We start from the raw sequence: 50,981 nt of genomic DNA, 5'->3' as shown, positions 1-50,981 counted from the left end.
AGTCCCCAGCGCAAGGCCCCAAAGGAGAGTTTGGCGCGTGGGGGAGCCACCTGGCTGATGTCATCACACCAGGAACGAGAACACGCACGACAGTGGTAACGTCCCACATACACCGCCAGCGTCGTGGGCTGATGCCCCCGCGGTTCGTGCGCTAAGCGCCGGGTACGCGACCCCAGCGAATACCCCGGGCGCCCACACCCTGGACACAGCCGAACAGGACTAGCCGCACGACACTACAGGACGAACCCACCCCCCTGGCAGCGCATCCCCACAGCCACCAAGCCCAGCTCCTCCAACCCACAATAGGCCGTCATATCCGGAGCAGAAAAGGTAGCATGAGACATGTCGGGGCCTCCCAGCGTTTGAAGTGTCGCAACCTCAATCATCGGGCAGGCCCCGACCCCATGCCAACACCACCCCCCACACCCCAAAATGCGAAGAGCCAGAAAACGTGTCCGCGCGAAGGCTCACACATGTCAATGAGGTTCGCGCTCACATTGGTCGACTAACGCTTCCCTGTAGTGATGACGGTGGGGTGGCCGGATTGCTCCCGGCCACCCCACCACTTTGTTGAGCGTCGTGTGGGCATCATGCTGTTATGGGGGTGGGCCCGGCCAATCGGCCGGGCCCACCCCACTGCGTTGCGTGACGCGAACGCTCAGCCTCGCAGCGTCTTGTCAGCTGCCAGGATCTCGTTGACTTCCTCGCGCGTGGGCGAGTAGGCGCCCTGGTAGAGGATCGTGATTCCCGAGGTGATGATGCCGCGGTGAATGGCGGGCAGGATCTTGTCCCACGATGCCTCGCGCAGACGCTGCTTCGCCTCGGCCGATCCCAGCAGACCCGCATCGACGAGGCCGGAGATCAGGCCGGCCATGAGCGAGTCGCCCGCACCCACCGTGTCCACGAGCTCCACGTCGAGGGGGTCGACGACGAGCATGTCGCGCTCGGCGGCGGCCAAAATGTAGACGCCCCAGGGACCGCGCGTGCACAGGATCAGGGAGGGGCCCGACTGCAGCCACTCGTGCAGAACGTCCTCGATGGGACGATCCGGGTACAACCACTTCAGGTCTTCGTCGGATGCCTTGACGACGTCAGCGAGGGCCACGATCGACTCGACGTGCGGGCGAGCCTCGTCGGGGGTTCCCAGCAGCGCGGGACGGATGTTCGGGTCGTAGGACACGGTGCCGCGGATGGCCTGGCGCTTGACGGCGGCCAGGACCTTGTCGGCACCGGGCTCGACGACGACCACGTAGGAGCCGGTATGCACGTGTCCGACGCTGTCGGGATCCTCGACGGCGGGCACATCCCACGAGAGATCAAACTCGTAGGTGGCGTGGCCCTTCTCGTCAACGGCCGCGTGCGCAACCGTCGTGAATTCGGCGCCATCGGAACCCGGAGTGAGGGTCACTCCGGCGGCCTCGGCGTGCTCGCGAACCTTGTCGCCGCGCGCGTCGCGCGCGAACCAGGTCGCCAGTTCGGATTCGTGACCCAGCCGGGTCAGACCGGCTGCGACGTTGAGCATTGATCCCCCGACGACCTCGACGGGTTCACTGTTTGGGCGGGTAATCTCATCGATGAGCGCTTCCCCGATGTTCACGATTCTAGTCATTCGTCAACCCCAGCTTCTCTTCCATTTCTTCGAGCGGAATGCCCTTGGTTTCGGGCATCACCTTCAGGACCCAGAATAGCTGACCGACCATCGCGAGGAAGAAGATACCGAACGCGAAGCCGCCGCCGAGCTTATCCGTGAGGACCGGGAAGGCGTACGTGGTGATGAACGCGAACACCCAGTGCGTGAGCGAACCCAGCGACTGGCCACGCGCGCGCACGCGGTTCGGGAAGATCTCGGAGATGAAGACCCAGATGACCGATCCCTGGCCGAAAGCGTGAGAAGCAATGAAGGCGAGCAGGCCGAGGAGGATGAGCCACACGGGGGCGGCGCTGCCTTCCTGGAAGACGCCGCCCTCGTATGCGAACATCATGCCGGCGAGGAAGCCGAGGGAGATCAGGTATCCGATCGATCCGACGATCATGAGCTGACGGCGGCCGAGCTTGTCGATGACGGTCAGGGCGGCCATGGTGGCGATCAGGTTCATGAGGCCGACGATGACGGAGCCGATGTAGGGGAAGGCATCACCGAGCACTTCGGCGCCGCCGGCGAGCTTCATGACCTTGGGCGCGTAGTAGAGGATCGCGTTGATGCCGGAGAGCTGGTTGAACATCGCGATGCAGAAGGCCATGAGGATGACCTTGCGGTAGCGGCGCGTGAAGAAGGCGACCTTGCCGCCCGCGGCGTCCTCGGCGATCTGCGCCTTCATCTCGGCGATCTGCTCGCTGCTTTCTTCCTGCGTGGTGGTCAGGCGCTCGGAAATCTTCACGGCGCGCTCCTCGTGCCCGTGGGCGAGCAGCCAACGCGGCGTCTCGGGGACGGTGGCCAGGAAGATCAGGAAGAAGACGGCGGGCACTGCCATGACGCCGAGCATCCAGCGCCACGCGGTGTCTTCGTGCGCGATTTCGCGGATGACCGCGTTGGAGGCGTAGGCCAGGAGGATACCGAAGACGATGTTGAACTGGACGAGGCCGACCAGGCGTCCGCGCACGCGGGCGGGGGCGATTTCGGCGGTGTAAATGGGAGCGACCACGGAGGACAGGCCGACGCCGACGCCGCCGAGGAAGCGGAACACCATGAAGAAGGTGATCGGGAAGGCGGACGAGGCCGAGACCGTGCCATCAGCAGCTGTCACCAGGGTAGGCACAGGCGCCAGGGCAGTGGCCAGCGCACCCACGCCGAAGAGGATGCCGATCCAGAAGAGGATGGGTTTACGGCCAAAGCGGTCGGCGAGTTTACCGGCGACGATGGCACCGCAGATCGTGCCGATGGTTGCGATGGCAACGATCATGCCCTCCCCCATGGAGGAGAGCGCGTAGAGCTTGGTGAGCTTTTCTTCCGCGCCGGAAATGACCGCTGTGTCAAAGCCGAAGAGCAGGCCGCCGAGGGAGGCGACGATGGCACTTCGAATGACCAATGGCGGAATGGAGGTGGATGGTGCTGACGACTTCGTGGTCATGCTGGCTCCGCACTGTGGAGATGGGACGCGCGTGGCGCCGAGGCCGTAACTAGCCTCTGGCTGGGAGCGTAGAAAACGTATTGGTCAGACAATTAGGACTATTGGGACGGTTTTCCGCGAACTGCCAGACAGGGCCAACATCACACCCACGCAACAGACATAGTGGGATCGCTCACAAATTGACCTGACCGGCAATTAGTCCACAATACGAAACAAAGGTCACACTTCGATTGCATAAAGCCGGGTCTGCCCGACCGTACGGAAACCCAGGGAATCGTAGACAGCCAGCGCGCCCGTATGATTCGCGGAGCCCACGCCCGTACCCGCGCGATCCATCCCATCGCGGCTTTGAGCCCACATCGAGGCCAGAATCAGAGCGTCGGCAACAAGGCTCTCGCGCCAGGCCGACAAAACTCCTAGCTGGTCGATATATCCCTCGCGCCACCCCAGCGCCGCCCAGTCCTGCTCGTAACGCGAGGCCAGCAAAAAGCCCGCGACGCGCGGCCGATCGCCAGTGCGATCCACGGCAACAAAAGACCACTCGGGCGCGAACGCAGTGCGGCCCTGCATCCACTGTTCCTGTGTGAGCGGAGGCCGCCCCCACTCCGACTCATTCAAGCGGTTCGCCGCGCGCAGAGCCGGCTCTTCCCACTGGAGTCCCCAGGCCTCGATGCTCATATACGAGCCCAGGTCGGGCACCGGGGCCAGATCTTCAAGGGAGGCGCGCAGCTCGTAGTACGTGCGTGCCCAGCGGAAACCGTGCACCTTCAGCTGGGCCTCGAGGTCATCCTGGCCAGCCTCGACATGGCAGGTGATCTGCGCGGGGCCATCCCCCTCCACGCTCGCCAGCATCTGACGCGCCGTCCCCTCCTGCCAGTCCACGATCGCATTGCCGAGGCCGATGCGTCGAAAATCAGGATCCACTCCCCCGATGCACACGCACTCAGCGCGCCCCGGGAAGCGCAACACCACCTGGGCGAAGGCAACCAAGCGCCCCGCTGCGATACCCCTGCGCGCAACCCCGACCAGGCCTCGCCAATGAGAGGCCGACGACAGCATCTCCTCCACCTCGTCCGGGCTGGTGCGGTACGGCGGATTATCCCGGGCCTCCATGCGCGCGAAAAGCGCCGATAGGCCGACGTGATGGTCGGCCGTCAGCGGCTCCCACTCGATGCCGTGATGCTCGCCCGGGAAGGGGACGAACTCAGGGGCACCGGCTCTCTGCGCGAGAGGAATGCTCATGCTCGTCTCCTAGCGGACTACTGGTCGATCGTGTAATAAACCTCAGCGGCTTCATCGACGAAACCGAGATGCTCATAGATACTATGCGCCCGATCCGGACTCGACATATCCACATCGAGCCCGATACGTGAGGCACCAGAGGCCGACGCCTCAGCCACCGCGTTGCCGACGAGGGCACTCGCGACCGATCGACCGCGGTGGGCCTCGGCGACGCCGAGCAGGTAGATGTAGGCCTCCGGACGCCCGGTCGCCACCCAGCGCTGCGCGGGACGCCCCGTCATTGCGTAGCCGACGACCTCGCCCGTGCTATCCACGGCGACGAAGGACCAGCGCGGGTCAAAGTGATTCATCGCGTCATCCCACCACAGGGCGCGCAGCGGCGAACGAAACGCCTGCTGGAAGGCCTCCATGTGAATAGCGCGGATCTGGTCCTGGGGAACCTGATTCCAAGGCACGATGCGGTAGCCGTGGCGCGCCTGCGGGGCGACCTCGCCGCCCGCCAGGTCGCGGTACATGACGCGATAGATGCGCTTGGCGAAGAAGCCGGCCGCGATGTAGAGGCGGCGGCGATCCGTCATGTGCGCATCCACCAGGTTCGAGATGGAGACGGGAACATCGGATTCAGCGCCGAAAGTCTCAACCAGCATCTGGCGGGCGCGGCTGTCCTGCCAGTACAGGAGGGCGCGGCCCACGCCACGGCCCCGCCAGTGAGGATGAATGAACGCACTGACGACGGCGGTCGCCGCCTCGTGGATGCCGCGCAGCACGCGCACCGAGGCGACCGCGCAAATGTTTGCCTTCGCGTCCAGGCCGACGATCGTGTCCACCCAATCGCGCCCGTTCTTGCCCTCCATCATGTCCGCGATATCTTCGACGGAGGTACGGCGGATCGCCTGGTCCTCGTCTTCGATGAGGCAGATAAGCGCGTACACGGCGGGCGCATCGCGGCCGATCATGGGCCGCCAGCGCAACCCGAGGTGGTTCCCCGGGTACGGGACGGACCCGGGCGGCGTAAGTCGCTGCGCAAGTCCTGTCATGCGTAACATCCTAACGCGTGATCGGGCCTTAAGTCACACCAGCAATGAACATTTGTTCGTGCGTGTTGGACGCTTGTGCAGCGCGTGGGTTTGTCGCGGCCCGATAATTATGCGTCGATGCGCATCCGATCGAGACCGGCCGACTCATTGACAATAAACTCCTTGCGCGGCCCAACCGTCGAGCCCATGAGCAGCTCAAACACGTCCTCAGCCTGGCGCAGGGCTTCCTCATCCGCCAGCGTGATGCGGCGCAGCGAGCGGTGGGCCCGGTCCATCGTGGTCTCCGCGAGCTGGTCGGCGTCCATTTCACCCAAACCCTTGTAGCGCTGGATCGGCTCCTTCCAGGTGCGGCCCGAACGTCTCAGGGCGGCGAGCTTACGATGCAGCTCGTCCTCGGAGTAGGTGTAGATGTACTCGCGCTTCTTGCGTCCCTTGCCCGCGACCTCGATGCGGTGCAGGGGCGGGACGGCAGCGTAGATGCGGCCGGCCTCGACCATGGGGCGCATGTAGCGGAAGAACAGGGTCAGCAGCAGGGTGCGGATATGCGCACCGTCGACGTCAGCGTCGGTCATGAGGATGACCTTGCCGTATCGAGCCTGAGACAGGTCGAAGGTACGGCCCGAACCCGCGCCGATCACTTGGATGATGTTGGCGCACTCGGCGTTGGCCAGCATGTCCGCGGTCGAGGCCTTCTGCACGTTGAGGATCTTTCCTCGAATCGGGAACAGCGCCTGGTAGTGGGAGTTGCGCGCGGCCTTGGCCGTGCCCAGGGCGGAGTCGCCCTCGACGATGAACAGCTCGGTCTCCTCGACGTCCTCGAGTCGGCAGTCCGCGAGCTTGGCGGGCAGCGAGGAGGTTTCCAGCGCGTTCTTCTTGCGCGAGATTTCCTTATGGATGCGCGCGGAGACGCGGGCCTTCATCTCGCCGACGACCTTCTCCATGAGGAGGGAGGTCTGCTGCTTGTCGTCACGCTTGGACGAGGCGAACTTGGCCTTGAGCCAGTCCGTGACGACGCGGTTGACGACGGTGCGGATCTGGGGCGTGCCCAGCGTTTCCTTGGTCTGCCCCTCGAACTGTGGCTCGGGGAAGCGCACGGTGATGACGGCGGTCATGCCGGCCTGCACGTCGTCCTTTTCGGGGCGCCCGTCCTTCGCGCCAACCTTGAGCTTGCGCGCGTTCTTGTCGATCACGGCGCGCAGGATCTTGAGGACCGCCTGCTCGAAACCGGTGACGTGGGTACCGCCCTTGGGGGTGGCGATGATGTTGACGAAAGACTGGACGGTCGTGTCGTAGCCGATGCCCCAGCGCAGCGCGATATCGACCTCGCAGGTGCGTTCGACCTCGGTGGCACGCAGGTGCCCGGTCTCGGAGTCCAGGGCCTGCACGGTCTCGTTATAGGTGCCCTCACCCGTGATGTGCCATGTGTCGGTGACGGGGCCGTCGGAGGCCAGCCAGTTCGCGAAGTCGACGACGCCGCCGTCGAAGCGGAAGCTCTCGGTCTTTTCTTCCTCGCCGCGCTCGTCGTAGCAGTTGATGGTCAGGCCGGGGACGAGGAACGCGGTCTGGCGGGCACGCGCCAGCAGGTCGTCCCACAAGAAACCCGCGGTGGACGGGAAAATCTGGAAGTCCGCCCAGAATCGCACGCGCGTGCCGGTCTGTGCTTTCTTGACCTTGCCGACGGTCTTGAGGGTGGAGCCGTCCGTGAAGGGTTTGAAGGGCGAGTTGGGGGTGCGCTGCTTCGAGTCGTCGAACTGCCCGGGTTCACCCCTGCGGAAGCACATCTCGTGGGTCTTGCCGCCGCGGTCGACCTGCACGTCGAGGCGGGCCGACAGTGCGTTCACGACGGAGGCGCCGACGCCGTGGAGGCCGCCCGAGGCCGCGTAGGAGCCGCCGCCGAACTTACCGCCGGCGTGGAGCTTGGTGTAGACGACCTCGACGCCCGTCAGACCCTGTCCGGGCACGATGTCGACGGGGATGCCTCGGCCGTTGTCGGCGACGGAGGCGGAGTGGTCGGGGTGCAGGCGCACGTCGATCGTGTCGCAGTGACCTTCCAGGGCCTCGTCGACCGCGTTGTCGATGATCTCCCAGAGGCAGTGCATGAGGCCGCGGTGGTCCGTGGAGCCGATGTACATGCCGGGGCGTTTGCGCACGGCCTCGAGCCCCTCGAGGACCGAGAGGTGCCGTGCGTTGTAATCGGATGCGTCGGTAGGAGTCACGAGGTGCATCATATGTGGCGCCATGCTCGTTTGCGGTCCGCCGGGCGCGTGGCGCGGGTTCTGGGACGCTTTCCACGACCGACGAGGCCGGGGCTGAATCGCGCTGCTGGGCGCGCTTTCGGGGCGGACGGGTGCTGTGGTTGAAGTGTTTTCCACTCCCCCGTTCCACTGTGTCAGTGGTCGGTCGAGCGATTGCGCCCCGGGTGAACAGGGGTGCGCGGCGCGGGGTGATGGTGTGTGATGGAAGCATGAACGCACAGACTCTTGAACGCCCGATCCTGGACGAGCCGCAGCTGAATGCGGCGAATCGTTGCGACGCCTGCGGCGCTCGCGCCTGGGTTCGTGCGACGATGCCTTCGGGTGGCCAGCTGTACTTCTGCGGCCACCACGCGAATGAGCACCTGCCCTCCCTGGTGGGCGCTGGCGCACAGATCCTGGACGAGCGCCACTTCATGAACGACTGAGAGCGAGCCTCCCGCAGCGGCGGGACGCACGGCTTTGAGGCGCGGGCGGGGACCGAGGGTCCCCGCCCGCGTATTCATACTCGAACTGCCGTTGCTATGAGGCAGCGGGCACTGCATATTGCAGGCAAGGTGACTGTGCGGCTTTGTGCTGCGGTAAAGTAACTGTTCTAGATCATCACATGTCGTCAGTGGAGGAAGCCCCTGCATCATGGGCACGCGGCCGCCCGACGATTCATTGCGCTCCGGTCTTAGGTGGTAGCCCCTGGATAGTCGGCATTGCTCGTCAGCTTCGAATTGGCCGCTGGCTGCTCGGGCGGTGACCGCGCGCAGCGTCTGGTAGCCAGACACCTCCACTGGCTGTGTTAACCCGCTAGTGCGCAGCGAGACCCACGTAGCGACAGCTGGCCTGTGCCATCCACACTCCACCGAATACGCCCACTCTCTTGGATAGGAAACGCAGATCTGGATAGCTTATTAACCTATCCAGAAGGCCGCATCCTATCCAGATCAACAATCAGAAGTCCCGGCAACACTCTCACTCCACGATGAACGACTCTACGTAGCCTCGACAAAAGCCGGTTGAATGAACGACCAACAACGTGCATACAAACCCATACCCTGACCAAAACTCCCTACGTCAACCCCCTCGCCTACGAATTTGACAACTACCTCAGAGACCCCTAGACTACCGCCCCCGAAGCATTCAACCAACTTACTGCTATCACCCAGCGACGCCGCCGCCCCACGTCTCCTCAACATGGCTTGTTTACGAGGCAACACAGACCTCTTCCTAGTTATACACTGACCACAATGATTAATACACAAAGGACCTCAATTACGTAGGTCAATTGTGATCACATCACACACACCAGGAGAATACATGAAAGACACCATCCTCATGATAAGTCCAATATTGGCTTTGATTATTAGCACCATAACAGTCTTCATAAATCTCTCAATACGCGGAGAAGACAGCTTCCAGAAAACCTTAGACCTACTAAACGCGCATTTAGAATTTAAAGACGATGACAGAGTCATTAACAAGTTCGCCAGAGACGTAGTCTTAAGAAAAATTATTAGAAAACAGATAGCTCGAGCATATAAGCCATTTAGCATCCTAAGTTTCACATGGCTTGTGATAAAATTCCTATTCCTATCCTCATCATTACTAATTTTTGCACTACTAGCACTCTCCCCTTCAGAAATGCACTGGTGGGAACGAGCCATGTACGGAATATTCTCACTCACAATCACCATCATATTGACATACACAATTGTGTCTACTTTGTCCAGCGAATCAGTAATTCTCGACGATAACCTAGAAACCATGATCTACGCACACTACCTGACAGAGCTTGGCTTCAAGCAGAAGCAGTATAACCATGACTTAGAGGGAACAAAGCATAAGTTTTCCTGGATTAAAGTCCCGATCCGCTGGATTAAAATCAGACTACAATTCTTTTCCATCCGCGAAGCATCCCGACACTATTCCATCCGCGAAGCATCCCGACACTATACACAATTTATCAAAACTGAAACACAGCTTAAGACCCTATACAATCTCAACCCACATCCTGTCACAAGTCCCCTCCACTACTCATGGTTGGAAGAGCACTCATGGATGAAAGATAGGATCGCCCAGACGGAACAAGAGCTACGAGAACTAAGAGAAGCACTCACCAAAAAATGGCCAAACGAATTTGATGCCCTCAAAGACTGGACAAAGTATACAAGGTCACTTGAACAAGAATCTACCGATGACATAAGTCGCTCTTCACAATCGCGGGTGTAGTTAGGGATTACCACCGGTTTCGAAGAGTACTCAGGTGATGTCGTGGGTGAGGTTTCGCAAGGCACCGGCACGACATTTGAATATGCTCCCCAGCGTGAGGAGCTCAGTCAGGTAGCTCGGTAGACGCGTGGAGGCCAATGCATTGATTTCAAATTTCATCAGGGCATTGCCCACGCGTGTCGGGCTCAGCACCTATCGCAAAGGACTACACGCGCCACGCTCGCCTTGCCCGCGCGCGGGGCTGGCTCGTGGTAGGTGTCTATCGGCCATGCGCTGTTATGCGCTTCCAGCAGCTTCTAGGGCGACATGCTCATCGCTGGCAAATATGTCGATTGCTGGTGTTGTTGACGCAGCGAGAGGCGGCACAACCTGGCATATAGCTTCCTGAGTGCCTTCTACAGGGGATCCGTGGCCCACCCACGCCGAAAGTGATTCTTCCCGGTGCATCTGCGGTACTTTTCAACCGCAATCCCCGCGCGGTGCACCACGTGGAAGGGGTCCATGCCCGCCCTTGCGCTAGGGAGATCCTCGGCACCAACGCACTTGAAACCGATGAATTCATCCACCGCGACGTTTTCAATTTGGACGCGCCAGCATCGCGCTCACAGGTCGACTAGGTGTCAGCTACTTTTTCGGAGCGGCCCGTGATCATATTCAAGAGGCGGCAGGGACCACTGCGATTGCAAATGGGCGTCAAGTCCAAGATGATGGTGACACGCTTGTCACCGCAGGGAGTATGCCTCCACGCATGTTTTCCAAGCCGAGGACACTGCCGCCTTATGCGTCCATCCGGATCTTATATAACGAGAAGCATCTGTAGCCACGCACTGGCGGTCGCTCTCCCATAACCTTATGCCTTCAGCGCCAGTAAGCCGTCAGAAATGAAGCTACCAACGAGCTCACTGCGAGTTTGTCCTATTTCCCCTACCGCCTCGTCGAGCTCTCGAACTAAGGATTCGGGCAGACGCGTGCCGCCCGGCGTTTATTGCTTACCAAAAAGCTGCGGATGCCCCGGGAGAACCTTCCACGCTCCGTCGCATTCGCCCACTTCGAAGCGCTGCGCATCCGCTTCAAGATCAGCGTCGGTAACGGTGGTTCCTCCCGCAAGGCGGTAGGTTTCTTCTGGTTTCGTAGTCATTGCCTCTCCTCTCAGGTCCAAATGTTTCTGTCATCATTTTCTTTGAAGGCGGTGTCATCACGACCAGGAACGACGGCGCTCCCGTGCGCACACTGCTCCCCTAGTCCGCCAAGCGCTGGGACACCACCGTCGTGACGCCGTCGCGCATCGTGACACCGTACAGAGCGTCCGCTATCTCCATCGTTCGCTTCTGGTGCGTGATCACGATCAGCTGCGAGGTCTCCTGAAGCTCCTTGAAGATCGCCAACAGGCGCGACAGGTTCACGTCGTCTAGGGCGGCCTCGACCTCGTCCATGACGTAGAACGGGGACGGGCGCGCCTTAAAGATCGCGACCAGGAATGCGATTGCGGCCAGGGAACGCTCGCCGCCCGAGAGCAACGACAAGCGCTTCACCTTCTTGCCCGCGGGCCGGGCTTCGATCTCGATGCCGGTCGAGAGCATGTCGTCCGGGTCGGTCAGCACCAGGTCGCCCTGCCCGCCCGGGAACAGCACGCCGAACACGTGCTCGAATTGCACGCGTGTCTCGGCGAAGGCCGACACGAAAGCCTCCTGCACCAGGCGATCCACGTCCTCCACGATGTGGAGGAGGTCAGCCTTGGACTGCTTGAGGTCCTGGACCTGGTCCACAAGGAACTTGTGGCGCGCTGCCAGCGCCTCGTGCTCTTCCAGCGCCAGCGGGTTCACGCGACCAAGCTTCTCCAAATCCTTCTGCGCCTTGGCCAGGGCCCGCTCCTGCTCGGCGCGCACGTACGCGCTCGGCTCGGCGGCCTCGGCCTTCTCGATCTGGTCGGGGTCCAGGGGCAGCATCGGAACCATCGTCTCGGGTCCGAACTCGGCGATCAGCTGCTCGGGTTCGAGGGACAGCTCCTCAAGGGAGCGCCGCTCCAAGTCTTCGACGCGCACGCGCGTCTGCTCGGCGGCGATCTTCCCCTGATTGGCGTTGCTCGTCGCCTCGGACAGCTCCGCGCTCAGCCGATCCAGGGCCCGGCGTGCGTCCGATACTTCTTGGGACACCTGGGAGCGCCGCGCACTCAGGTGGTCGCGGCGCTCGGCCGCGCGAGATAGGGCGCGCTCGGCGGCCTCCAGGGCCACGCGCGCGGCGGCTTCCACGTCCGAGGCCGTGGCCAGTTCCGTGCGCCTCACTGCCTCGCGCTGGGCGTAGCGGGCGCGTTCCTCGCGCTCGGCGGCGGCCGCTTGGCGCAGGGAGCGGGCGCGTGAGGCTGCGCGCCGCGACTGTTCTTCCAGGGAGCGCAGCGCCAGGCGCGCCTGGTTTTCGCCGTCGCGGGCCTCACGGGCAGCGCGGGAGGAGGCGTCGGCGCGGGCCTGGGCGTTCTCCAGGGATTCGGGCGGGCCGACCGAGTCGGCGCCCTCCAGGCGCGCCCGCGCGGCCACGTCTTGCTCGCGGGCCCACTCGACCTGCTCGTCGGCGCGGCGGGCCACGTCACGGGCGCGATCGGCCTCCGCGCGGGCGGCCTGCGCGGCGGACTGGGCACGGGCCAGCTCCTGGGCTTCCTTGGCGCGCTGGGCGTCCTCCTCGCGCAGGGCCTTGAGGGCGTCGTTCGCCTCCTTGATGGACCGGTCCAGTGCCCCGTTCGCGTGGGCGAGTTGCTTGGACACGGCGTCCATGCGCGCGCCTGCCTCCCGCGCCCGCGCGTCGGCCTCGTCGAAGTCTGCGCGCACGGAGAGGACGGAGGACGCCTGGTGCCCACCCTCGAGGGACCACGAGCGCAGCACGTCGCCGCCGGGCGTGACGACGGCGCGGACGCCGGGCACGTCCAGCGCTCCAGCGGCGCTCTCAGATGAGCAGACGACGACCCCGTCCAGGAGGTCCGCCAGGGGTGCGGCGGCTCCCTCGCAGGTGACGACCGATCCGAGCCACGTAGCACCCTCGGGCAGGTCGCCGACGTCCGCGGGCACCGCTGCCGAGCCTGGGCGTTCAGGGGACGAGGCCTGGGTATCCGCAGGCTCGTCCGCGTCGCTTGCGGGTACCGGGGGCGCGACGACGAGGCGCAGCGAGCGCCCGGCCGCGCGGGCCGCGTCCAGCTCGCGGAGGCCTCGGGCCAGAGAATCGACGACGACCGCGTCGGCGAAGGGGGTCAGCGCGCTGGCGACCGCGTCCTCGTAGCCGGGCGCCACACGCAGGAGCGGCGCCACCTGGCCGAGCACGCCATCGCGTCCCAGCAGCTCGGCGGTTCCGTCCTCGGGGGTCAGCAGCTGGGAGAGCGCGTCGCGGCGTGCCTCCCATCGGGCACGGTCGGCCCGAGCCTCGCGCTCAACGCCCAGCAGCTCGTCCACGCGCGCGCGAGCGGCATCACGACGGGCCGACGCATCGGCGTGTGCACGGGCGGCTCCCCCACCAGATTCCAGACTATCCGCAGCTTTCTCGAACGCGCTGTCAGCCTGCGCCTTCCCGGAAGAGGACACCCCAGCCTCGTCCGCAAAGCCGGACAAACGACCGGTTCCAGGAACGGCCGCAGCCGCAGCCTCGGCGCGCTCCTGAGCCGCGCGGTATGCGCCCCACGCGCGATCGGCCTCGGCGAGTGCGGCCTCCAGCCTCGAAGCGGCCGTGGAAGCGTCGCCCGTCAAGCGCGCGACCTTCTCGCGGTGGTCCGCGATGACGCGGTTGACGCGGGCAAGCTCGCGGGACGCAGACTCGTCGGCGTCCTCAGCGGCCTCGCGCGCGCGAGTCGCGGACGTCAGGGCAGAGCGCGCCTCTTCGACCTGAGCGACCAGCGCAGCATCCTCGGCGCCGGCGACGCGGGCGCGCTCGTCGAGCACATCGGGATCCTCGCCGCCCGGGGGAAGCTCGGGGGTCGCGCGCAGGGAAACCTTCTGGCTCGCGGCCATCAGCGTGCCGCGCAGGCGCTCGGTGATCGTGGTGAGCGACTGCCAGTCGGAGGACGCCTGATCGAGCGCCGGCGAGGACGCACGTTCAGCATCCTCCAGGCGAGACACCTCGGCGCGCGACGCCGTAATCTGAGCCTCCAGGGTGGCTCGGCGTTGCGCGGCCGACTCATCAGAGGCCTCGAGCGCGGCCAGCTTGGACAGCGCGGATGCCAGGTCGTCCGCGAGCAGGCGGGCCTTCGCGTCGCGCACGCGCGCCTGAATGAGGGAAGCGCGCCGGGCGATGCGCGCCTGGCGGGCCAGGGGCCCCAGCTGCCGGCGAATCTCATTCGTCAGGTCCAGGACGCGCACAAGGTTCGCATCCATGTCGGCCAGCTTCTTGAGCGCCCGCTCCTTGCGGCGCCGGTGTTTGAGGACGCCGGCGGCCTCTTCGATGAAGCCGCGCCGCTCCTCGGGCGTGGAAGACAGGATCGCGTCGAGCTGGCCCTGGCCAACAATGACGTGCATCTGGCGGCCCATGCCCGTGTCCGACAACAGCTCCTGAACGTCCAGGAGCCGCACGGGCGAGCCGTTGATGGAATACTCCGAGCCGCCACCGCGAAACAGGGTGCGGCTGATCGTCACCTCCGAGTACTCGATGTCGAGCAGACCGTCGGTGTTGTCGATCGTCAGGTCCACCTGGGCGCGCCCCAACGCAGCGCGCCCAGATGTCCCCGCGAAGATAACGTCCGCCATGTTCGAGCCGCGTAGCGCGCGGGCTCCCTGCTCGCCCATAACCCAGGCGAGCGCGTCGACGACGTTGGATTTACCCGACCCGTTGGGGCCGACGACGCACGTGATGCCCGGTTGGAGGGCGAGCGTGGTCGCGCTGGCGAAGGACTTAAAGCCCCGCAGCGTCAGGTTTTTGAGGTGCACCCTTGCAGGTTACCGGCGTCTCAGTAAATCTCCGGGAACCACAGGGAGATTTCGCGCATCGCGCTGTCCACGGAGTCCGAGCCGTGGATCAGGTTCTCCATGTGGGGGCTGTTCCAGGCGCGGCCCAGGTCGCCGCGGATCGTGCCAGCGGGGGCGGTCGTCGGGTCGGTCGAGCCCATGAGGACGCGCATGCCCTCGACGACGCGCTGGCCCTCGACGATCATGGCGACGACGGGGCCGGAGCTCATGAACTCCAGGAGTCCCTCAAAGAAGGGCTTGTCCTTATGGTCGGCGTAGTGCTCGGCGAGCAGCTCGCGGGAGGCGACCATGAGCTTGAGGCCCTTGATCGTGTAGCCCTTGGCCTCGATGCGGCGCAGGATCTCGCCGGTCAGGCCGCGCGCGTAGCCGTCGGGCTTCACGACGATGAGGGTGTGCTCGAGGGTGGGGTCGAGAAGGTGCTGGGGCTCCAGCAGAACACTCTTAGCGCTCACGTTGTCTCCTGTGATAGTGAGGGTTACCTAATTGGTACCTTCAAGCATATCCGTCAGCGCTGCAACTGCTGCTGTGGCGTCGGCCCCAGTGGCTTCGATGAGGACCGTCTGACCCTGGCGAATCCCCAGGGCCATGAGGTCCAGGACCGAGCAGCCGTCCGCCCCGTTGACCGTAATCTCTGCGTCGAAGGTGCCCGCCAGGCGCACGAAGGCGGCGGCGGGTCGCGCGTGGAGTCCGACGGGGTCGGCGACCACGGCGGAGCCCGACGCCCTCATGGGCGAGGCCGGCGCCCCCTCCGCGGTCCCGACGATGACCGGGACGCCTTCCTCGTGTGCCACCTGGGAGGGTGGTGCCTCCAGGCGCGGGGCGAGGGATGCGGCCACCTCGGCGACCTGGCTCAGGCTTTCGCCGAGCTGGGCGCGCACGGAGGAGGCGACGGCTCCTTCGACGAGGCAGGTGTCGACGAAGCGCACGCGCTCGGGCTCGTCGCTCATGTCGATGACGGATTCGACGGTCATCGTGGCCGAGCCGAGGTCGGTCAGCACGATGACGCCGCTGCCCTCACCGTCCACGGCCTTCAAGGCAGCCTCAACGGCAGTCTCCACGAGGTCGTAGGAGGTGCCGATGCGGCCGTCGTCGGTGCCCCCGGCGGCCTCGAAGCGCACGTCGGGGGCCATCTGCGCGGCCAGCTCACACACGCCGCGCGCCAGGGCCTCGGAGTGGGAGACGATGACGAAGGAAACGCGCACGCTCATGCCGCGCCAACCTCGCCCGCTGCGCGCGCGGCGGCGCGCAGGATGAGGGAGGTGGACACGGCGCCGGGGTCGAGGTGCCCGATGGAGCGCTCCCCCAGGTAGGAGGCGCGTCCCTTCGTGGCCCGCAGGGGTTCCGTCGCGGCTGCTCCGGCCTCGGCGGCGCTGGCGGCGGCCTGGAGGGTGGCGACAGCATCGGCACCGGATTCGGCGGCCGCGCGGGCGGCGTCGAGCGCGGGCGTCCACGCGTCCACCATGGTCTTCTCACCCGTGGTGGCCTTGCCTCGGGCCTGGATACCACCCAGCGCACCCTCGATGATGGCAGCAACGACAGCGGCGTCGAGTTCGCCGTCACCGGCGGCCTTGGATGCGCGCAGGAAGGCGGTCCCGTACAGGGGCCCGGCGGCGCCGCCGACCGTGGACATGAGGGTCTTGGCGACCGTCTTCAAGACCTCGGCGACGCTGGCAGGCTCGGCCTGTCCCAGGGCCTCGACGGCGGCCTTGAATCCGCGGTCCATGTTTTCGCCGTGGTCGCCATCCCCGATGGCTCGGTCCAGGTCCACCAGGTAGTCGCGCTGCTCAGCGACGTCCGCCGCCGCCAGCTCGATCCACCGGCGTGCCCACGCTGCATCTAGGCTCATCATGTTTCTCCTTGTCCTGCCTCGTTGGTTACTTCCAGGCGACCGTGTTCACGGGCGCGTCGAAGAGCTCGAGGAGCTCCTCGTCGGCGCGCATGAGGGTCACGGAGACGCCGGGCATCTCCAGGCTGGTCACGTAGTTGCCGACCATCTGGCGGGCGATCTCGATGCCGTCCTTCTTCAGGAGGGCGGCCAGGGCGCGGAAGCAGATGTAGAGCTCGGAGACGGGGGTGCCGCCCATTCCGTTGACGAGGGCGACGACACGCTCGCCTTCGGTCAGGCCCAGGTCTTCGCGCACGCGCTCGTAGAGCTCGGCGACGAGGCTGTCGGCGGGCTCCATGGCACCGCGGCGGTATCCGGGCTCGCCGTGGATGCCGATGCCCAGCTCGATCTCGTCCTCGCCCAGGTCGAAGGAGGGCTTGCCCGCGTGGGGCACGGTGCAGGGGCCCAGAGCCAGGCCCATGGAACGGGTCTGGTCGTTAACCTTGGTCGCAATGCGGGTGACTTCCTCGAGGGAGTCGCCGCGCTCGGCGGCAGCGCCCGCAATCTTCTCGACGAAGATGGTGCCGGCGACGCCACGGCGACCGGCCGTGTACAGGGAGTCTTCGACGGCCACGTCGTCGTTGACGACGACCGTGGCGACCTGGATGTCCTCCATGTCAGCCAGCTCGGCGGCGGTCTCGAAGTTGAGGACGTCGCCCGTGTAGTTCTTGACGATGTGCAGGACGCCCGCGCCGTGGTCGGCTGCCTTCGTGGCCTCCAGGATCGGGTCGGGGGTAGGCGAGGTGAACACCGCGCCGGGAACGGCCGCATCCAGCATGCCTTCGCCGACGAAGCCGGCGTGGAGGGGTTCGTGTCCGGATCCGCCGCCGGAGACGAGGCCTACCTTGCCCTCGGCCTTGGGGGAGCGGCGGGTGACGAAGTCGGGAGAGTAATGGACATCGACGATGTCGGCGTGGGCCAGGGCGAAACCTTCCAGGGTTTCGCGGACAACGGCATGGACATCATTGACGAGCTTCTTCATGGTGCCTCCTTGCAATACGCTCATCTTTTCTTGTGATCGGGATAATCGTGCCACGTTCCACACAAAAACCCAACTGAGGCGGCCGCCACACAGCGACCGCCTCAGCCATGCATCACCTCATCGCGGGGAGTGACCCGCCAGCGCCAGCATCTCCCCGGCCAGCATAACCGAGCCAAACACAAGGATTCCGCTACGATCCGCGGGCTCAGCCCCGGCCTCGGCGATCTCGGCTGCACGATCGACCGCGTCGGCCAGCGACTCGCGCACATCTACCCGGTCGGGTCCGAAGACCTCGCCGGCGATCTGCGCCAGGCGCTCCAGGTTCGCGGCGCGGTCCCCCGGCATCTGGGTGACCACCAGGTGGTCGATGAAGGGCTCGACCTCGGACAGGACGCCTTCGACGTCCTTGTCCCCCATGGCGGAGTAGACGCCCGCGATGCGCGCGAAGGAGAAGGAGGATTCCACGGCCTCGCGCAGGGTGGCCGCACCCGCGGGGTTGTGCGCGGCGTCCACGATGATCGTGGGCGAATGACGCACGACCTGCATACGCCCCGGGCTGGAGGCGTTCATGAGGCCCTGCTCGACGATGCGACCGTCCAGGCCGCGGCCCCCCATGAAGGCCTCGACGGCCACGAGCGCGGCGGCCGCGTTGTGTGCCTGATACTCGCCAAACAGCGGGACGAACACGTCCTCGTAGACCGCAGAGGGCGTGCGAATCGTGACCATCTGGCCGCCCACCCCCATCTGACGATCCACGACCTCGAAGTCGCGGCCCTCCACGCGGGCGATGGCGTCCACGGAGCGCGCCTGCTCGAGGAGGATGTCGAGGACGTCCTCCTCCTGAGCCATGATGACGACGACCTGGCCGGGCTTGATGATGCCGGCCTTTTCGCGCGCGATCTCTTCGATCGTGGAGCCCAGCCACTTCGTGTGGTCCAGGGCGATCGGCGTGATGACGGAGACGCCCGCATCGATGACGTTCGTGGCGTCCCAGCGCCCGCCCATGCCGACCTCGACGACGGCGGCGTCCACGGGGTAATCCGCGAAGGCCGCGTAGGCCATGATCGTGAAGACCTCGAAGAAGGACAGGCGCGGGCCGCCCTCCTGCGCGCTGCGCTCGTCCACCATGCCAACGTAGGGGGCGATGTCATCCCAGGCGCGCACGAAGCCCTCGCGCGTGATCGGCTGGCCCTCCAGCGAGATGCGCTCGCGCACGTCGAGCAGGTGCGGGCTCGTGAAGCGGCCCGTCTTCATGCCGAAGGCGGTGAGGAGCGAGTCGATCATGCGCGACGTGGACGTCTTGCCGTTCGTACCCGTGATGTGGATCGACGGGTAGAAGTTCTGCGGGTCGCCCAGGATGTCGAGGGCGAGCTTCACGCGGTCCAGCGTGGGGTCAATATCGTGCTCGGGTGCGCGCGCGACGATGGACTCGTAGATCTCCTGCACGCGCGCGTCCAGCGCGACGTCGTCCTCGGCCTTCGCGAGCGCGGCCTCGTGGGAAGCGCGCTCATCGCGTGCCTCGGCGGCATCGTCGGCGAAGTCCTCGTCCACCTCGCCCTCAATCTCGGCCAGGACGGCAGGGTCGGGGCCCAGCAGCAGGGAGTGCTCGACGAGGGCACGCAGCGCGGCCTCGCGTTCGCTCTCCTCAGCCTCAGGGTCGGTGCCCTCCCCCGCCTCGGTCTCCTCGACCTCGTCGGCCGCTTCCAGGTACGGGATGAGGTCGGCGGGGATGCCGCCTCGCTGATCGTCGTGGGTGGTGTCTTCCCCGAAGAACGATTCGCCTGCCATGTTTCCTCCGCTGCTCGCAGTGTCTCCGCTATTTTACCGGCCCAGGCGCGGCGGGCGGCTTGTTCCGCCGATCACGGCGCGTTTGTGCGCGCTGTTCGCGCGTCGTCATCGACGAGGCCGTGGCTCGAACGGCGGTCCACTGTCCTGACGGGGCGAGTAAGATGGGAGAGAACAAGAGAGAACAAGAAGGAATGAGATATGGAGGGTTCCCGTATGGGTAAGTGGTTCGGCCAAGCAAGCGAGATTGAAGAGCTGCGCACCGAAAACCGCCGACTGAAGGAGCAGGTCGCAACCCTTGAGGCGCGCCTGCGCGCCGCCTACGCAGACGCCGGAATCACGGCTCTGGCCGATCCCTCCTCACCCGTCTCTTCCACCGATTCACTCACCCCCGCCACGGCCTCGTCCCTGGAAGTGAGCGCCGCCGAAATGGAGTTGCTGGCTACGGGCCCGAAAATCGCGGCAGTCAAGGCATACAAGGATCGCACCGGCGTAAGCCTCAAGGCAGCCAAGGCCGCGATTGACGCCGTGCCCGTGCCCACATCCTCGATCATCTCCACCAGCCTCGAGCTGACGCATGCCGAACGCCAGATGGTGGCCGACGGCCGCCCCGTGAGCGCCATCAAGGCATACAGGGACCGAACCGGCGTGGACCTCAGGACCGCCAAGGCCACCATCGACGCGGCCCGCTAGACTCCCAGCCTCCTCTGGTAGGATGCCCCTCACGGCGCGGCATCGCGCGCTTGCAAGCGATAAGGAATTGACATGCTACTCGTCGCAGAAAACGAGAACAACGGCTGGATCCGTTCCACCTTTAACCTGACCTACCGAGTGTCGTGGCCCCAGCTGCTGCTGGCCGTCCACGGCGCATACCCCTACTTTGCCAATCCGCAGGTCCTCGTCGACGACGCGCAAGTGCCCATCTCGCGCCAGACGGACATCCTCTCCATCCCCGAAAACCGCACCATCATGCTGCGCGGCATCTCCACGGTGATCAACGCTCCCCTGATGATCACCTTCCACAACCAGACGCCGACCGTCAACGTCTCCGTCGGCTGCGTGAACGAGGAGTTCCGCAACACCAACTACGAGAAGTTCAACAAGTCGATGTGCCAGCTCATGGACTCCATGGAGATCATGATGCACGTGCCCACCGCCAAGCCCTCCGACGGCGCGGACGCATCGTCAACCACCGCCTGACGTCCAACGCCGACACGCGTAGCAATCACCGACAACACGAGAGGAGCAGTGCCATGTACTTGGAAGGCCAGCACGTCGACAACGGCTGGATCCGTTCGACGTTCACCCTGACGCACCGCGTCTCGTGGGAGCAGATGCTCCAGGCGATCTACGCCGCTTTCGACTACTTCACAGAGATCGTCATCTTCGTCGACGAGAAAAAACACCGCATCACCTCTCGTGACGAGGTGCTCTCGATCCCCGAGTCGTGGAACGTCTCGATCGCCGGAACCTCCCTGGTGTTCAAGGTGCCCATGATCATCTTCTTCTACAACCAGGTGCAGTTCAGCAACGTGCGCCTGCGTTGCGTAAGTGAGGATTTGCGCGGGCTCACCTACGAACAGTTCAACAAGATGGTCGGCCCGCTCATGAATGCCCTCGAACTGGCGATGTTCCAAGAGCCGGTCACGCCCAGCCAAGCCAAGGAAACAGCTCAGAGCCCGGTGCGCCAGGACACGGGAGCGCCCACCAACGCCTCGCAGAAGCCGGGCGGCGCCCCCGTCAACAGCACGCAGCACAGCGGCGCGGCCAAGCTGGCCGATACCGACCAGCACGCCCAGACGCACAAGGGCGGGGAGACGGCGCAGCACCCCGAGGCGGACAGACCCCACGAGGCCTCGCCCCACCCCGAGGCGGCTCAGCGCTCGGTTGCACCGATCCCCGCGCCCCCTCCGCAGCCTGCTGCAACTCCCCCTCAGCGCCACGCCACTCCCCCGATCCCGCCGCCGCCTGCCTGACACCCGCGCGAATTCCCGACGTCACCGAAGAGAATCGAGCCTCCATGACCACCGAGTCGCCACAGCATCGCACAGACGAAGTCGTGGCCCCCATGAGCGCCATGTTCCCCGTGCGAGCGCCCGGCCCCGGGGACGTGCTACCCAACGCTGAGGCGGGGCTCGGGAGCCGCTACCGTGCAGGCATGGACGTCACCGTGTACATGGCGGCGCAGATGTCGGACGGCACCGACCCCGAGCTGGTCTCCACGGCCGCGTGGCTGCGCTCGCGATACGCCAAGCCCAAGACGATTTTCCCGCAGTGGCGCTCCGACCGTGACCACGGCGAAGTGCCCGGAACGAACCGGTACTACACCAACAAGCCCGACTTCATCACGGCCTTTGACATCACCGGCCTTGACCACATCGGGCACGTCGGATCGCGCCAGTTGACACCGATCATGAACGGCGGGATCTTCCCCTCCGAGTTCCGCTCGGGCCCGCCCGCCAACTTCAACGAGCTCTACCGCCAGTTCCGCTTCACGGAGGCCCCTCTGCCCGAGGACGTCATGATCGAGATCTGTATGCTCGACGAGGACCACGGCTCCTACGGTTACGCGCCCCAGGTACGCATCCTCGAAAAAGCCACCCTGGGCGCATGGATTCCCATGACGATCGACGAACTCATCACGCAACACATCATCGAAGGAGTATCCGATCATGTTGGAGAAGTTAGAGACGTTGATTGGGAAGCTCTGTTCGGGTACTTCCGTCGCACAAGATGAGTTTCAAAACGGGTACGGCTACGGCTATTCGTTCTCGTCCTACAACACAGACTTCTTCACGATGTGGGAGATCTCTGGCTACTACCGTTTCAGCTGGTCCGAACGCCACCCCAGCAAGGCCTTCACGATGGACACGCGCAGCGAGCATTTCGCCAGCTACGTGCTGATCACGCAGCTCGGAGCGCTGCGCCGCGCAAACCTGCGCCAGCGCCCCATTGTCCTGCCCGGCGAGGCCCCCAAGGACGGGCGGTGGCGCGTCACGGACACCCCGTGGCCCCGCGTCAAGCGCTACACGCACGCCACGTACCCCGCCCTCAACGTCGAGGCCACCAACAGCCTCGAGCTGCGACAGGTCCTCTTCGCGACGCGATTCTCGCGCGACGATCTGCTCAATTCCTTCATGAAGCAGGACGGCCAGCCCGTGCTCTCACCCTGGCTGTCCTCGAACAAGCCCTACCTCGATCACCTGCGCGAGGCTAACGTCGACCTGCGCTACATCACGTCGCGCTAGCGCTTCGGCACCTACTCGTTCACTCCTGGATTCTGGGCACTCCTCGCGCGACAGGGCGGGCGCTGTGTCGGGGTTTCAGGACGTAACGTGCCGGTTTTGTCGGGACTTTTCAGCTCGCTGGCGCGGTAAAATCCACATTGACGGGGATTGTTTCATCGTGGGGCGTGAATGCCCCCACGTACCTGATGTGTGGGCGAACGAGTGGCCATGGCCAGGTGTGGGCACTGGGTGTCAGGGAGTGCAGTTCGCCGAGGCATGCTAGCTGCCTGCACTCCTCGCCGCGCGCCTGGGCCCCGCTGACTCGCGCGTGGGACCGACACCTCGCGCGTGGGCCCGATGATATGCGCGTGGGCAGCGCCTCCCACGCGCATGTCGAGAGGTTGACGTGCGTATCAAGGGGGTTAACGCGCATATTCAGCGGTTTGCGTGCGAGCTCCACGCGAGGCCTGGCGCCGTTGTGCCCAGATCGCAGACCACCTCGCCCGCGACAGCCCATTGTTGGCGTTTTTCGCCGAGGTGGTCTGCACTTTGGGCGCCACGCCACCTCGAACCGCGACCTCACCAACAGCAAACGGGGGAATTGCAGCAATAGAGCCACGACACGCCGACGACACGCCGGCAGGATGCTTCTAATGGTGCAAAACCCCCACCATTACCCCTGGCGTCATGCTCCCTCACAGGCGTCGTGCTCCCTCACCAGTGCAGGGCAGCCCGGCGGGGCACCGATAAACGCCGATAGGGCGTCGCCGACAGAACCGGGGCAGGGGAACGGGCGGCCAGCTCCGCGACGGCGCTTGTGGCCGATGAGGCGATGCGCCCCGATCGAGAAGAGTCAATCCCAACTGATCGGGCGCAATGCTCCCTCACGGGTAGAATGCTCTCGATCGGATGCAATCCTCCAGATGGGATTCATCCAGTCTATGGCGCTGCGGCGCGAGCGCGCCAGCCCGATGCTCCCTCCCTCAACGATGCCAGGGACCGAGCCCCGACCAACACGTTGTGCCCCATATCCACAAGCTCGTCACCCATCCGCGTAATCGTCACCGAGCCTCCCCGAGGGCGCACTGCGGCACTCTGGACGAGAAAATATCCACGAGGTAGCCTCCGTATTCTCAGACTGCTTCACGGGTAAGCACAACACGCCATCACCAACGCAATTACAGATTAACCATTCGGGTTAGGGTGTTATCATCCGCGCAGGCGTGCGGCCCCGTCACACATCAATTATCGCCGGAGGCACCCATGAAACAAGCACTCATTTCTGCAGCGTGCATCATTGCGCTCGCTACCCTCGGAGCATGCTCAAGCACTACCGAGAGCTCGGCTTCGAACACACCACACCAGCAGGCCAGCTCTGCCGCACCTACTACCGATTCTCCGGCCACGCCAGCAGACCTGACAGGCACCTGGAAAGAAAAGGACCCGAACGAAGACAGCTACCAGATCGCTAGAGTCACCGCTGACGCCATCGAGATCTACTGGCACACTCCCGACAGTGATGCTCTGTACTGGGCGGGTAGCTACGTTGCCCCGACAGATTCCAAGACACCGTACACCTGGGATTCCGTCAACAACACAGAAAAGACCGGCTCCGCGATTCTTGCCTCCTCTGCCGAGACCAAGACCTTCACCTACACCAATAACACGATCTCCTACAGCGTGACAGCACTGGGAGTGACCAAGAAGGTCACCATGGAGCGAGCCGACATCGATGTTCCCTAACGAAACGTCGATCAAGTTGACATATACCGCTGGGGCCGGGAGGTTTTCCTCCCGGCCCCAGCCTGTAAGGGTGGGCGGGCCGCGCTTCGCCCGGCCCGCCCGGCCCACAGCACTCAGTGCTTGGCGACGCGCACCTCGAGCTTGTCGCCAGCCTCGATCTCAACCGACAGGGCGAGGGTCTCGGCCGCAATCATGTCGCGCCAGGTCTCCACATCGGCCACGTGATCGGAGGGCACGGTCAGCGACAGGTCGATGCGATCCGCGATGTGCAGGCCGGCGTTCTTACGCTCATCCTGGACGGCGCGCACGACGTCGCGGGCGTAACCCTCGGCCTCCAGCTCGGGGGTCAGCTCCGTATCGAGCACGACGAAGGTGCCAGAGGCGAGCACGTCCGCAACCTGGCCCTCGGCCGCGTCCACAGACGTGGACACCGAGAACATGTCGCCGGTCAGCTCCAGCGGTGCGCCGTCAAGCAGGACACCCGGGAAACGAACGGTGCCCTCCTCCGTGAGCTCCCACTCGCCGGCCTTCTGGGCCTTGAACAGCTGGCTCGTCAGCTTACGAACCGCAGGCTCGAAGGCGCGCGGGTTCAGGGCGAGCTCGGTACGCACGCTCAGGCCCGAATTCTGCGGGTCGTTGAAGACCACGGACTTCACGTTCACCTCGGAGGCGATCAGGTCTGCGAAAGGCTCCAGCTCCTCATAATTCTCCGAGACGACCTGCAGGGAGGCCAGCGGCTGGCGCACGCGCAGCTGATGCGTCTTACGCAGCGCGTGGGCCGCCGACACGGTCGAGCGAACCTCGTCCATGGCCGCCACGAGCTCGGGGGCCACCACGGCCTTGTCGATGACCGGGAAGTCGACCAGGTGCACGGACTCCCCGCCCGTCAGGCCGCGCCAGATCTCCTCAGTCAGCAGCGGCAGCAGGGGCGCCGCCAGCTCCATGAGCGTCACGAGCGCCGTGTACAGCGCGTCGAAGGCCGAACCATCCTCGTCCCAGAAGCGCTGACGCTGGGTACGCACGTACCAGTTCGTCAGCACGTCCAGGTAGTCGCGGATCGACTCGCAGGCTCCGGCCACGTCATAGGCGTCCAGGGCACCGCGCACGTCCTCCGCCAGGGTGAGCGTGTGGGCCAGCAGGTAGCGGTCCATCTCCGGCAGGGCGGCCACGACCTCGGCCGAGGACAGGTCGAGGCGCTTCGCCTCGTAGCCCTCGCCCTTGTTGCAGGCGCCCGCGTACAGCGTGAAGAAGTAGTACGTGTTCCAGATGGGCAGCAGCACCTGACGGACCGTGTCGCGGATCGACTCCTCCTTGACGATCAGGTTGCCGCCGCGCACGACCGGGCTCGACATGAGGAACCAACGCATCGCGTCGGAACCGTACTTGTTGAACACCTCTGCCACGTCCGGGTAGTTACGCAGCGACTTGGACATCTTCAGGCCGTCGTCACCCAGGACGATGCCGTGGGAGACGCACGAGCGGAAGGCGGGACGGTCGAAGAGCGCGGTCGCCAGGACGTGCAGCGTGTAGAACCAGCCGCGCGTCTGACCGATGTACTCGACGATGAAGTCGCCCGGATAGTGGTTCTCGAACCACTCCTGGTTTTCGAACGGGTAGTGCACCTGCGCGAAGGGCATCGAGCCCGACTCAAACCAGCAGTCGAACACGTCGGTGATGCGGCGCATCGTCGACTTGCCCGTCGGATCATCCGGGTTCGGGCGCGTGAGCTGATCAATGAAGGGACGGTGGAAGTCCGTGACCTCCACGCCAAAGTCCGCCTCGAGCTCGGCGATCGAGCCGTACACGTCGGTGCGCGGGTACGCCGGGTCATCCGAGACCCACACGGGGATCGGCGCGCCCCAGAAGCGGTTACGCGAGATCGACCAGTCGCGGGCGCCCTCCAGCCACTTGCCGAAGATGCCGTGCTTGGTGTGCGCGGGGGTCCAGGTAATCTCCTCGTTCAGCTCCACCATGCGGTCGCGGATCTGGGTGACGCGCACGAACCAGGACGACACCGCCTTGTACATGAGGGGCTTGCGGCAGCGCCAGCAGTGCGGATAGGAGTGCACGTAGGACTTCTCGCGCACCAGGACGGCGCGGATTTCGGGCGCGCGGCGCGCGATGGGGCCACCCTGCTCGCGCAGGTCGGCCACCACGTAGCGGTTCGCGTCGAAGATCTGCATGCCCTCGTAGTCGGGAACCTCGGACGTGAAGACGCCGCCCTCGTCGACGGGCAGGACCACGCCGATGCCGTACTCCATGCAGGTCCACATGTCGTCTTCACCGAAGGCGGGAGCCTGGTGGACCAGGCCGGTGCCGTCGGTCGTCGTGACGTACTCGGCGGCGATGATGGACCAGGCGTTGGGGCCGGGGGTGCCGCCCTCGGCGCGGCGCTCGGGGGTGTCGAAGTAGTCGTAGATCGGGTGGTAGTGGATGCCCACCAGCTCCGAGCCCTTGTAGGTAGCCACAACACTCGGCTCCTCGCCGAGTTCCTTGGCGTAGGCGGGGATCAGGTCGGTGGCGATGAGGACGCGCTCGCCGGCGAGGACGCCCGCGTGGTCGCTGGCGACCTCGACGAGCGAGTACTCGATGTCCGGGCCCACGGCGACAGCCGAGTTCGACGGCAGCGTCCAGGGCGTGGTCGTCCAGATGAGGGCCAGCTCGGGGCGCGCCGAGTCGTCGCGCAGCTTCGTCTCGAGGCGCAGGCCCACGGTCACCGTGTTGTCGGTGCGGTCCTGGTACACGTCGTCGTCCATCTTGAGCTCGTGGTTGCTCAGCGGCGTGCGGTCGTTCCAGCAGTAGGGCAGAACGCGGTGGCCCTGGTAGGCCAGGCCCTTGTCGTAGAGCTGCTTGAAGGCCCAGATGACGGACTCCGTGTAGGACTTATCCAGGGTCTTGTAGTCGTTCTCGAAGTCGACCCAGCGTGCCTGGCGGGTGACGTACTCTTCCCATTCCTTCGTGTAGCGCAGGACGGAGGAGCGGCAGGCCGCGTTGAAGGCTTCGATGCCGATGCCGCCCTCGCGGGTGATTTCGGTGACGTCTTCGATGCCGAGCTGGCGCTGGGCCTCGAGCTCGGCGGGCAGGCCGTGCGTGTCCCAGCCGAAGCGACGCTCGACGCGGTGACCCTTCATGGTCTGGTAGCGGCCCACCACGTCCTTGACGTAGCCGGTCAGGAGGTGACCGTAGTGGGGCAGGCCGTTGGCGAAAGGCGGACCATCGTAGAACACGAACTCGTTAGAGCCGTGCTCGCCGGCGTCGCGCATCTGCACCGACTTGCGGAAGGTGTCGTCGCTCGCCCAGAAGGCCAGCGTGGATGCTTCCATGGTCGGGAAGGAAGGGCTGGGGTCCACCTCGTCTTGCCGGTGGCGGGGGTAGAAGCCGTGCTTCGTCATGAGTGTCCTCGTCTCGCGCCTATACAGGGACGAGGACCGGCGTCGCCGGCACCCGCGGTACCACCCCGCTTGCCGCTCCCCCGGTTGGGGCGCGGCCGCTTCGTTGGGGCTGTGTCGGGCCCACCCGTCCGGTTCTACTTGAGGGGACGAGGCCGTGGCCGGCTGTCGCGTTCCTCTTTCTTCCGGATGCTCCCCGGTGATACCCCGAGCGTTCGGGCCGGATCATAGCGAAAACCTAGTGTAGCGAAGCCCCTGACCAAGCGCCCACCGTGGAGGCGTCTATCCGCCCACAGCGCAGTGCGTGCCTTCCTGCCAGGCTCGACCTGGCTATGTGTCCGCCGCGCCCGCCCTCCCAGCCCAGCCATGGCCTCGTCTGGTGTCTACCGGGCGCCGAGGGCGCGCTGAAGACGGAGACACCCGGGCCTCGTCCATCCGACGCGAACGGCGCGTACTGCCGGGCGGTCCACGCCCCTGGACTAGAGTTATGGGGTGATTGAAACGGAAACGAAACGCCCCGTGCGCCCCTGGGGTGCGGTCGTCGGCGTGTGCCTGATCGCGGCGCTGGTGGCGCTTTGGGCGATGCAGGGGTCCCTGTCCGGCGCGGGGTTCCCGCTCGGCCGCGCCGCGACGATCGCCGTGGGCATGACGCTCCAGGCGATCCCCTTCCTGCTCCTGGGCGTGGCCGTCGCCGAGCTGATCGAAGCCTACGTCTCCCCCTCCCTCATCGCGCGGGTTTTTCCAACGAACCCGCTGGCGTCGGTGTTCGCCGCCCTCGTCGCCGCGTTCCTGCTGCCCGTGTGCGACTGCTCGGCCGTCCCGATCTTCCGTTCCCTGCTGCGCAAGGGCGTGCCGCTGTCGGCCGCAACGACGCTCATGCTGGCCTCCCCAGCGATTAACCCGCTGGTGATCGCCTCCACCTACTACGCCTTCGGCTCCTGGTCGCTCGTGGGCGCGCGCGTCGGTCTGTCCGTCATCGTCGCCGTGTCGGTGGGCATGTCCATGCTGGTCGCCGCCCCGGCGGCGCTGCGCGAGACAGGCTACGACGCTCACGCGGACGGATGCGGGTGCTCGGATGGGTGCGAGGTTCCCGACCGGAGCGTGTCGGGAGTCCTGGCGGCGACGGGCCGCTCGTTTGGGCGAATTTTGCCGTTCCTGCTCGGAGGCGTGGCGGCGTCAACACTCGCGCAGGTGCTGTGGCCCGTGTCCTCTCTCCTGTCGGGGCTGCCCGCATGGGGGGCTCTCGCGCTCATGATGGGCGCCGGTTTCGCCCTGTCCCTGTGCTCCTCGTCTGACGCGGTGATCGCGCGATCGTTGGCGTCGTTGGCTCCCGCGGGGGCCCTCATGGGCTTCATGGTGTACGGGCCAATGATGGACGTGAAGAACGTAGCGCTGCTGGCATCGCAGTTCCGCGGCGTATTCGTAGCTCGCCTGTTCGCCACGGTCACGGTGATCGCCGCGTGCGTCGTGGGCGGCGCCTGGTGGATGGGAGTCTTATCGTGAAGATTATCGACCGAATCGCACCCGCCGTGGAGACGCTGAGCCTGGCCGGCCTGGGTGCCAGCCTGGCGTGGGTGGCCCTGTCGGGTCGTTACGGATCCTTCGTCCCCCCGTCGGCGCGCCTGGGCATCATCGCGTCGGGAGTCGGGCTACTGGCCTGCGCGCTAGCAATGTCCTCGCGCCTGGGCACGGGCGAGGACTCACCCACCTCCCGCAAGGGACTCACACGCGGACTCGTCGCCCTCCTGGCCGCCCTGATCCTCATCCTCCCCTTCCGCGTCTCCCCCTCGGAGCTGGCCGCGACCACCATGAGCGCACGCGCAGCCAACGCCGAGGACGAGGCCGTGGCGGACCCCGCCGACACACCCGAGCAAAGCCCCTCCCCCTCCCCCACCGACGGGGATGGGGGCGCCCAGGGCCAGGCCCCCGATGGGAGCCAGAGCGGGGGCGCGGCCCAGGCCTCGGCGTCCGGGACGCTGGAGCTGACGACGGAGAACTTTTCCGCGCAGATTGACGAGCTGACGTCTCACGGGAAGGTGCACGACGGGCAGCGGGTGGAGCTGACGGGCTTCGTCATGAGCGAGGCCTCGGCGCGCGGGCAGGCCGCGATTCCCCGATTGGCGCAGGGAGATAGCTTCGCGGTGGCACGCATGGCGATCTGGTGCTGCGCGGCTGACGCCTACGCGATCGGCTTCGTGGTGCGCTCTCAAGAGGCGGCACCCCCGGCCGACACATGGGTGCGCGTGAGTGGCACGCTGCGCCTGCGCGGGACGAAGGCGCTGGTCATCGACGCCGATTCGGTTGAGGTGACGAGCGCGCCGGATCCGGAGTTCGTGCTCCAGACGCGCTGAGGCCGTGAGACGACGATCCGGGCGTCGGCTCATATGTCCAAACAGTCCCGCGCGCGGTCAGACATGTGTATACTCTCATGCATCCGATCAACAGTTACATGCCAAGGGTCGCCATGTTTCGACACGTCATCACCGCCGCACTCAGCTTGTCCTGCGTACTCGCTATGAGCGCCTGCGTTCCCAAGACCACTGTGCCAGAGGCAGCACCATCCCCGGCGACCACGACGACACCTACGCCCACGACACCGAGCGCACAACCCGCCTCCCCTTCGCCGAGCGCCGTAGCTCGCGACCCCCTCGAGGACAAACCGATGCATGGACTCATCATCGGGGACTCCCTCGTCGATCCCTATCACCCTCGCGGAACTGACGCACGCTTCCGAGCAATCGACCCCACCACGGGGCAGGTGGTTGCCATGCGCATATTTCGATCGAAACCTGTCGACGAAAACGACGATTTGATCTCTGGCCACGACTGCGCCTTTAACGACTGCTATTCCCGTGATTATTCGTACCGCACGCGCATATGGGCCGAGAGTTTGACATCTGCCAAGCACGTCGGATACTACGATACCGACGACAACATCACGGACGTATCTGCCATGGTGCCGCTCCTCGACAAAGACGCTGACTGTTACGATAGCGCCCCAACCTTCTCAGCCGACAATTACTTCTACTTTATGCGGGAATGCCGTGAAGATGACGGCACACGCTCAATGTATTATCGCGTCGCAATCGGCAGCACAACACCGGAACTCGTGCTCACTATCGAACCGTCAGACTCTCGCGATCGTCATCTCAATTTGCTGGCTGGAACGGATCTCAGGACGGACATAGATACGGGATGGGCGCAAGGAAACGACGTGAACCACCTGTGCGCAACCGACAACTCGAGCATCTCAAAAGATAACAAGTGCTTCGACATAGACGACCGCCTCGGAATCTTCAGCTACACCGCAACGGACGCTACTACTCGCTCCAAGGTGGAGCAGGGCTACTACTATGAGGAAAAGAGTCTCTACAAGCCCTACGACGACCCAGGAAAATATCGACTGTTCGACGGCTACAGGATTATTGTCAGTCCCGACGCTCAGCAACTCGCGTTTGTCATGTGGGACAAAACGCACACAGACTATTATCTTCACATCCTCAACGTTGATGGGACCGGCGATCACACAATCCCCGTCGTGGATGACGGTATCAACGGCTATGGTCCAGTCGCCTGGCTCGACTGATCCCACCATTCGTCGCGAGGTGAACGCCGACTCCACGATCCACATGTCTTTGACAACACGTGGATGATGAGACGGGCGGAGCGACGCGCGCAGAGGTGGAGCCGTTCATCACCGAGGCTGATTCGGCAGAGGTGACCGATGCGCCAAATCCGGAGTTCGTGCTCCAGCAACGCTAACTCCCAACAAAAGGTGTCGCAGCTCACTTACCTTGTTTATGTCCGTAACTTCGGACACAAAACAGTGGGCGTAGCGTGAAGAATGCGCACACGGCAGGCGCGGGCGCATTCCTCACCTTCAAGGACGAAGACATGTCAACGACACCTTCTCTCACCCCCCGCGAGAAGCAAGCGAGGCGCTACGCAACGTCCCTCGCTCTCATCGCCACCCTCGGCCCCTTCTTCTACGGATTCGAGGGCATGGTCCTCAACGCCGCCATCAAGGCGGTGGGAACGACTTTCGAGCTCGGACCGATCCTGCAGGGCGTCGCCGGTGCCGCCGGCGTCATCGGCGGCCTGATTGGTGCCCTGGCCGCAGGACGCATCTCCGACAAGATCGGCCGCAAGACCACGCTCATGTGGGTCGGCCCCTTCCTGCTTGTTGAGGCCCTCCTCGGGCCCATCTCTCCCCTCCTGGGCAGCTTCGGCTACCCCTTCCTGCTCCTGACCCGCATCGTCGGCGGCATCGGCTTCGGCGCAGCGACCACGGTCGCCCCCGGCTACGTCGCTGAGATCGCTCCCGCTGAGATCCGCGGGCGCCTCATCGGCTTCCGCCAGCTCGCGATCATCCTCGGCCTATTCTTCGCAGGCCTCATCAACACGGCGGTCGTCTCGATCACGGGCGGCGCAGCCAAGCCCGCGTTCGGCGGCCTCATGACCTGGCAGGTCCTCTTCGCCTGCCTGATCATCCCGGCCCTCCTCTTCGTCATCTTCACGGCGACAATCCCCGAGTCTCCCCGTTACCTCGTCTCCGTGGGCCGTACCAAGAAGGCCGAGGAGATCCTAGCCAAGCTGTCCGGCGAGGAAGACCCCGCAGACCGCGTCGAAGCCATCGCCCAGTCCCTGACAATCACGGGCGGCGCGAAGCTGTCGATCGGGCAGATCCTGTCCTCGCAGTGGCGGGGCCTCGTCTTCATCGGCATGGCGATCGCCGCCTTCCAGCAGCTCACCGGCATCAACGGCGTCTTCTTCTACTCGAACTCCCTGTTCGCTGCCGTCGGCTTCACCGAGTCGATGGCCCTGACCCAGACCCTGCTGATCACCGCCTTCAAGATCATCGGCGTCCTGTCGGGCATCATGCTGGTGGACCGCGTGGGCCGCAAGCGCATGCTGATCTACGGCGGCACCCTCATCTTCGTGTCGCTGGGCATCGTGGCCACGGTCTTCACGGTCGCCCCCACCGTCGACGGCAAGCCGGACGTCGCAGACTCCCCCATCCTGGCGTTCCTGGCGGTCGCCGCCCTGTGCACGTTCTTGCTCGGATTCACCTCCTCGTGGGGCCCCATCTTCTCCATCGTCATGGGCGAGATGTTCCCCAACTCGATCCGCGGCGGGGCCATGTCGCTGGCCTCGGGAGCGGACTTCCTCGTCAACTTCCTGGTCGTCCTACTTTTCCCCTTCCTCATCGGTTGGTCGCCCGCTGGCACCTACTGGATCTACTGCGCCTTCGGTGTCCTCGCGGTCATCTTCACGGCGAAGTTCCTCACCGAGACCAGCGGCGCTGAGCTTGAGGATATGGACAAGGTCGTCACCCAGAAGTGAGCGCCCTCCCCTTCGATTTCAACGACGAAAAGGCATTGCAATGACTGATACGACTCGGGATATCCCCAACAACGTGCGCAACGTCCTGGTCATCATGACCGACCAGCACCGCACCGACACGATCGGGTGCCTGGGCAACCCCCACGCACGCACCCCCGTCATCGACGCGATGGGCGAATCGGGCTTCGCCTTCACACACTGCTTCACCCCCACGGCTATCTGCACGCCGGCGCGAGCTTCCCTCATGACGGGCAAGCGCCCGGGCAAGCACCAGGTACTGGCCAACCCCGAATGGAACATCGCCTACCAGGTCTCGATCCCCGAGGGCACGTGGACCTACACGCAGGAGCTGCGCGACGCCGGATACAACGTCGGCATCGTCGGCAAATATCACTGCGGCTACAACCTGCCCGACAAGTTCGGCGCGGACGACGATACCTACTGGGGAGCCGAAAACCCGGTAGCCAACGAGAAGTACGTCGCCTGGCTCGAGGCCAACAACCTCCCGCCCGTGCGCGCGCACGACCTGTGGCGCGGCAAGCTGCCCGGCGGGCGCGACGGCCACATCATCGCCGCGCGCCTCGACCAGCCCGAGGAAGCCACCTTCGAGCGCTTCCTGGCGGACCGCGCGATCGAAAAGCTGCGCGAGTACGCGGCCGACTGGAAGGACTCGGGCCAGCCTTTCTGCCTCGACGTGCACTTTTTCGGACCCCACCTTCCCTACTTCCTGCCGGACGAGTGGTTCGATCTGATCGACCCGGCTGACGTTGAGCTGCCGGAAAACTTCGGCGATTCCCTCATCGGTAAGCCCCCGATCCAGCAGAACTACGCAACCTACTGGTCCACCTCCTCGTTTACGAACGAGCAGTGGAAGAAGCTCATCGCGGTCTACTGGGGATACACGGCCATGATCGACTTCGAGATCGGGCGCATCATGGACGTGGCGCGGGAGCTGGGGATCCTGGACGACACGGCGGTCTTCTTCTGCGCGGACCACGGTGAGTTCACGGGTTCACACCGCCTCAACGACAAGGGGCCGATGATGTACGACGACATCTACAACGTCCCTTTCATCGCTCACATCCCCGGTGTCTCGACCGTGGGTCGCTCCGACGCGTTCGTCTCCCTCATCGACCTGCCGGCCACGGTGCTCGACATCGCGGGTCTGGATACCTCGCTCGTGGAGGATGGCCGCTCGATCGTGGACCTGACGCGCGGGGGCGAGGTCGAAGGGTGGCGTGAGGACATCGTGTGCGAGTTCCACGGCCACCACTTCCCCCTCCAGCAGCGCATGCTGCGCACGCGGGACTTCAAGCTCGTCATCAACCCCGAGTCGATCAACGAGCTCTACGACCTGCGCCTGGATCCGGCCGAGATGAACAACGTGTACACCGTGCCCGTCTACGACGAGATTCGCAGGGAGCTGGCCACGAACCTCTACCTGCAGCTGCGCGAGCGCGGAGACCACTCCTTCGCCAAGTGGATGGCGGCGATGACGGACTTCGATATCCCGCTGGTCAACACCGCGCGCTCCGACCTGGATGAGGTGACGAGCGACTAACCCCGGCCTCGGCGGCGGGAGGACACGCGTGATCCCGTCGCCGAGGCGAACGCGCTCCCTGCACACCACACACAGTGACGCGTACCATAGAAAGTATCAACGAGGCCGGAGCGCCCCAAGCAGATACCAACGATGAAGCGCCGGGAAGGAGGGACATGCACTACCCCACGCGCCACGCCATGCCTACGCTGGAGGACCGCATCGTCGCCTTCCTTGCCCACTCCCCGGCGACGCGCTCACAGCTGTGCGAGGCCCTGGGCACCTCGCGCACGAACCTGGGCCGCGCCCTGGCCACTCTCCTCGACGAAGGCTTCGTGCTCCCCGTGCGTTCCAACGCTTCCGGCCGCGGGCGCCCCACCCAGCTCCTGACCCTCAATGCGTCCGCCGCTCACTCGGTGGGCTTGCTCGTCACGCGTACCTCCTGCGCCGGGGTCATGCTCAGCCGCTCCGGCACGGTCCTGGCTGCCGCCCACATCGTCTCCCCGACTTCCCCCTCCCTGGTGGGCTGCCTGGAACAGACCTGCGAGGCCCTGGCCGCGAGCGCCGCGTCGCAGGGGATTGATGTGTCGGGGGTGCGTGCGGTGGGTGTGGGGGTGCCGATTCCGATGGGTCGTCACGCGAGGGTGGCTTCGGATGCGTATCCGAGTGTGGAGGAGCTTGCCGAGCTGACGCGTCGGTGGTGGGATCCTCTCCCGGTGGTGGACAACACGGTGCGGATGGCGGCGCTGGCGGAGGGGCTGTGGGGTGCGGGCTCGGGTATGTCGTCGTTCATTTACTTGCGCCTGTCCGGTGGCGTGGGCGGGTGCGTCGTGTCGGATTTTCGCCTGGTGGGTGGGGCGACGGGTTTGGCTGGGGAGCTGGGGCATATCACGGTGGCGGGAAACGACGCGCTGTGTGGGTGCGGTAAACGGGGGTGTGTGGAGACGCTGGCGTCGGTGCCTGCCTTGTGCGAGCGCGCGGGGGTGCGGGATGTGACGGCGCTGCGCGCGGCGGTGCACGCCGAGGATGAGCGTGCGCTGGCGGCGTTGGAGGGTGCCGCGCGGGCGATCGGCTATGTGTTGGGGTCGGCGGCGTTGCTCATTAATCCGAAAGCAATCATTCTGGCGGGCGAGATTGTCGACGCCTTCCCGTCCCTGCGTGAGAGCATTGCCGCTCATATGGGGGCGGAGCTTTTGCCCGTCATGGAGTGGGATATTGACGTGGTCACGGCGTCGCTTGGTCCGCTCGGGGCCGCCCAGGGCTGCGCCTACATCGCGGCGCATCCTCCCGCTGAGGAGGAACCCGACCGCGAGCGCGCGTCTCACCGGGGAGGGGCCACGGCCTCGCCGTGGGTGGAGGTGTGCGGCGAGGGCGGGTGTCCATGAGTGCCCGTCTTCCCTTTTCGGTGGTGACGAAGCCGACGGGGGCTGCCTGCAACCTGGATTGTCAGTATTGTTTTTTCCTGTCCAAGGAGCTGCTGTACGACGCTGCCGCGCAGACCATGTCCGAGCAGACTTTGGAGCGTTACGTTGAGGCGTTTCTGGAGTCGAGTCCCGACGGCGAGGTCACGATGCTGTGGCAGGGCGGGGAGCCGACTCTGCGCGGCCTGGCCTTTTTTGAGCGCCTCATGGATCTGTGCGCGCGCTACCGTCGCCCCACGCAGTCGGTGCGTCACGCTTTGCAGACGAATGGGACGCTGGTGACCGATGAGTGGGCGCGCTTCTTTGCCGACCATGGCTTCCTCGTGGGTGTGTCCATCGATGGGCCCGCTCCCCTGCACGACGCTTACCGGATCAACCGCGGCGGGCGCGGTACCCACGCGATGGTTGTGCGCGGCTGGGAGGCCCTCGCCCGCGCGGGCGTGGAGGCGAACGTCCTGTGTACGGTCAACGCGGCCAACGAGGAACGCGGCGCGCAGGTGTACCGGTATTTTCGCGATGAGCTCGGGGCCCGCTACCTGCAGTTCATTCCGATCGTGGAGCGGGTGCGCGCCGCGGACCTGGCACAGGCCGAGCGCGGTTGGCGCTCCGGGACCTCCGCGCTGTTGTACCGCCAGGACGGGGACTGCGTGACCAGCCGATCCACCTCCCCCGCCTCCTACGGGCGCTTCCTGTGCGAGGTGTTCGACCAGTGGCTGACCACCGACGTCGGTGAGGTCTTCATCCAGGACGTGGATTCGACCCTGTCGGCCATGTTTGGCTCGGCCACGGTGTGCGTGCACGCGCCGACGTGCGGTGCGAACATGGCGATGGAGTTCAACGGGGACGTGTACGCCTGCGATCACTGGGTGGAGCCGGACTGGTTGGTCGGGTCGATTAGCTCCGCGTCGTTCGCTCAGCTGGCCTCTTCCGACAAGATGCGTGACTTCGCGCGCCTGAAACCCGACCTGGACGAGGAGTGCCACGCGTGCCCGCACCTGCGGCTGTGCTGGGGCGGGTGCCCGAAAGACCGTTTCGTTCGCTGGGGCGAGGCAACGCATAACTACCTGTGCGAGGGATACCGGGCGTTTTACGAGCACGCCACCCCTGCCCTGCGCGCGATGGGCATGCTGATCGCGGCGGGCAGGCCGGCCTCGGACATCATGGACCCCGCGGTCTCTACCTCACTCGGACTATCTGAGGCCACATCTCTTCGGAATGACTCATGATCATTGAAGCGCTTGTTATCGGCCTGCTCGTCGGCATCGTTGTCGGCTCGCTCGGCGCGGGAGGCGGTATCTTGTCGGTGCCGATCCTCGTCTATATCCTGGGGCAGGATCCGCATCAGGCGACGGGGCTGTCCCTCATCATCGTGGGGTTGACGGCCGCCGTCTCGCTGGCGACGCGTGCTCGCAGCGGGAACGTCGCGTGGCGCGAGGGCGCTCTCTTCGCCCTGGTGGGCCTTGTGGGCACGTGGGCGGGTTCGGCTCTCGGCCCACTCGTCTCGGCGCGCGCCCTCATGCTCTCCTTCTGCGCTCTCCTGGGAGCGGTCGCGGTCTTCATGGCGCGCTCCCAGCTGCACCCATCCGCTTCGTCTTCTTCGGACGAGGCCGGGGACACCAGCGGCGACAAGGGCTCCTGGACGCTCGCGACCGTATGCCAGGTCGTCGCGCTGGCGACGCTGACGGGTTTCCTCACGGGATTCTTCGGCGTCGGCGGAGGCTTCGCGATCGTGCCCGCGCTGCACTTAGCTCTGCGCTACCCGATGAAGCGGGCATCTGCGACATCCCTGCTGGTCATGGTCATCACCGCAGCCTTCGGGCTGGCGTCGCGCACGATCGCGGGGACCCTGACGATCACCGCCGAGGCCGGGGTCATGGTCGCGCTGTTCACCGCGGCATCCATGGGAGGCGGCATCGTGGGGGCCAGGCTCACGAAGAGGGTGTCAAATCGCGTGCTGGGTTTTGTGTTTGCTGCGCTTCTGGTGTGCGTAGCCGCCTCGACGCTGGTGGCGACACTCGCGTAAAGGGCGCGCGAGACATCGTTCGTCTCGCGCGCCCTCATCGCTCAGCTGGCGGTCGAACCCTCATTCTGGGTTGAGGTGTCAGCACTGCCCTGGCTTCCAGACTTGCTGCCGGGGCCTCGGCCACCCTCCGGAGGAGGTCCCGGTCGAGTGCTGCCAGCATCTCCCTGCTGCGAGCCCGGACCCTTCTGCTGACCATAACCCGGGCCTTGCTGACCGTTACCGGGACCCTGCTGCTGGCCGTTACCGGACCCCTGCTGCTGACCGCCGGGGCCGAAATCACCGTCCTCGTCACCGTCACCCTGGTCGCTGACACCGTCTTCGTAGCCCTGCTTGTAGAAGTCCTGACCATCGCCCACAACGGCCGCATGCGTGATGATGCCCGCGCCGAAGCCGACGGAGAGGATTGCCGCGGCGGCTCCTGCAATGGCCGCGCGCTTGCCCCACGAGGATTTCTTCGATGCAGTCTCCCCTGTCGCGGCGCTAGCAACCACGGCCTCGTCGCCCGCCGGCTCGGCGGCAGAAGCCTCCGCGACAGACTCCAGGGGCGTGCCGGCGAACGCGCCAGCCCCCTCCTGCTGGGCGACGGGAGGCATCTGCGCCGTCTCCGCCTGGGCTACGTACGTGGGCAGTACGTCGGTCCGATCCGCCGCATGTCCACCCGACTGGGGCAGGATCGAGGTGCGTTCGGTGTCACTCGCCAGGTTCTTGTTGTCGTCCGCCATGAGGGACGCTCCTTTCTGCTGATTTATGCATCATTGCTTCGCAGAGTAGGGGCGACAATTAAGCGAATGTTATGGCGAAACTGTGAAAACACTATGAAAAAACGAGTGTCGCGTATCACTTTTTGGAGCTTGCTTTATTTGTCAGCTCACAACTATCCTGCAACGTTCGCCACCCGACGATCACACTCACGAGGTGACACATGTCCATCAAATCCATTCCCACCATCCTCATCGCCACCGCCACGAGCGCCCTCCTCCTCACCGCCTGCGGGGCATCCTCGACTCCATCCAGCTCTTCTGCCTCCACCACAGGCACGCAGGGTACGGCGTCGGCCGCAGCCGACCCGTCGACCGCTCCCCTTCGCGGCATCGTCATCGCATCCACGGAATACAACTCCGACAACACGACCGACACGATCACGGCATACGACCCCGCTACGGGCGAGGTGACGGCGACGCGCACGTTCACCGTCCCGAGCGAGTACACGACATATACGGGTGGGGCTTGCGAGCGCGAGCACTGCTATTCCCCCGACTTCGAGCGCGTCCTCGCGATCGACACTTCTGGGGGCAACGAACGCGTTGCGGTCGCGTCCTCCGACGGCTCCTTCACGCTGCTCAATGATCTGATCCCCGTACCGCAAGGGTCACGCTCGTACTCCAACGCGTACGCCAAGTTCGGGCCCGACGGTTCCATCTACGTCGCGCACGAAGACAAGCCTGACGACGGGGACTTCGTTGGGACCCTCTACCGCTTTGCCTCCGAGACTGAGGCACCCGAGGCCGTTCCCACCACGTTCACGGTCTCGAACACGCAGGACTTCCAGATTCTGCCCGATTCCACTCCCATCGCGATCGGCCACTACACTTGGGAGGCCAACAACAATGGCATCGGATGCTACGGGGCACTCGCCGTCACCCCGGATGGGACGTGCCTGACCGTGGACAAGGACGCCGTGTACTCCAAGAAGGGAAAGCCTCTCTCACAGACGACGGAGTCCGACAAGTCCCTGCGCATCGAGGAGTGGACGAAGGTGAACCTGCCGAACCTCGACGGCACCCACGAGATCGTCAAGACCCTGCGACTGAGCCCCGACGGCACACGCATGGCGATCCTGGCCCCCTTCAAGAAGCTCGAAGACGACCTTAGCTACCAGCTCTACTCCGCGCCCGTGGGCGGAGGCGAGGCCACACAGCTGACAAAGGTCACGGGCATCGCCGGCGGCAAGCACGTCATCCTCGCCTGGAGCGAGTGACACAGACCCGAGGCCGGGACCGCGACGCGCACCCCATCGCGCGAGCGGCCCCGGCCTCGCTCCATGCATACGACCGGCGCGGCGACGCTACTCTCCGGTGGTATTCCGAGCCACGAGGGTGTTCGTCGCCTGTGCCACCGGGCGCACGATCATCGAGTCGATGTTGACGTGGGAGGGGCGCTCCAGCGTCCACACGATAGCCTCGGCAACGTCCTCGGCGACGAGGGGCTGCGCAACACCCTCGTAGACGCGGTCGGCGGCCTCCTGAGAGCCGAGCCGGTTGAGCGAAAACTCCTCAGTGCGCACCATGCCGGGCGCGATCTCGATGACGCGCACGGGCTCGCCCACCAGCTCCTGACGCAGCGTGTTGGCGATGATGCGCTCGGCGTGCTTGGCGGCGACATACCCCCCGCCTCCCGGGTAGGTGTCGTGGGCGGCGGTCGAGGTCAGGAAGACGAGGTCTCCCCCGCGCTCGCGCATCCCCGGCAAGAACGCACGCGAGCAGTGCAGGGCGGTGAGCACGTTGCGGTCAAACATCGCGCTCCACCTTGCGGGGTCACCCTCCGCGACACGGTCGACGCCGATAGCACCTCCGGCGTTGTTGACCAGCGCATCCACGGGGCCACCCTCCAGGATGTGGGCAGCCATCTCCTTCACCTGGGCCTCATCGGTCAGGTCCGCCGCCCAGTACTCGCAGCCAATCTGCTCGGCGAGGGCCTCCAGACGCTCGCGACGCCGGGCCACGGCGACGACCTTCCACCCCCGTTCGGCGAGGAGTCGGGCAGTTGCCTGCCCAATTCCGGTAGAGGCTCCAGTAACAACGACGCGACGAGAAATGCTCATAGGGCAACAGTAATATCCCCGGGAACGCACCGTCGTGCGCGCCCGGGGATACGTCGCTGGCGTCTCAGCCGTTGGGCAGGCCGTAGGCCTTGTGGATCAGCCAGATCGGGTGCACGACGTTCGCACCCGTCGCCGTGCGCAGCTGCCAGCGACACGTCTCCGTGTCACAAGCAGCCAGCTCGGCGTTGACCTGCTTGATGAAGTCGAAGACGGGAGCGCCCACGGCCTGAGCGATCGCGTACTTCTCCTTCTTCATGCCGTACGTGCCCGCGATGCCACAGCAAGGCTGCTCGGAGTCCTTCACGGTCACACCGGGGATCAGGCTCATGAGCTCGATGGCCGGCTTACCCAGCCCCTGAGACTTCACCTGGCAGGGCGCGTGGTACGGGATGGTGACGTCGATGCGCTGGAAGTTCGTGTCCAGCTCACCCTTGTCATACAGGTGCAGCAAGAACTCGCTGATGTCCCACATGCGGCTACCCACATCCGTCAGCTCGGGCGTGTCCATCTCGAGGATCTCGTGCGCCTCGTGGCGCAGCATGCCCGCGCACGAACCGGACGCGGAAATGATCGGGGCATCGCGGTTCACGCTGCGCAGGTCGTTGGTCAGCTTCGAGACGTACTTGCGCGCATCCTTGTACAGGCCGTTGGACTGCAGCGCCAGGCCGCAGCAGCCGTGCTTGGGAACCAGGACCTCGTAACCCAGGTGCTCGAGGACCATCACGGAGTGGATGGAGGTCTCGACCTCGAAGTACTGGCCGGCGCAGCCGTGGAAGAAGATCACCTGGCCGCGCGTGCCCGAGCCGGGCAGCGGCTTGTGCTTCTTGAACCAGGACTCGAAGGTACGCCCGTAGGCGCGCGGCATGGGCGCCGAGCGGTGCACACCGATGATAGCCTCCATCGCCATGCGGATCGGCTTGACGTCGAGCGCCCAGTTCGCGATGGGGGCGACCGGGGTCATCATGGTGCCGATCAGGGAGGTACGGCCGATGAGGCGGTCGCGCATGGGGATGCCATGCGCTTCCTTCATGGCGGTGCGGCGGTGGTGAATGATCTCGGTGACCTTCACACCCTGGGGGCACACGAGCGAGCAGGTGCCACACGAGGAGCAGTAGTCGATGGACTTATCGACCATCTGCCCGTCCTTGCGGAAGCGCTCGGCCTGCGGACCGGAGTACTTCGGGCCGCCGAACAGGTCGGTGACGCGCATGACCGGGCACTGGGTCTCGCAGATCGTGCACTTCACGCACGAGTCGAGGCTGGCACGCAGCGCGGCGTCACCACTCAGGGCGAAGACGTCCTCTTCTTCCACGCCCGGTCCCATCAGCGTTGACATTTCGAGGGTCATTTCAGTTCCTCCACGATCGAGTCGACGGCGGCCAGAGCGCTGGCCAGCGCGATTCCTTCGCCGCTCTTTTCGCGCCAGCGAGTGGCGCCGGCCAGGTTGCCTCCGGCCGCGTACAGGTTCGGGCACACGGGCGTGCCTTCCTCGTCCAGGACGCGCATGTTGTCGTCGACGGCGAGGCCGGACAGGAAGAGGGGCTGGTCCTCACCCCAGAAGTCGGCGTGCAGGAGCTGTCCGGAGGCGCCCATGACGGGCAGCCCGCAGATGGTTTCGCGCACGGTGCCGTAGGAGTCCATGTCCAGGGCGCCGGATTCGAAGCCGCCGGCGGCGAGGATCAAGGATCGGGTTTCCACGACCGTGGAGCGTCCCGCACTGGCGTATTCGACTGCGCTGACTCGTCCGTCTGCCGTGTGCACGGCCTTGATCGGGGATCCGAGGACGACGCGGCACTTGGAGGAGGCGATGCGGGTCAGCAGGGCGTTCAGGCGCATGCCGGGCACCGACGGGGGCTGGATCGGGATCTCGAAGACGGGGTGGCCGAGCTTGTCGGCCAGGTCGCGCCAGGCGTTCGCGTCCTCCAGGCCCAGGACGGCGGGCAGGCCGACGATCTCGCCCTCTTCGAGGAGGGGGCGGATCTGGGCAGCCAGGCGAGCACGGTTCTCCTCGTGGTCGAGGCTGCGGGCGTGCACGGTGCCCACCGAGTCGACCTCTCCGTCGCGCACGACGTAGTCGACGCTCAGGGCGCGCGCGGCGATCGGCTTGCCGTCGGGTCCGGCCTGGCGGCAGAGGTTCTCAGCGACGAGGCTGGGGTAGAAGTCCTTCAGACGCTTGAGTCCCACGATGGCGTAGCGGGCGCCCGCCTGGGGGATGCCGGCCTGCATGGAGGGCGGGATCAGGCAGGTGGGGCGCAGCGCGCCAACGCCGGTGGGGATGCGCACGTTGCGGGTCTCGTCGCCGACGAGGACATCGGAGCCGACGAGGTCACGCAGCCACGCGACGGATGCGCCGACAAAGTCGGGGGTGACGTGGCTGTAGGGGTGGGTGGGACGGGAGGCCACGTGGCCTTCCAGTGCCTCCAGGGGCACCTCGACCGGTTCGGGGCGGTAGCCGAGGATGTCGACCGCGCCTGTGCCGAGCTGGATGCCGCCCACGCCCTTGGTGATCAGGGTGACGCTCAGGCCGGCATCGGCGGCCTTGATCGCGGCGGACAGGCCGGCCAGGCCGGCGCCAATAACAACGACGTCTCTCATCGAACAACCTCCTCGCTGGGTGCGGGCAGGTGCTCGACGTCGAGCGTGCCCTCGTGGATCCATGCGTCGAGCACGGCCTGGCGGGCCTGCTTGCCGTACAGGATGGGCCACAGGCCGATCCAGCGGTTCTTCAGGAAGAGACGCAGCAGGCCGTTGGCGCGCTCGGAGTCGATGTCGCCACGCTCGTGGGCGATGCCCGCGGCACGCTGGGAGCAGAAGCCGCCCTGGCACGGTCCCATGCCCAGGCGCATCTGGCGACGCACGTCGTCGAGCTGTCCCTTGGGCAAGGTGTCCATAACGTTTTCGAGCATGGCTCGGGTGGCCATCTCGCACTCGCAGATGATCTGCTCGTGTGTGGGGCCGTCGTTGCGGGACTCGACGTTGTCGAGGCGGTGGCCGATTGTGTAGAGGCGCTGCTCCTTGGCGGGCGGGACGGCCTCGTCAGCGGTCTTGCACGGACGGGTCTCCCCCATCTCGGTGCACATGATGTCGACAATGCGCTCGGCCATGAGGCGGTAGGTGGTGAGCTTGCCACCCGCGATGGTGAGCATGCCGTAGACGCCGTCTCGCGTGTTGTGGTCGATGATGCTCATGCCACGCGCCATGTGGCGGGTGTCGGTCGCAGACACGCGCGAGTCCTTGATGAGGGGGCGCGCGCCCGCCCACGCGTGAACGGCGCGGGCCTTGCGGAAGCCGGGGATCATGGCCTCGCCGGAGTCGAGCATCTGCTGGACCTGGTCGGCGGGGATGGGCAGGTTGTCGGCGTCGTCGGACTTGAGGTCGGTCGTGCCGATGATGCACACGGTGTGGTCGGGCACGAGGATGTCACCATCGGCCGGCCACACGCAGCGGTTGATGACCGAGTGGGTCAGGCGGTGGTTCATCGCGATCATGATGCCTGCACCGGCGACGACGTCGACGCCGTGGCAGTTCGCCATGCCCGCGATCTTTCCGGCCCAGGGGCCGCCACAGTTCAGGACGAAGGCACATTCGATGCGGATGTCCTCGCCGCCGCGCTCATCGTGGACGATGACGGCGGACACGCGGTCGCCCTCTCGCTCGATGTTGGTCACGCGATGGTAGGTCAGGATCTGTGCGCCGTATGCCTGCGCGGAGCGGATCGCACCCCAGGTCATCTGCCAGCCGTCGACGGTTCCGTCCTCGACGGCGAACGCGCGCTTGATGCGCGGGTCCAGTCGGGGTTCGCGTCGCAGAGCCTCGGCGATGGAGATTTCCTCTGCCGGCACCTTTGCGGCGGCAGCACGTGCCAGGAACTGGTCCGCGTATTCTTCATCGTCGTGAGCGGTCACCACGAAGAGGCCGCCGGTGGCCTCGATCGCGTTGGAGTTGATGCGCTTCGTGATTTCGTTTTCTTCCGCGCATTCGGTGGCCGACTCGGGGTCGGAGGCCACATAGCGTGCGCCGGAGTGGAGCAGGCCATGGAAGCGACCGGACGTACCTTGAGCGATATCTGCCCGGTCGACGAGAACGGCTGAGAAGCCGCGCATCACGACGTCGCGGACGACGCCTGCACCGGTGGATCCGCCACCGATGACGCACACGTCAGTGCGAAGTGTCTTCACCGTGTTATTTCCCTTCACGTCTTCATGAGGATGGGCCTCATTGCACTTACAATTTTGCCCCCTCACCCCCCGTTTGCACGAATTCGCAGACCCCCATGCACAAATGTGCACGCGCATCGCGGTCCAAAGTGGCATTCGCACTTCGAGCCCCAAATTGCACGGAAAACGCGGAATTACAGCCCATGACCGTCACGTAAATCAGTGTTCGCGTCCCCGAAATCTCTAGGTCACGCGCACGGGGCAGGAAACACCCTAGAGTTAGGGCATGACGAACACACTGCTCGCACGCGTCCTCGAAACGGCAAACATGGATCCCGCCGTGCGCCCCCAAGACGATTTTTACCGCCACGTGAACGGCACATGGCTGGCCACCCACGAGATTCCCGCCGACCGCCCGATGGACGGCGCATTCCACGCCCTGCGCGACGCATCCGAAAAATATGCCCGCGCAATTGCCCAGGATGCGGCCGGCGGCACGCTCGACGACCCGGACGCTGCACGCATCGCCACGCTGTGGACTCAATTCCTCGACGAGGACGCGATCGACGCCGCGGGAACCGCACCCCTGCGCGCGGACCTCGACGTCATCGAGGGCGCCACCAGCCGCGAGGAGCTCGCCGAGGTCATGGGCTCCCTCATGCGCGAGGGCGTCGGAGGCCTCGTGGGCGCCTACGTGGGCACCGACCCGCACGATTCCTCCTCCTACATGGTCTCCCTCGTCCAGTCCGGAATCGGCCTGCCCGACGAGGCCTACTACCGCGAGGAGGACTACGAGCCGATCCGCCAGGCCTACGTCGCCCACACCGCACGACTGCTCGCCCTGGCGGGTATGCCCGACCCCGAGGGCGGCGCACAGCGCATCATGGACCTGGAGACGGCCCTGGCCTCCCACCACCGTGATTCGGTGTCCAACCGCGACCCGCTCCTGTCCGATAACCCGACCCTGTGGGCCACACTGTCCGACCTGGCGCCCGGTTTCGACTGGGACGCCTGGGCGCGCGGAACCCGCATGCCCGTGGCCGGCCTCGTCGTGAACGTCGACCAGCCCGACTACCTGCGCGGCGCGGCCTCCCTGTGGGCATCCACCGACCTGTCGACCCTCAAGGAGTGGCTCGCCGCCTCCGCCATCGACTCGCGTGCCTCGCTGCTGACCTCCGACTTCGTCGAGGAGAACTTCGACTTCCACGGCCGCACCCTGGCCGGCACGCAGGAGCTGCGTCCCCGCTGGAAGCGCGCCCTGTCCCTCATCGAGTCTTACCTGGGAGAGGCCATGGGCCGCGCCTGGGTCGCCCGTCACTTCCCGCCCAACGCGAAGGACGCGATGGATGCGCTGGTGCGCCGCCTGCTCGACGCCTACGGCGAGTCGATCCGAAGCCTCGACTGGATGAGCGAGGAGACCAAGGAGAAGGCTCTGGCCAAGCTGGCCACCTTCAACCCCAAGATCGGCTACCCCGTCAAGTGGCGCGACTACTCGAGCCTGAACCTGGACCCGGACGCCTCGCTCGTGGACAACGTGCGCGCCGCCAGCGCCCACGCGACCGACCGCGAGTGGGCCAAGCTCGGCCAGCCCGTGGACCGCGACGAGTGGTACATGACGCCCCAGACGGTCAACGCCTACTACAACCCGACCCAGAACGAGATCGTCTTCCCCGCCGCGATCCTCCAGCCCCCTTTCTTTGACGCGCAGGCTGACGACGCCGTCAACTTCGGGGCGATCGGCGCGGTCATCGGTCACGAGATCGGACACGGCTTCGATGACCAGGGCTCGCGCTACGACGGCGAGGGAAACCTGTCGAATTGGTGGACCGACGAGGACCGCGCCGCCTTCGAGGAGCGCACCCACGCGCTCATCGGGCAGTACGACGAGCTCACGCCCGCGGTCCTGCGCGAGGCCTCCAGCGACGAGGCCGTGGCTGGCGACGGCGAGGACCGCTCCCTCCCCCACGTCAACGGCGCGCTGACCATCGGTGAGAACATCGGCGATCTGGGCGGCATGACAATCGCATGGAAGGCGTGGGTGGCCGCCCTGGCCGAGCAGGGGCTGACCCCGGCAACGGCCCCCGTCATCGACGAGCTCACGGGCCCCCAGCGCTTCTTCTTCTCCTGGGCCCGCGCCTGGCGCACCGCCACGCGCCCGCAGTTCGCCCGTCAGATGCTCGCCGTCGACCCGCACTCCCCTGCCGAGTTCCGGTGCAACCAGGTGCTGCGCAACCTGGATGCGTTTGCGCAGGCATTTGACGTCAAGGCCGGGGACGGCATGTGGCTGGAGCCCGCCCAGCGCGTCACCATCTGGTGAAAGCGTGTCCGCGCCGACACATTTCGGCGTGCCACGAGCAATCACCTGCAACACATGACAACATAGGAATGTTTGGCGCGAAAGCGCTCCCATTCCATCGACGGAAAGGCACCCCATGCCAGGCCTGAACCTCACTCGCGAGGAAGCGACCGAGCGCGCCTCGGTCATCTCCTCCGTGACGCGCTACGAGATCTCGCTGGACCTCACGCGTGGAGACACCGATTTCGGTTCCTTCACCCGCATCGAGTTCGACGCGCGCGAAGGCGCCTCCACGTTCGCCGACCTCGTGTCCAACAACGTCCACTCGATCACGCTCAACGGCGCCGCTCTCGACCCGTTCTCGGCTCACCAGGACAACCGCATTGCGCTGGAGAATCTGGCCGAGCACAACGTCCTCGAAGTCGACGCGTCCTGCCAGTACATGCATACGGGTGAGGGCCTGCACCGCTTCGTCGATCCCGCGGATGGCCAGGCCTACACCTACTCCCAGTTCGAGGTCCCGGACGCCCGACGCGTGTACACGACCTTCGAGCAGCCCGACCTGAAGTCGGTTTTCACGCTCACTGTCAAGGCCCCCAAGGGCTGGAAGGTGTTCTCCAACGCCCCCACCCCCTCCCCCGAGGAAGAGGGTGACGCGTGGATCTACCGCTTCGCGACTACGGAGAAGATGTCAACGTACATCACCGCGATCGTCGCGGGCCCCTACGAGGGCACCACGGCCTCGCTCACCTCCTCCGACGGTCGAACGATTGACCTGGGCGTGTACGCGCGCGCCTCGATCATCGAGCACCTGGACGCCGACGAGATCATCGAGATTACCCGCCAGGGCTTCGAGTTCTTCGAGGGCGCCTACGGCATCGCCTACCCCTTCACCAAGTACGACCAGATCTTCGTGCCCGAGTACAACGCCGGCGCCATGGAGAACGCGGGCTGCGTGACCTTCCGCGACGCCTACGTGTTCCGTACCCGTCCCACCGAGGCTCAGATGGAGGCTCGCGCCAACACGATCCTGCACGAGCTGGCCCACATGTGGTTCGGCGACCTGGTCACCATGAAGTGGTGGAACGACCTGTGGCTCAACGAGTCCTTCGCTGAGTTCATGAGCCACCTGGCTCTGGCCGAGGCCACCAAGTACACCGAGGGCTGGACGGGCTTCATGGTCCGTAAGGACTGGGGCCTCAAGCAGGATCAGCTGCCCACGACCCACCCGATCACCGCCGAGATCCGCGACCTGGCCGACGTCGAGGTCAACTTCGACGGCATCACCTACGCCAAGGGCGCCTCCGTGCTGCGCCAGCTCGTCTCCTACGTGGGGCGCGACGCGTTCTTCGCGGGCCTGCACGAGTACCTGACGAAGCACTCCTACGCCAACGCCACGCTGGAGGACCTGCTCTCCGAGCTGGCCGCCGCGTCGGGCCGCGACCTGGCCTCGTGGTCGAAGGTGTGGCTCGAGGAAGCCGGCGTGACCCTGCTGCGTCCGGTCGTCTCCGTCTCGGCTGAGGGCACAATCGAGCGCCTTGAGGTGACCCAGGAGGCCTTCTCGGAGGGCGCGTCGCTGCGTCCGCACCGCATGGGTGTGGCCGGCTACTCCCTGTCCGAGGAAGGCACGCTCACCCAGGTCTTCCGCGAGGAGCTCGACGTTGACGGCGCCTCCACCGTGATCGAGGCCGCGTCGGGTATCGCTCGCCCCGACTTCATCCTCGTCAACGACGGCGACCTGGGCTACGCCAAGGTGCGCCTCGACGGGCAGTCCCTGTCCTTCGCGATCGCCAACATCACCAAGTTCACGGATTCGCTCACGCGCGGCGTCGTCATGGCCTCGGCGTGGGACATGACCCGCGACGGCGAGATGCCGGCTCGCGACTACCTGAACCTGGCGCTGACCTCGATCCCCGTCGAAGACAACATGAGCCTGCTCATGCTGACCCTGCGCCACATCGACGAGGCCGTGCGCACCTTCGTCGCTCCCCAGTTCCGCGCTGAGGCCGCCGAGGACACGGGCCGTCGCCTGCTGCTCCTGGCCCGCACCGCCGCTTCCGGCTCCGACGCACAGCGCATGCTCGTGGCCGCCGCGGCCCGCAACGCGACCAGCGCCGAGCAGTTCGAGGCCATCCGCGGCCTCTACGACGGCACCCAGACCCTTGACGGCCTGGACTTGGACGTCGACCTGAAGTGGGACCTGCTGATCTCCCTGGTGCGCGGCGACGCCGCCACCGAGGAAGACATCGCGGCAATGGAGGCCAGCGACGACACGATGACCGGCCACCAGAACGCGGCCGCCTGCCGCGCTGCGCGCTCCGGCGAGTGGATCAAGGCCGACGTGTGGGACAAGGTCCTGTCCGACACCTCGATCCCCAACGACACCCGTTGGGCGATGATCTCGGGCTTCTGGGCGCAGGCGCGCACCACGCCCTCGGCCTACGTGTCCTACGTCCACGAGTACTTCGACGCCCTGGCGGGCATCTGGGAGCGTTTCACCTTCCACACCGCCGAGGACCTGACCACGCTGCTGTTCCCAACCTCGCTGGCCGGTTACGCCCCCGATGTTGACGTCGTGGCCGCGGGACACGCCTGGATCGAGGCTCACGCCGAGGCCTCGGCGGGCACGCTGCGCATCATCCGCGAGCTCATCGACGTGTGTGAGCGCCAGATCGCCAACCAGGCGGTGGACGCGGGCTGAGAGCAGCCGACACGGCATGGGGGCGTGGCCGATTGGCCACGCCCCCTCGTCTGTCCACTGCCTGTAGCGGAGCTGCTATGCGACCCGCGCTATCGCGTGCGGATCAGTTCCACTCGCCCCACCGGGCGCCGCTGGTGTCGAACGCAACGGACCCCGGCCTCCTTGAGGTCGGGGTCCGTTATGCGTGTGTGATGGACTCAGTGCGCCGCTGGCACAGGCACCGCCACTGAGCCAGAGATTCAGAGCTGGCCAGCCCAGGCACCGGAATCGTGGAAGAGGTGACGCTTGCCGTCGATGGTCTGGATGCCCGTGACCATCGCACCGTTGTCATCCATGTAGAACCAGGAGCCGTTGATCTCTGCCCAGCCGGTGACCATCGCACCGTTCTCGTCCATGTAGTACCAGGTGCCGTTGATCTCTGCCCAGCCGGTGGCCATCGCACCGGACTCGTTCAAGTAGTACCAGTCACCTCCAAGCTTGACCCAGCCGGTGGCCATGGCACCCGAGTGGTGCAGGTAGTACCAGGTGCCATCAACATTGATCCAGCCGGTCTGCATGATGCCCTTCTCGGGCGAGAGGAAGTACCAGGAGCCGTTCCAGTGGGCCCAACCGAAGATCTGCTGGCCATTGAGGGTGAAGTACTCCCAGCCGGCCTCCTCCTGGTGCCAGCCGGTCACCATGTAGCCGTCGGAGTCGAATCGGTAGATCTGATCGTCGATCTCGACCTGCTCATCCTTGGCAAAGTCACCGTTGCCCAGGTCGAACCACCAGCCCTTATCGTTGTGCTTCCAGGAAGCAACGGGGCCTTCCTCGCCGTCCTCATCGTCAGCTGCCGGGCCTTCCTCGCCGTCCTCATCGTCAGCTGCCGGGTCTTCCGTGGCGGGCTTCTCGTCCGTGGCGGGATCCTCGGCA

The 50,981-nt window shown here is 65.4% G+C and carries 40 protein-coding genes; 19 read left to right on the top strand and 21 right to left on the bottom strand.

From position 1 onward, the window contains the following. From O3669_RS07790 to O3669_RS07765, 6 genes are all read right to left on the bottom strand, one after another. Positions 1-209 (bottom strand): transposase family protein (locus O3669_RS07790; RefSeq protein ID WP_371524278.1); only part of this gene is annotated, 209 nt, incomplete at its 3' end. A gap of 449 nt (positions 210-658) precedes the next feature. Beyond that, positions 659-1,609 carry a PfkB family carbohydrate kinase gene (locus tag O3669_RS07785; RefSeq protein ID WP_295918898.1) on the bottom strand — a complete coding sequence of 317 codons (951 nt, stop codon included), beginning with the start codon at positions 1,607-1,609 and terminating at the stop codon, positions 659-661. Next, entirely contained in the window at positions 1,602-3,068 is a 1,467-nt protein-coding gene (locus O3669_RS07780) for a sugar porter family MFS transporter (RefSeq protein ID WP_371524275.1), read from the bottom strand. The genes O3669_RS07785 and O3669_RS07780 overlap by 8 nt, the downstream gene beginning before the upstream one ends. Positions 3,069-3,287: 219 nt before the next feature. Further along, entirely contained in the window at positions 3,288-4,310 is a 1,023-nt protein-coding gene (locus O3669_RS07775; RefSeq protein ID WP_295918893.1) for a GNAT family N-acetyltransferase, read from the bottom strand. A 17-nt stretch (positions 4,311-4,327) separates the two neighbouring features. Next, on the bottom strand, positions 4,328-5,266 hold the full coding sequence (locus tag O3669_RS07770; protein ID WP_295918938.1) for a GNAT family N-acetyltransferase: 939 nt from the start codon (positions 5,264-5,266) through the stop codon (positions 4,328-4,330). A gap of 188 nt (positions 5,267-5,454) precedes the next feature. Further along, positions 5,455-7,575: a type IIA DNA topoisomerase subunit B gene (locus tag O3669_RS07765; protein ID WP_371524274.1), complete on the bottom strand. Its 2,121-nt coding sequence runs from the start codon at positions 7,573-7,575 to the stop codon at positions 5,455-5,457. Between the two features lie 236 nt (positions 7,576-7,811). Between O3669_RS07765 and O3669_RS07760 the strand changes: the two genes are divergently transcribed. Both O3669_RS07760 and O3669_RS07755 read left to right on the top strand, forming a co-directional pair. Beyond that, entirely contained in the window at positions 7,812-8,027 is a 216-nt protein-coding gene (locus O3669_RS07760) for a hypothetical protein (RefSeq protein WP_295918887.1), read from the top strand. An 880-nt stretch (positions 8,028-8,907) separates the two neighbouring features. Next, positions 8,908-9,819, top strand: coding sequence for a hypothetical protein (locus O3669_RS07755; RefSeq protein WP_371524273.1), 912 nt, complete (start codon positions 8,908-8,910; stop codon positions 9,817-9,819). Between the two features lie 395 nt (positions 9,820-10,214). Here O3669_RS07755 and O3669_RS07750 read toward each other — a convergent pair whose 3' ends face one another. The 8 genes from O3669_RS07750 to O3669_RS07715 all read right to left on the bottom strand — a co-directional run bounded on the left by O3669_RS07750 (position 10,215) and on the right by O3669_RS07715 (position 19,411). Continuing rightward, entirely contained in the window at positions 10,215-10,400 is a 186-nt protein-coding gene (locus tag O3669_RS07750; RefSeq protein WP_371524277.1) for a transposase, read from the bottom strand. 401 nt (positions 10,401-10,801) lie between these two features. After that, positions 10,802-10,957 (bottom strand): hypothetical protein, encoded by a 156-nt coding sequence (locus tag O3669_RS07745; protein ID WP_371524272.1) that lies wholly within the window; start codon positions 10,955-10,957, stop codon positions 10,802-10,804. 100 nt (positions 10,958-11,057) lie between these two features. Beyond that, the gene (gene smc, locus O3669_RS07740) at positions 11,058-14,717 is read right to left on the bottom strand and encodes a chromosome segregation protein SMC (RefSeq protein WP_371524271.1); all 3,660 of its coding nucleotides are present in this window, start codon (positions 14,715-14,717) and stop codon (positions 11,058-11,060) included. A 20-nt stretch (positions 14,718-14,737) separates the two neighbouring features. Beyond that, on the bottom strand, positions 14,738-15,208 hold the full coding sequence (gene ndk / locus O3669_RS07735) for a nucleoside-diphosphate kinase (RefSeq protein WP_371524270.1): 471 nt from the start codon (positions 15,206-15,208) through the stop codon (positions 14,738-14,740). Between the two features lie 27 nt (positions 15,209-15,235). Further along, on the bottom strand, positions 15,236-15,964 hold the full coding sequence (dhaM, locus tag O3669_RS07730; RefSeq protein WP_371524269.1) for a dihydroxyacetone kinase phosphoryl donor subunit DhaM: 729 nt from the start codon (positions 15,962-15,964) through the stop codon (positions 15,236-15,238). Beyond that, on the bottom strand, positions 15,961-16,602 hold the full coding sequence (gene dhaL, locus O3669_RS07725; RefSeq protein ID WP_371524276.1) for a dihydroxyacetone kinase subunit DhaL: 642 nt from the start codon (positions 16,600-16,602) through the stop codon (positions 15,961-15,963). Before dhaL ends, dhaM begins: the two co-directional genes overlap by 4 nt. Before the next feature lie 28 nt (positions 16,603-16,630). After that, positions 16,631-17,623: a dihydroxyacetone kinase subunit DhaK gene (gene dhaK, locus O3669_RS07720; RefSeq protein WP_371524268.1), complete on the bottom strand. Its 993-nt coding sequence runs from the start codon at positions 17,621-17,623 to the stop codon at positions 16,631-16,633. 117 nt (positions 17,624-17,740) lie between these two features. Further along, complete coding sequence (locus tag O3669_RS07715; protein ID WP_371524267.1) at positions 17,741-19,411, bottom strand: folylpolyglutamate synthase/dihydrofolate synthase family protein; 1,671 nt, start codon at positions 19,409-19,411, stop codon at positions 17,741-17,743. A gap of 198 nt (positions 19,412-19,609) precedes the next feature. On the opposite strand from O3669_RS07715, the gene O3669_RS07710 reads away from it, so the two are divergent. From O3669_RS07710 to O3669_RS07685, 6 genes are all read left to right on the top strand, one after another. Continuing rightward, positions 19,610-20,101, top strand: a complete 492-nt coding sequence (locus tag O3669_RS07710) for a 50S ribosomal protein L7/L12 (protein ID WP_314770218.1) — start codon at positions 19,610-19,612, stop codon at positions 20,099-20,101. A 72-nt stretch (positions 20,102-20,173) separates the two neighbouring features. After that, on the top strand, positions 20,174-20,608 hold the full coding sequence (locus tag O3669_RS07705) for a hypothetical protein (protein WP_295967702.1): 435 nt from the start codon (positions 20,174-20,176) through the stop codon (positions 20,606-20,608). Positions 20,609-20,661: 53 nt separating this feature from the next. Further along, positions 20,662-21,384: a hypothetical protein gene (locus tag O3669_RS07700; RefSeq protein WP_371524266.1), complete on the top strand. Its 723-nt coding sequence runs from the start codon at positions 20,662-20,664 to the stop codon at positions 21,382-21,384. Between the two features lie 44 nt (positions 21,385-21,428). Further along, positions 21,429-22,145 (top strand): hypothetical protein, encoded by a 717-nt coding sequence (locus O3669_RS07695; RefSeq protein WP_371524265.1) that lies wholly within the window; start codon positions 21,429-21,431, stop codon positions 22,143-22,145. Next, a complete protein-coding gene (locus tag O3669_RS07690; protein ID WP_295920803.1) occupies positions 22,081-22,656 on the top strand; it encodes a hypothetical protein in 576 nt (191 codons plus the stop codon). Before O3669_RS07695 ends, O3669_RS07690 begins: the two co-directional genes overlap by 65 nt. 1,242 nt (positions 22,657-23,898) lie before the next feature. Further along, positions 23,899-24,378, top strand: a complete 480-nt coding sequence (locus tag O3669_RS07685) for a hypothetical protein (RefSeq protein WP_295967692.1) — start codon at positions 23,899-23,901, stop codon at positions 24,376-24,378. Positions 24,379-24,491: 113 nt separating this feature from the next. Here O3669_RS07685 and ileS read toward each other — a convergent pair whose 3' ends face one another. After that, positions 24,492-27,770 carry an isoleucine--tRNA ligase gene (gene ileS, locus O3669_RS07680; protein WP_371524264.1) on the bottom strand — a complete coding sequence of 1,093 codons (3,279 nt, stop codon included), beginning with the start codon at positions 27,768-27,770 and terminating at the stop codon, positions 24,492-24,494. A 489-nt stretch (positions 27,771-28,259) separates the two neighbouring features. Between ileS and O3669_RS07675 the strand changes: the two genes are divergently transcribed. From O3669_RS07675 to O3669_RS07640, 8 genes are all read left to right on the top strand, one after another. After that, on the top strand, positions 28,260-29,270 hold the full coding sequence (locus O3669_RS07675) for a permease (RefSeq protein WP_371524263.1): 1,011 nt from the start codon (positions 28,260-28,262) through the stop codon (positions 29,268-29,270). After that, complete coding sequence (locus O3669_RS07670; protein WP_371524262.1) at positions 29,267-30,118, top strand: TIGR03943 family protein; 852 nt, start codon at positions 29,267-29,269, stop codon at positions 30,116-30,118. The genes O3669_RS07675 and O3669_RS07670 overlap by 4 nt, the downstream gene beginning before the upstream one ends. Before the next feature lie 311 nt (positions 30,119-30,429). Then, positions 30,430-31,353 (top strand): hypothetical protein, encoded by a 924-nt coding sequence (locus O3669_RS07665; protein ID WP_295968295.1) that lies wholly within the window; start codon positions 30,430-30,432, stop codon positions 31,351-31,353. 308 nt (positions 31,354-31,661) lie between these two features. After that, the gene (locus O3669_RS07660) at positions 31,662-33,110 is read left to right on the top strand and encodes a sugar porter family MFS transporter (RefSeq protein WP_371524261.1); all 1,449 of its coding nucleotides are present in this window, start codon (positions 31,662-31,664) and stop codon (positions 33,108-33,110) included. A gap of 40 nt (positions 33,111-33,150) precedes the next feature. Continuing rightward, a complete protein-coding gene (locus O3669_RS07655; RefSeq protein WP_371524260.1) occupies positions 33,151-34,671 on the top strand; it encodes a sulfatase-like hydrolase/transferase in 1,521 nt (506 codons plus the stop codon). A 155-nt stretch (positions 34,672-34,826) separates the two neighbouring features. Beyond that, positions 34,827-36,035: an ROK family transcriptional regulator gene (locus O3669_RS07650; RefSeq protein ID WP_371524258.1), complete on the top strand. Its 1,209-nt coding sequence runs from the start codon at positions 34,827-34,829 to the stop codon at positions 36,033-36,035. Continuing rightward, positions 36,032-37,297 carry an anaerobic sulfatase maturase gene (locus tag O3669_RS07645; RefSeq protein WP_371524257.1) on the top strand — a complete coding sequence of 422 codons (1,266 nt, stop codon included), beginning with the start codon at positions 36,032-36,034 and terminating at the stop codon, positions 37,295-37,297. The genes O3669_RS07650 and O3669_RS07645 overlap by 4 nt, the downstream gene beginning before the upstream one ends. Continuing rightward, complete coding sequence (locus O3669_RS07640; protein WP_371524256.1) at positions 37,294-38,094, top strand: sulfite exporter TauE/SafE family protein; 801 nt, start codon at positions 37,294-37,296, stop codon at positions 38,092-38,094. Before O3669_RS07645 ends, O3669_RS07640 begins: the two co-directional genes overlap by 4 nt. A 41-nt stretch (positions 38,095-38,135) precedes the next feature. Here the strand turns inward: O3669_RS07640 and O3669_RS07635 are convergent, their stop codons facing one another. Further along, entirely contained in the window at positions 38,136-38,816 is a 681-nt protein-coding gene (locus O3669_RS07635; RefSeq protein WP_371524255.1) for a hypothetical protein, read from the bottom strand. A 200-nt stretch (positions 38,817-39,016) separates the two neighbouring features. Here O3669_RS07635 and O3669_RS07630 point away from each other — a divergent pair, with 200 nt between their 5' ends. Then, entirely contained in the window at positions 39,017-40,072 is a 1,056-nt protein-coding gene (locus O3669_RS07630) for a hypothetical protein (RefSeq protein ID WP_371524254.1), read from the top strand. Between the two features lie 87 nt (positions 40,073-40,159). Here the strand turns inward: O3669_RS07630 and O3669_RS07625 are convergent, their stop codons facing one another. The 4 genes from O3669_RS07625 to glpA form a co-directional block, all read right to left on the bottom strand. Continuing rightward, positions 40,160-40,915 (bottom strand): SDR family NAD(P)-dependent oxidoreductase, encoded by a 756-nt coding sequence (locus O3669_RS07625; protein WP_371524253.1) that lies wholly within the window; start codon positions 40,913-40,915, stop codon positions 40,160-40,162. Positions 40,916-40,979: 64 nt separating this feature from the next. Further along, positions 40,980-42,263, bottom strand: coding sequence for an anaerobic glycerol-3-phosphate dehydrogenase subunit C (locus tag O3669_RS07620; protein WP_315284104.1), 1,284 nt, complete (start codon positions 42,261-42,263; stop codon positions 40,980-40,982). Then, a complete protein-coding gene (glpB, locus tag O3669_RS07615; RefSeq protein WP_371524252.1) occupies positions 42,260-43,510 on the bottom strand; it encodes a glycerol-3-phosphate dehydrogenase subunit GlpB in 1,251 nt (416 codons plus the stop codon). The genes O3669_RS07620 and glpB overlap by 4 nt, the downstream gene beginning before the upstream one ends. Further along, positions 43,507-45,093 (bottom strand): anaerobic glycerol-3-phosphate dehydrogenase subunit GlpA, encoded by a 1,587-nt coding sequence (gene glpA / locus O3669_RS07610; protein WP_371524251.1) that lies wholly within the window; start codon positions 45,091-45,093, stop codon positions 43,507-43,509. The genes glpB and glpA overlap by 4 nt, the downstream gene beginning before the upstream one ends. Before the next feature lie 265 nt (positions 45,094-45,358). On the opposite strand from glpA, the gene O3669_RS07605 reads away from it, so the two are divergent. Continuing rightward, positions 45,359-47,389, top strand: coding sequence for a M13 family metallopeptidase (locus tag O3669_RS07605; RefSeq protein ID WP_371524250.1), 2,031 nt, complete (start codon positions 45,359-45,361; stop codon positions 47,387-47,389). A gap of 115 nt (positions 47,390-47,504) precedes the next feature. Next, entirely contained in the window at positions 47,505-50,069 is a 2,565-nt protein-coding gene (pepN, locus tag O3669_RS07600) for an aminopeptidase N (RefSeq protein WP_371524248.1), read from the top strand. Between the two features lie 239 nt (positions 50,070-50,308). Here pepN and O3669_RS07595 read toward each other — a convergent pair. Continuing rightward, positions 50,309-50,981, bottom strand: a 673-nt coding sequence (locus O3669_RS07595) for an N-acetylmuramoyl-L-alanine amidase family protein (protein ID WP_371524247.1), incomplete at its 5' end; no start/stop codon positions are given.

Origin of the sequence: Pauljensenia sp. 20925_1_34 (assembly GCF_041432775.1) — a bacterium.
Taxonomy (GTDB): domain Bacteria; phylum Actinomycetota; class Actinomycetes; order Actinomycetales; family Actinomycetaceae; genus Pauljensenia.
The sequence above is the reverse complement of the archived record's forward strand: the minus strand, read 5'-3'. Positions and strand labels throughout refer to the sequence as shown.

Excerpts from the sequence above, each read along its gene's own strand:
- O3669_RS07700 (WP_371524266.1), top strand. The coding sequence starts at position 20,662 with ATGTACTTGGAAGGCCAGCACGTCGACAACGGCTGGATCCGTTCGACG.
- O3669_RS07605 (WP_371524250.1), top strand. The coding sequence starts at position 45,359 with ATGACGAACACACTGCTCGCACGCGTCCTCGAAACGGCAAACATGGAT.
- O3669_RS07705 (WP_295967702.1), top strand. The coding sequence starts at position 20,174 with ATGCTACTCGTCGCAGAAAACGAGAACAACGGCTGGATCCGTTCCACC.
- pepN (WP_371524248.1), top strand. The coding sequence starts at position 47,505 with ATGCCAGGCCTGAACCTCACTCGCGAGGAAGCGACCGAGCGCGCCTCG.
- O3669_RS07765 (WP_371524274.1), bottom strand. The coding sequence starts at position 7,575 with ATGATGCACCTCGTGACTCCTACCGACGCATCCGATTACAACGCACGG.
- dhaL (WP_371524276.1), bottom strand. The coding sequence starts at position 16,602 with ATGAGCCTAGATGCAGCGTGGGCACGCCGGTGGATCGAGCTGGCGGCG.
- O3669_RS07785 (WP_295918898.1), bottom strand. The coding sequence starts at position 1,609 with ATGACTAGAATCGTGAACATCGGGGAAGCGCTCATCGATGAGATTACC.
- O3669_RS07655 (WP_371524260.1), top strand. The coding sequence starts at position 33,151 with ATGACTGATACGACTCGGGATATCCCCAACAACGTGCGCAACGTCCTG.
- O3669_RS07710 (WP_314770218.1), top strand. The coding sequence starts at position 19,610 with ATGGAGGGTTCCCGTATGGGTAAGTGGTTCGGCCAAGCAAGCGAGATT.
- O3669_RS07715 (WP_371524267.1), bottom strand. The coding sequence starts at position 19,411 with ATGGCAGGCGAATCGTTCTTCGGGGAAGACACCACCCACGACGATCAG.
- dhaM (WP_371524269.1), bottom strand. The coding sequence starts at position 15,964 with ATGAGCGTGCGCGTTTCCTTCGTCATCGTCTCCCACTCCGAGGCCCTG.
- dhaK (WP_371524268.1), bottom strand. The coding sequence starts at position 17,623 with ATGAAGAAGCTCGTCAATGATGTCCATGCCGTTGTCCGCGAAACCCTG.
- O3669_RS07630 (WP_371524254.1), top strand. The coding sequence starts at position 39,017 with ATGTCCATCAAATCCATTCCCACCATCCTCATCGCCACCGCCACGAGC.
- O3669_RS07660 (WP_371524261.1), top strand. The coding sequence starts at position 31,662 with ATGTCAACGACACCTTCTCTCACCCCCCGCGAGAAGCAAGCGAGGCGC.
- O3669_RS07645 (WP_371524257.1), top strand. The coding sequence starts at position 36,032 with ATGAGTGCCCGTCTTCCCTTTTCGGTGGTGACGAAGCCGACGGGGGCT.
- O3669_RS07685 (WP_295967692.1), top strand. The coding sequence starts at position 23,899 with ATGAAACAAGCACTCATTTCTGCAGCGTGCATCATTGCGCTCGCTACC.
- O3669_RS07625 (WP_371524253.1), bottom strand. The coding sequence starts at position 40,915 with ATGAGCATTTCTCGTCGCGTCGTTGTTACTGGAGCCTCTACCGGAATT.
- O3669_RS07635 (WP_371524255.1), bottom strand. The coding sequence starts at position 38,816 with ATGGCGGACGACAACAAGAACCTGGCGAGTGACACCGAACGCACCTCG.
- O3669_RS07770 (WP_295918938.1), bottom strand. The coding sequence starts at position 5,266 with ATGATCGGCCGCGATGCGCCCGCCGTGTACGCGCTTATCTGCCTCATC.
- glpB (WP_371524252.1), bottom strand. The coding sequence starts at position 43,510 with ATGAGAGACGTCGTTGTTATTGGCGCCGGCCTGGCCGGCCTGTCCGCC.
- O3669_RS07665 (WP_295968295.1), top strand. The coding sequence starts at position 30,430 with ATGCATGGACTCATCATCGGGGACTCCCTCGTCGATCCCTATCACCCT.
- O3669_RS07695 (WP_371524265.1), top strand. The coding sequence starts at position 21,429 with ATGACCACCGAGTCGCCACAGCATCGCACAGACGAAGTCGTGGCCCCC.
- O3669_RS07760 (WP_295918887.1), top strand. The coding sequence starts at position 7,812 with ATGAACGCACAGACTCTTGAACGCCCGATCCTGGACGAGCCGCAGCTG.
- O3669_RS07780 (WP_371524275.1), bottom strand. The coding sequence starts at position 3,068 with ATGACCACGAAGTCGTCAGCACCATCCACCTCCATTCCGCCATTGGTC.
- O3669_RS07690 (WP_295920803.1), top strand. The coding sequence starts at position 22,081 with ATGTTGGAGAAGTTAGAGACGTTGATTGGGAAGCTCTGTTCGGGTACT.
- O3669_RS07640 (WP_371524256.1), top strand. The coding sequence starts at position 37,294 with ATGATCATTGAAGCGCTTGTTATCGGCCTGCTCGTCGGCATCGTTGTC.
- O3669_RS07650 (WP_371524258.1), top strand. The coding sequence starts at position 34,827 with ATGCACTACCCCACGCGCCACGCCATGCCTACGCTGGAGGACCGCATC.
- O3669_RS07755 (WP_371524273.1), top strand. The coding sequence starts at position 8,908 with ATGAAAGACACCATCCTCATGATAAGTCCAATATTGGCTTTGATTATT.
- O3669_RS07775 (WP_295918893.1), bottom strand. The coding sequence starts at position 4,310 with ATGAGCATTCCTCTCGCGCAGAGAGCCGGTGCCCCTGAGTTCGTCCCC.
- ileS (WP_371524264.1), bottom strand. The coding sequence starts at position 27,770 with ATGACGAAGCACGGCTTCTACCCCCGCCACCGGCAAGACGAGGTGGAC.
- O3669_RS07745 (WP_371524272.1), bottom strand. The coding sequence starts at position 10,957 with ATGACTACGAAACCAGAAGAAACCTACCGCCTTGCGGGAGGAACCACC.
- O3669_RS07620 (WP_315284104.1), bottom strand. The coding sequence starts at position 42,263 with ATGACCCTCGAAATGTCAACGCTGATGGGACCGGGCGTGGAAGAAGAG.